The organism is Methanoregula sp. (assembly GCF_049518935.1).
Lineage (GTDB): Archaea > Halobacteriota > Methanomicrobia > Methanomicrobiales > Methanospirillaceae > Methanoregula.
Genome location: NZ_JBEKRH010000002.1, coordinates 112,172 through 169,842, shown reverse-complemented (window position 1 = coordinate 169,842; position 57,671 = coordinate 112,172). Strand labels below are relative to the sequence as shown.

The following is a 57,671-nucleotide window of genomic DNA, read 5'->3' as shown; positions in this document are numbered from 1 at the left end:
CCGGGGGCAGCAAGGTCCGGAATTTTTCCGAAGTAGGTAACAGCGGGGGGAGTTCTGACACCACCATCAAAGCCGGGGATACCTTCTTTATTGGAGGCAATGCGACCCCTGATGGCACAGGGATACAATTCGGGAGCATGATCCTTTCGCCCAATACCAAAATTACCTGGCTCGTTGTGGACAAGGAGACGGGCAAGACCATCTCGATGGGGGAGTTCTACCTTTGAATCAGGACAGGATGGCAAAAACGAGTATTCAGGTCCCACATTCTAACATCTCGTTTACGATAGCAGGAATTTTCCGGTGAATCCTGAGGAACCGGTGAAATAAAGATCCGTATTCGGGAGGAACCCACTCCCCGTCCCAGCTTCTCACATCACGACCACGAACATGGCAACGGTGGCAGCGAGGAGCACAATGCTGTGCTTGAGACCGGCGAGGATGCTGTTCGAGCTGAACTGCCCGGCCATGATGCCGGAGAAGGTGGCGAGGATGATCCCGATATTGAACATATCGGTCAGGTTACCCGCTGTGTCGACATTCACGCTCATCCCTTTGAACGCCGCAAGGAACGGCACGTTCAGCTGGTATGCCGTGTACAGGTAGATACCGAACGAGAGGTAGATGATCATAACGTAGATGATCGTCGTATTTGACCGTTCCCGCTTCAGCTTGAGATAATACTCGAAATCGGTGATTGCAATGATGAAGATCTGCTTGAGGTTTGTCGTGATCTCGCTGGCCCGCACGAGCAGCGAGATCGCACGTTTCACGGAGACGAGGCCGATCCGCTCCTCCATCTTCACCAGTGCGGAATTGACATAGGCGCCCGACTCGATATCCCGGGATGCGACCGAGAGCTCAGAGCTGAGAACCCCGAGCTTCGCCCCGGAGATCCGGTGGATTGCCTCGTGGAGGGTGATCCCGATGTCTTTCATATCCGAGAGTTCCCTGAGGAAGTCCGGCAGGTGGGATTCGATGTTCTGCACGTATAAGCGCCGCCCCTCGTAGGAAATGGCAACCGGTGCCATGAACGCGATAATCATAAGGCAGATGACTGCTTCCGGCACATCATGCGGGATCAGGGTGTCGAACCCCCCGGTGAGCCAGACGCCGGCAACGATCCCGGCAAAGAGTATCCCAAGACCAACGCCGTACCAGTAACTCCGGATGTAGGTCCTGAACGGGTGACGCAGCAGGCCAAGATAGTAATTCCGTCGTTTATTCGCTTCGATCCGCTGGTAGAACTCCCGGTTCATCGGGTCTGCTTCCGAAAGTGCCTTCTCGTTGGACCCTGGGACCGTGGACCCAAAATCGTGTTCTATGGTCTCCTTGCGGGAGATCTCCATGTTCTCCGGGGGAAGCATCATGGAGAGGATCCAGATGAGAACGATTGCGCCTGCCGGTATACAGATATACATCATCGGGAGGATCCATGCCATCCCCGAAGAGTTTGTCATGCCCTGCGCAACGATCATGATGATGAGGGCAATCGGCCCGGCAACAAAAGCCGTGACATAGACCTCGGCCATGATCTCGATTGTCTTCAAGACCATCTCGAGTTCCTGTTTGGCCTGGTCCCGGTAGTATTCGGTCTTTGCCCCGAGGTACGTGGTGACGTTCCCGCCGCTGTCGAAGACAATTGCGAGGTCATTGAGGAAGTCACGGAGGTTCGTGGAGGGTGTGGTGTGCTGGAGGTTCTTCATGGCCGCGTCAAGGTCGTCGCCAAAGAGTTCTACGTCCCGGACGATCATGCCAAACTCCTTGGAGATCTCGCCGAACATGTCATGCTCTTCGTACACCTTGCGGATGATCTCGTACGGGGGCATCGTGGTGGAGAGGGCCTGCATGTAGGAGATCGCATAGGGCATGTCCAGATCAATCCGGCTCTTCCTGCCCTGTGCAACGATCTGCGGGTAGTACATCTGCATCGCATATTGCCCGGGCACGATCAGGACGAACAACAGGATCCAGAGGAGGGTGCCGGATGTTTCAAGACCAAAGATATCCAGGTTGAACCCGCTGAGCAGGAAGAACGCCCAGAGCGTGAAGAACATCACGAGCGTGCCGGCAAGGTTGACCCGGACCATGCGGAGGTACTCCTCTGCAGTGATGGGCATGTGGGCCGACCGGAGCACCGTACGCAGATTGCTGCCGTGGATCATCAGCTCGAAATCGGTCAGCTTCTTCTCTGCCCGTCTCAGTACCGGTGGCAGGAACACGGATTAGTCACCCAGGTCTTGAATGGCATTTGCAAGATCGCGGAGGGTCGGTGGTTCAACTTCGAGTGCCCAGCGGAAGAACTCCTCGCGCTTTTTAAGCTGGTGTTCGAGTTCTTCGGTATCCCAGCCGCAATGGAATGCGATCTCGTCGAGAACCTTGGACTTCTGGAACTTCCGTACGAACGTGTCGTGCTGGATGTCCCATTCGAACAGGAGAATGGGATTGATCTCCCCGGTCTTCGTCACCTCGATCTCGTGGATAGAGAGGCAGCGCCGGATCCTCGTCTTCCCGAGGGTGTAGATGGACTGGACCACCACGAGATCGAGCGCCTGGAACATAACCGGAGGCACATTGATCGGATCGTGGGTCAGGCGGTTGATCGCTTCGTACACGCTCCCTGCATGGATGGTCGAGAGGGTGGCATGGCCGGAGTTCATGGCCTGGAAAAGTGTCTGGGCCTCCACGCCTCGGACCTCGCCCACGATGATATATTCCGGGCGCTGCCGCATGCAGGCTTTTAAGAGGGAGAAGAGATCGATGTCGCCTTTGATCCCTTCCGCATTGAGTTCCCGGGTCTGGGTGGGGAGCCAGTTCCGGTGTGGCAGCTGGATCTCCCGGGTATCCTCGAGCGACACGACTTTTGCATTTTGCGGGATGAAGAGCGAGACCGCGTTCATCATCGAAGTCTTGCCGCTTGCTGTGCCCCCGACAACCAGCAGGCTTTTGCGGTGCTCGATGGCCAGCCAGAGGAACGCGAGGGTCTGCGCATCGTACGTACCAAACCGGATAAGGTCGAGCGGTGTCATGGGCTCTGCCCGGAATTTACGGATAGTAAACGAGCTGCCTTTGGTAGAGATCACTTCGCTATAGGTGATCTGGATCCGGGCGCCATCCGGCAGGGTGGCATCGACCATCGGATTGGAGAGCGACATCTGCTTGTTGGCCTTCTGGGCAAGCTTGAGGACGAACTGGTTCAGTTCGCTCTCGGTAAAGAAAATGCTTGTCGGCAGACTACCATAGGTACGGTGGAAGACAAAGACCGGGAGGTCGTGGCCATTGCAGCTGAGGTCCTCCAGTGCCGGGTCCTTCATAAGGACTTCGAGAGGACCGTAGCCGGACAGGTCCCGCTTGATGTAATAATTCAGGATTGCTACCCTCTCGTCAGAAATATCCGGATCGAACTGCCGGATGATCCGGGCCACCGCCACAGGATCGATCCGGTCGTCCCGGCCCTTCTCTGTGTTGTCATAGATGATGATATCCCGGAGGTGCGCATAGGTCTCCATCAGGATCGTCTTCTCCTTTTGGGAGATGACGGGCTCGACCACGATGTAGGTGAACCCCTCGTTCCTGACCCGCTCGATCTTCACAAAGGAGTAGGGTTCGACAACCCAGTATCGCTCCAAAGTGGCGAGCGACGCTTCTTCCGGGAGATCGGCCACCAGATGGGGATGGACGGATTCCGGTACAATAGGGAAATCCGTTATCTGGTCCGGGACGGGAACCGGGTCCCTTTTTTTCCCGGGTATGCCCGGGGGCAGCCAGGTTCCCGTGGCATGACGCCTGTGTATGGTCTGTACTGACAGACCGGCTGCTGCAAGCGCCACGAGGCTGAGGCCGATCATAGCCGGAAGCGAGAGATCGATGAACAGCACGATGAACCCTGATACCAGGGCAGTTGCCATAACCGCTGCAAGGGAGATGATCCCTTCCCACGAAGCTTCGGTCAGAATTGCAAGAAAATGTTCACCGGCTGCACGGGCAGTTGTCAGATCAAGTGCGGGCAATTCCTTTTTAAGGGCACCGGGCCCGGCCGGAAGGGGATCCGTCACGGGAGGGAGCGGGTCTTTTGTGAAGCAGATGCTGTTTTTCAGGGTAGTAAAAAAGCCGCTGATCCCAATGAGGGTGAACGTACATGATACCATAACCAAAAAAATCTGCACCATAGCACCCCTATCAGGCAAAATCATCTTCCGTTGGTGCTGCAGTCGCCACGACCGGTGAATCCCCGGTGTACACCGCGAGGTTTATCGAGACCTGATTGCCATCCACGTTGATATGGTACGCACCTTCCCGGAAGATCACGATCTGCTTTTCATCAGGCCCGCCGGATTCAACCGTCCGCGTGGTACTCGACATATCGGCCTGCGGGAAATGATCAATCCTTTCCTCTGCAACAATTTCTTTTGACTGGAGTTCCCGGACCGTTACATCGGCAAATGAGATCCGGGGGTCCTGGATCTGGGGTGTTGCTGAAAAGATAATCACCAGCGGGCCATGGGTTACATTCACCTCTATTGCCCTGGCATCATAGTTTGGTGCAACATTCAGGGTATACAGGGGCAGGCGCGAACTCCAGGCATTTTCTGTCGGAAGTGTCACGCTTCCCCCGTCTCTTCCCGACAGGTTCCTGACATCCCGGTTCCAGTCATCAGGATATATGGGAACCGCGATGCTTGCCGTGCTCGGGGCAGGTGTTTCTGGTACGGTAATACCTGGTGAAGATACGGCAGCAGTGCCTGTGCTCACGGATACGGGTGTCTGTACAGGGGACATGGGAGCCGTAGTGACGGCATCCTGCCCGCTACCTGACGGACTCAGGGTATTCTGGACCTGCCTGATACATCCCGCCGATGATACAAAAAGGAGGACCAGAAAAATAATTCCTATTCTGCCAAGGGCGGTATTTTTTGAAATTTTCATGATGGAACACCCGGATATAATCCCCAGTCAGGTAATCACAGCAGCATTCTCCGGTACGTCCTCGGGGAATTCTGGTCAGATCGCCACACACTCACGGCGAATCTTATATTTGCTGCCTGTTGTGTGCATTTTCCGCACCGTCTGCAGTATATTATGAACGATAGGTACGTTGGACCTTGCAAATTATAATGTTTTGTTTTTAACTTTTAAATTTGTTAACAATAAATACTGAATATATCTCACAATTTTCAGTATGATCTGTAAATGAGGATTTCCCGATCAGAAAACGCCATTGCACAGTGAAGAGTCTTCTCCAGGCCGGTCTTCCATTCCGGAACACAGGCGGTTGATAACACATCCTGACTGTCGGGCGACATCATTCTGTTACTTCATACTTGCATGCAGCAATTATGGACCTGTTCAAAGCGATGGCCTTGAGGGTAAACGGTATACATGAAGGCGCTGATGGATTGTATTATCGTGTGGTGCCTGAAAATACTCTATAGGTATGCCTTCCCCGTTTCCCGATCCGGTCTCTCCTTACCCCGGCTGGACCCGCCGCGAGTACCGCCTCTCCCGCCCGGTGACGAATGAGGATGTTGCCGCGTTTCTTGGAAACGAGGAACTCTATATACGGGAAACGGCGCACGGTCCGGTGAATATCATTCATAAATACGGACTCCTTGGACTCCACTGCATCGTCGGGGAATCAATAATCGAAGTCTGGTTTACTCCGGATAATGGGGCATATCCCGCAGGATACCTTGATGCCCTGCTGTCGATCCGGTTCGACTGATACCCGGCGTCACAAGAATTAAAAAAGAGGATTAATCGATCCCTACCATCACTTCGGAGGCCTTGACAATTGCGTAGACCTTCGACCCCTCGTGCAGTTTCAGGGATTCTGCAGAATGTGTTGTGATGGAGGAGACAATCTCGTTGCCCCCGGCGATTGAGATCACGACTTCGGTGCTTACCGGTCCCTTCTTGATCGTCTTTACGGTGCCGGGTATCTGGTTGCGTGCACTGATCTTCATGGTTTTCACCATCTCTATCTCGCCGGGTCTCCTATTAAAACGTATCTTCGTGCCATACCGGCAGAGTATTCCGGTTCCTCTGGAGATGGTTCCGCCACCCATCCCGGATCAGCGTAATCCTTTTTCCGGCGGTTTCGTGTCGTTTACCCGCCGGTACCGCCCCCCTTCGTAACAATTAAGAACATCTGCGGCCTTTCATCATTTACTGGCGCATCGGGGCACCGGCCGCCCGGTTCGAAATCCGTGTTCCTGCGGGGATGTGGCATATCGCAGCTGCAGGGAAAAAATCCAGAGAGGCCCGGTGAAGAGCGGGGGACAACCGCGCCCGGTCACACCCGGGAATGATGAGCCGGAAATCCCCTTTCTGTTCATACAAAGCCATCCTCTTTTATTCGAGCAGCACCGATCAAAGATCAGGGAACGGGACAGACCGGCAGCGTACCATGAGCATTATTGAAAAGTACAGGGATTTCCGATCAACCATCAACCTCCGGCTCTTCTCCCTCTATCTCGCGATCGTCCTGATCATCCCGGCAATCACGATCATCATCGAGTACTTCGTCACGGTAAACCCGTCATTCCGTTCAAGCCTGCAGGTCGACCTGCAGGACTTCCATGTCTACCAGCTCTTCACGTCCTCGTTCGTCCACCTGAACTTCGATCATTTCCTCGGGAACGTGACCGCATACCTGCTGATCGCCATCTACGGTCTCGTGCTGGCCACGATCGTAAACCGGAAACGGCTGTACCTCGTGCTGACCAAGGTGATCGTCATCATCTTTCTCATCTTCGGTGCCGTCTTTGCCCTCTTCAATGCGACAACGAGCTATTATGCTGGTCTCTCGGGTATCGATTCCGCGCTCGCAGGACTGCTGCTCCTCTTCTGGCTGATGTATATTGAGCGGATGTCCGGGAGGAGCATGCGCAGCTATTACGGCATTGTGCTGGCCGGTATCCTTGCTATGTCTGCGGGAATCATCGCACGGTACATGCTCCTGTACCCCACGGCGAGAAGCTTCCCGCTCCAGTTCAGCCTGGTCGCCGTGACCGGCATGCTGGTGCTCGCGGTATTAGTCTACCGGCACCGGTTTGTGGATCTCTATCGCGTCATGCAGGAGTTCTCCTGGTCCTCCCGGCTCCTCACCATCGCGATCGTCGCCATCTTCTGGTACTTTATCTGGAATCTCTTCCCGGAGCGGCTCGCCAACTCAACGCGGACCGTGAGCATTTCGCTGCACCTGGCCGGCATGGTGATCGGTATCCTTGCCGGGTATCTCTTCATGGTGTACCTGGACCAGATCGCTTACTTCAGCGGAGAAAAAGAGGTGATCTCCCGGCCGTAACGGTGATCATTTCCCTACCGTTTCGGGCCCTCACCCCGGGAGCCGCAGAACCGCCACCTTTAAGAAACCAAATCGTTCCCGACGGGACCACGGGCTCTGGCCGGAAAGACTTCCCGCAGCCCGGCCAGCCCCTCACGAACATTCCGGCATCCCCTCCGCAAACGGTAATGATACCAGATCATTGTTGACGGCCAGGTATTTCTGCAGGATACGCCTGGATTCCGGGTTGATCTCATACCGGACATTCTTCCCGGTTTTTTGTACGCAGATCAGGTTCTCGTCACTGAGTCGGTTCATATACCAGGTAACCGTAGACCCGGCGATCCCCAGGTGCCTGACCAGATCCTTCCTCGTTATGTCCGGATTATACAGGAGAAATGTGAGAATCCGGCAATCGGTATCATTCTGCAGGTACTTCAAAACCTTCTTTTCAGGCTCTGAAAATTTCCCGGAATTTTCAAAATACCGGGTATTTCCGTGGGTATCCAGAACGGCAATCTTACCCATCAGTTTCAGGAGGGTGAGGTGGTACCTGAGGGATCCCCGTTTTACGTCGGTCTTTCGTGATAAAGCGTTGAAAAAAATACCTGGATTGTCCTGGATACACGAATAGATCCGGTTCCGGGCCGCGTTATGGAAAACACTGTGCTGTTCCACCTTCCGGTATCCCAGGTACGCAAACAGTTTTAAAAAAAACAGCAATTCAACCGGAAATGCGATGACGGGGGATAATGATACGGCGAGGGAAATGGCCATTACCTGGGGAGGAAGGCCCCAGAAATCGACCGGCACCGTTTCAAGGGGAGTTCCCGTATCCATTCCCGGCGTTACCGGGTCAACGGTATACCCGTTGAAGCCTGCACCGGCAACGGTAACCAGCAATGATCCGGAGCAAAGAAAAAGGAGCAGGAACGTTTCGAGTCTGATCCTTTTTCCCATACATGAATATTATCCCTATGATAAAAAAATGTTTATGATCTAACCTGCCGATGCCGAGTACGTGTAGCTTTGCACTCCACTCACGTGGTTTCCATATATGCCGGACCATCATGTACCGGATTCAAGACCGCTGGTTTTTGTAATTCTTAAGTTAATCCGGCAGTCGATCCGCCCATCCGCTGCATCATAGTACGGACCAAGTGTGGCGTCCGGGGCAGTGATAGTGAGTGCGAGTGAATTGGAGGAAACACCCCAGTTCAGATCGGCAAAGAACGAAGTTTTCCCCCGCGGGACAGAGGTTGTATAACTCTGCGTCTGACCTTGCGAAATGGTTTGTGTCCCTGACAGGGCCATCTCCGGCAGCCGGAGATTATCCGTACCCGTAGTCACCACATAGCCGCTTTTTTCTTCAACAATCTTAGCCGATGCTGCTGGTACGAACAGTGCCGCACCAACTACCAACAATAGTGCTAACCAGTGATCCTTCATGGTATCACGGGGAAGCGTGAAGTATGTGAATAATTACTCTTTGTCGGCCAAAACTCGACACGTTATTGACAGGTTGAGTTTTGGCCGACAGGGCGTTTATAGCAGGATGTGAAACACGTTGACGCGGATATCAGAAGGATACCCGCAGGTCCGGGGAGGGCGTGGTATCACAATGGCAATCTCTCTCCGGATTATCTGCCTCTGAAGTAATACGGAGATCTGTGCAGTCACATGGAAAACAGATTCTTCCCTTCGTTCAGATCTCCTGCTGTCGTTTTTACTCTCTCCTGTTTTTCCGGGACGTGTCGAGTTTTGGCCGACAAATCGCTTATACCTCAAAGGCAAACTCCTCATTGCGGACAGCCGAAGGTTGTCCCGTAATGCAAGCCGGAGGGGGTATCATCACATCCCTCATTCTCCTCTCCGGCCCGCAGGTACGAGTGATTCTTTCCACTTGTTCCTTCGCATCTCTTACACGTATATTTACAAAGACGAATAAAATTCTGTGCTATGAAAAACACAACGCGATCAGGAGGGAGAAACGTGAACCTGATTGCAAAAGGGCTGTTTGTACTTGGCGGCATTCTGTTCATTGCCGGCCGGTCTGGCGCCTGGTTTCCTTACCCCTTACCGGGCTCTTCTTATAGTGACTGGTTTCATTTTCCTGTCAGCCAGCCTCGTTCCGATGAAGAAGCCGGAATTTATCCTGCAGCGGATGGGCTGGTAACCATAAGGGACACCATCCTGGCACGATACCCTCCGGATTGCGATCTTTTTTTTCATTTGTTTTAATAAACAGATAACGTATCAGGAAAAATTATTAAAAATATTTTTATTCCTGAGAATATATTGTAAAATGTGCCTACAGTGTACAGTCTCTTCCAACTATCTCATTGAAAATACCTGGCTTTCGTTTTTGCAGTTTTCAGTAGGCACTAAGGAAAATGATCTGAGGTGAAACATGGATAATGTGACAAATTCTCTTACTAATATTACGAGTCCGACCTCCATGACATTTACGTCGGAAGGTCTCTGGTACGCATTCTGGTTCACTGTTGTGGTTGCACTGTTCTTTCTCATTCCTTACTGTATCGATCTCTGGTGGACCTACACACTTGCCGCTGAACGGGACAAGATAGTGCACGAGATGATGAAATCCAGCATGGATGGATATCTTTCCAAAGTAAAAGGCCCTGACGGGGATGGCTCTGGTGATCAGGCAGCAAAGACGATCGAGGGTCTCTTCGATGCAGTCATGGCCAACCTGAAAGAACCGATTGAAGGACTCTCGGGATTTACCCGGGGGATGATCGCATTCGCAGTAATTCTCATACTGGCGATAGCAACCATGCTGATCCTGTTTGCAACGAGTGCCGACTCCCAGGTCGTGAATAATATCATAAGTATGCTGGGCGCAACCCTCGCCGCTGTAGTCGGGTTCTATTTCGGCGGCAGGACAACCCAGGATGCGATGAACAGCGCCAAAATGAACACGCAGGATCCGGGTCCTGCCCCTTCCCTGAACAAGGAGGTCACCCCGACGGGTGCAGCGGCACCGGTACTGAAAGTGAACGGAATAAAGATCGGGAAAACCGCAGTCTTCGAGAACGGTGCATGGATTCCGAAGCCTGACGTAGATATCTACGGCTATTGGGATACCCTAGGAAAAACCAGCCTTGAACTCAGCATGGATCCTGAAACCCAGTATTCGTTGTACTGCAATATCGAGAGCTCAATTCCTGACGGGCAGTATGAAATCTATACGGAACCAACCCTGGTAAGTCAGAAAGATTCCGAAACCCGGCCATTCATCGATGGTCGCCAGAATTTCATCCGGATGCTCTCTCATCCGAAACATAACACCTGGTACGTGAAAGACTTCGCGTGGTTCCCGAAATACAAGAACCTGCGGGACCCGGGGGACTATCTGGTGGTAATAAAGAAGGGGTATCTCAAACCGGGACACCCGGTTGGTGCGATTCCGATCTGGACCGGCACGGAGGAATTCAGGATAACGTTGAAATAATGTCTCCCTGATATGTCATTGGTGGATGAAAATCATTCACCAGCCTCTTATTTTTAAAAACCAACTCCCGTTGTAAAAAAATTAATCTGAACCGTAATCTGTTGGCATTCCCCACGCCTCAATTAGAACACCAGCACCCGCTGGTGCTCGGCCTGCACGTTCGCAGGGGAATAAAACAGGATCTTCCCAAGGCCCGGGTAGCCGATATCAAGGACCGCATTCAGGCTCTTGTTCTTTGCGATCCCCCGCTTCTGAAGCGATGGCATCAGTACGAAGAAATAGAGGTTCTCGCTGCCGGCCACCGCGTTGATCATATCCTGGATATTGAAGAGCGCCGAGTCCTCCGGGGTCCGCTGGTTCCCGGTCAGGGCATAGACCCCGTCCTCGAGGAAGATTACCCGGGTGAGGATCCCCTGGTGGGCACAGGCTGAGGCAAAGGCGATCGCTCCGAATGCGTGTTCCGTGCTGTACGGATTTTTTGTCACGAGTATCGTGACCGGTGGGGCAGTGCCGCTCTTTTCAGCCCGGTCAAAGGAGGGCGCGGCCCCCTTCTTCGGGAACTGGATCGATGCGGCATTCTCCGCAAGGATCACATGGTTGTGCCCGAACCGGTCCACTATCACGTTCAGGTCCCGGATCCTGAACGGCTTTATCGCGCAGGTCGAGATTACCACCCCCTGCCCGTCGTCCCAGGTGCTGTATCCCCGGGCCGTGGCGCAGCGGTTGCAGGCCAGCATGTGGCACGGGAGGCCGAGTTTCTCTGCCCGGTCCGCGATCTCTTCAAGGCCCCGCCCGATGTTCTCCGCCTCGGTCGGGTTCTGGCCGGCATGGCCCATGTGGATCCCGTCAAGATAGGTGTAGAGGTCTACCGGGACGTTCGTCCCGAGGGCCGCCGAGAGGAATTCGACGGCATACCCGGCTGACCGGTGCATATAGGGGGAACCGGTCTGGAACCAGCCGGCCCCGTCCGGCAGCGGGAACCTCTCCCGGACCGCAGTAGTTATGTCTTTCCAGAACGAGGGACGGCCGTTAGCCGCAAGGCCGTTCTGGTCGATCACCTGGTCAGGAAATTTCATACGGAGACGTTCGATCGAGATCCCGCGGAGATCGATCTCCTGTCGGTCGCAGATGATCCGTATCGCGCTGAGCGAGAGGATCACCTCCCAGAGCTGCAGGGTCTCGGGGTCCTCGAGGCTGTATAGGGCATCCCCGGTAATAAAGAACAGGAAGACCGGGTTCTCGGTCTTTCCCCGGTGCACGAGTGTCTCGGGATAGAGCTGCACGAAGAAGAACTTGAGGCACTCATCCATCCACGAAAGCCGCTCGGTGGAAAGGGGGCCGCTCAGGAGGAAAAAATGCATGGTCATGGTTAACGGCCCGAAAGTGTACTGGTTATTTTCGTCTCAGCCTGATCTCAAATGGTTCCCCGGCCCTTTTTTGTATCTCCAGAGCCAGGTTTTCATCCTGTGCAATGCGGGGAATTGTGGTCGTTGCGGCGGGGAAATCGTCACAGGTAATGAGTAATTCATCGGATGGCTTTAAAGATTTTGCCTCTTTTGCCACTACGGAAAGGCAGTACGGGCTTGTTTTCCCGGTAATATCGATTTTTTTCTGTTTCATGACCATCTTCCCCGTTCTGCTTTATTTCCCATTCTCCCGTCCCGGTTTATATTCCCATCCTCCGGAACTACACGATTGCTGCAACCGCCCGGGTGTCCCGATCACAAGAGGTAAACCCCATAAGGAAGTACACCAAACCGGGTTACCATGAGTGACGATAAAATCAAAAAAGCGCTGCAGGAAACTGGCATTGGCGACATGATCACCTGCGAGCAGGCATTTGCGGTAGCGGATAAGGCCAAGGTATCCCGTGGTGCGGTGGGAGATTACTGCACGCGGAACAGGGTCAAGATCCGGGGCTGCCAGTTGGGCTGCTTCAAATGAGCAGGTTCCTCCGTGTTATTCCCGTAACGGATGCCGTAGCTGCAGCGGAGAAGATTGCTCCCCCGGTAAAGACAGAGCACGTGCCGGTCGAGCAGTCAGCGGGCCGTGTGCTGGCCTCTGATATTGTTGCAGACTCCGATATCCCCGGTTTCGACCGGTCGATCGTTGACGGGTATGCGGTCAGGGCGGCTGATACGGCCGGGGCGAGCGATGCCGTTCCCGCGATCCTGCACTGCACCGGCCGGGTGGCAATGGGCAGCCCTGATCCCGGGCACACGGTCACGCATGGGACATGCGTGTACACCCCGACCGGAGGCGTGATGCCGCAAGGCGCAGATGCCGTTGTGATGGTGGAGAACACAGAAGAGGCAGGGGAAACGGTTCTCGTGCGGCGCCCGGTCTCCTCCGGGGAGAACACGCTCCTCCGGGACGACGACTTCCGGCAGGGAGAGACAGTCCTTCCGGCAGGACGCCTGCTCTCCCCGCAGGATACCGGGGTCCTTGCTGCCTGTGGCTGCGTATCCGTGCCGGTTGCACAAAAACCCGTTGTCGGGATCATCTCGACCGGGAACGAGCTCGTGCCGGTCTCGTCCCGGCCCGGGCCCGGGCAGATCAGGGACGTAAATGCCCCGATGCTCGCCGCGTACCTCCGGGAATACGGCTGCATTCCCCGTATCTACGGGATCGTCCGTGACGAACGGGAGTCTTTCGAGGCTACGATCGCCACTGCACTGCCGGAATGCGACGTGATCATCATCTCCGGCGGAAGTTCCAAGGACGACCGGGACATGACTTCTGCGGTCATAGCCGGTGCGGGGGAGGTGCTGGTCCACGGGATTGCGATCGCGCCCGGGAAGCCGACCATCATCGGCCTGATCGGGAAGAAACCGGTCTTCGGTCTCCCCGGCCATCCCGCTGCAGCCTTTGTGGTGCTCATCACGATTGTCTGCCCCCTGCTCGACCGGATGCTTGGTCTCACAAAACCCCGGTTCCGGACAACCCGGGCCGTTCTTGGCGAGAGCATCCCTTCCCAGAAAGGGCGGGAGGAATACATCCGGGTCCGGTGTGCGGATGGTATTGCATACCCGGTCTTCGGGAAGTCGGGCCTGCTGCACACCCTCATCAGGAGCGAGGGGCTCATCCGCATACCCTCCGTCTGCGAAGGGTTCGAGAAAGGCATGAGCGTGGAAGTAATCCTGTGGTAAGACTGCTGTTCCCGCAGGGAAGAGCAGTCTGGAGAAGAACCCGAAGGGTTCTTCGACCTGGCGTCGGTATAAGCAAACATCTGTTCCCGCAGGGCTCTTCGACATGCATCGCTGTTGTTTTTTTAAAACAGGGAGAGGATTATTCTGCCGCGGCTTTGTGAACCGGCTGCACAGCATGCGCTTCCGGCACCTGCTTTATGATCTCTGCCCGGAACTTTTCAAAATGGAGCTCGTCCAGCTGCTCCGAGAGCAGTCTCCCGCTCCAGGCCCGACGGTAGACCCAGTCTACGATCCTGTCGATCACAAAGAGGACATGATCCTCCGTGTCTACGGTAAGCAGCTCGCGGCCGATCTTCGGGTGCCGCCCCCTTCTTCCCCCGACCGTGATCAGGTAGTGCCGGGGCTCGGCCTTCAGGAGATCGAACGAACACGATGTGACGCACATGCCGCATTCGACGCACTTCTCCTCGTCCAGTTCCGAGATGCCGTTCCGGATCCTGATGGCATGCTCCTTGCAGTAATAGACGCAGCCGCCGCAGCCGGTACAGAGACCTTCGGTGCGGAGCGGGCGGACCCGGCCGATGACCCCGATCTCGTTGAGCATCGGGCTCGTGCAGGCGTTGGGGCAGCCGGATACGGCGATCCGTATCTTGACCGGCATCACTTTCCCGAACATCTTCGCATCGATCTTCTTTGCAAGGCTGAGGGTATCGATATTGGCAAACTTGCACCGCTCGGAGCCCGGGCAGGAGATGATGTTGACGATTTCGTCCTTCTCGGATCCGATTGGGGTGCCGTTTGCTTCGAGTTCCTTTGCGATTTTTTTAAGATTCTCGGGACTAACGTGCGGGATCTCGATCGTCTGCCGGATCGTGCAGTGGACAATCCCGGTCCCGTATTTCTTTGCAACCCTTGCAAGACCCCGGAGCTGTTCGATCGTGAAGACACCGGCAGGCGCCCGGGTGCGGACCGTGGAAAGACCGGCATCACGCTCCGTAATGACCCCTCCCCGCATGTGGATATCACTCTCTTTCTCTCGCTTCTGCATCTATCAGTACTGATGACGGGGCGGTAATTAAGGTAAGGATGTTACCCGCGGATGCAGGACAGGGAGGCCGGTGGCCACCAGGAGGAGAGAACCCGGCTGCCCGCCGGTGGATGTGAGATTCCAAAGGTCCCCCTGACGGAACTCTTTCAGAGATAGGTGAGGGTGGCGTTACCAGTCGTAGTGGACAGAGACGGGGTGGCAGGGGCGATGCCGGGCGGGAGTGCAGTCTTGGGATCGATCAGGAGCTGGATCTCACCCATCGGGGCAGTCACGGTCCGGCTTGTGAGCAGTGTGCCGTTGTTGTAGATCTCTACGGTCAGGGCCGATCCGGAATTGTCCTGTTTCTGGAGGGTTGCGGAAACGATGTCATCGTTTTTCAGCACCGTGTATGATGTATCGCCCGAACCGGAGACCTGGCGCAGGTACCCGGGGTTTCCGATAGTCCCGAAGTACGGGCCTGGACTGATGACCCGGACCCTGACACCGGTCTCGGGAGTATTTTTCAGGACCGGCGCAACGGTGGGGGGAATGGTTGTTGGCAGCGTAATGACTGCCACGCTACTGGTCTCCTGCGTAGTGGGCAGGAAGTGGGCAATGAGCACCACTCCCACAACAAGAATCAGTATTGCCAGCACCGCAAGTGCTGCAGCCGGGAGAGCTCTTTTTGCCGGGGGGAACAGTGGTTCCGGTTCAGCGGCGGTAATTACGGAGAGATGGGGGGCCGATGGTACCTCCGAAAGGATCGGTTCTGCCACCCCGTTGACAGCGGGAGGGATTACGTTGCTGATATCGTCACGGCCGGTCTCTTCCACGGTGATCTCTGGTACTGGAGTCGTAGGTACGATCTCCGGCTGGCCGGCATCCGCGGGTGTATCCACAAAACCTGAGATGCTCTCCTCAACAGCAGGAGCCGCAGGAGCCACAGGCTGATCTCCCTGTTCATATTCTGATGAGCGGCCGGAAGGTATGGCTGGTTCCGGGCGGCCCCTGGCAGAGTGCATGGAGGTGATTGCTGCAAAGACTGTGCGTGAGAAAAGTTCTGATTGAACCGTGCCATCATCTCCGCTCCCGGACATTCCACGTGCCTCCACAATCCCGGCACCGGTATCAGCCAGGAGATCCTCAGCGTACTCCGGTTCACCGGTATATGCGGGGTATTCTTCTCCATGAATGCCGGGCTGTGTCTCGGTCTTTGTGTCCTGTAGCCGGATTTCTCCAGGTTTGTGAATGTGCGTCAGTACCGGAAACGGCACTGGTACCGGTGCGGGTTGAGCAACCCCATTCTTCCGGATCCCCTCCGGCCCTTCAGCGGGTAGTTCCCCCGCGGGTACCGACTCTTCAAAGAGAAATTCCGGCAGATCCATCTCGTCAGGTTCAACAACGACCCTGGCCGGTGCCTGTTTCTTCTCCGGTGCGGTACGCGGCTGGAGATGGTCCGGTGCCAACCAGCGACGGACAGAAGGTTTCACTCCCGGCTCATGTTCGTGGGGCGCAGTCTCCTCCCTGACGGCATGCTGGCGTGCCGACACTACCAGTTCGATGAGCTGTTTTACCCACAGGTCACGTTCATGGCGTCGCTCCTCCCCCGGGTGCTGGGTGAAGATGAGGTGCTGGTCCCGCGAATCTTCCAGGGACCCGGACTCGGTGATGACAAGCGTTATCACCGGTTCTCCTGTAGGAACCCTGCCGCCTTTTACGGATATAATCTGGGTGAACGGGAGGGTACGGGGTTCGAAGCGGGTGTACCTGTTATCAACGAGGACGATTCTCTCGTTGGTCAGCAGTACATCGTACAGGCTTTCATCTACGCTGACACTGTGGGTACTGAGGATAATTGACTCGCCGCTGTTCAGGTAATTGTTGCCCATAGCCTGGAAACTCTTCTTCTCATTTTTGCTGTCCGGGCTGATATGCTTTTTAGGTGTACGGAGGTTCTTTTGCCAGAAAGAGTCCGAATTATCCGGTACAGGATGAATGGCATAGACAGGGAAAAACCGGGGCGGACGGCTCTGGCAATAAGGGTCCCGGACAATTATTAAACGACAGGCAAACGAGGGAAGTCCTCCCCCGGGGCCTTCTCAACCGGGGGAATTCCCTGACCATGAATGAGATGCGGCTTGGCATCGTGTTCACGTGACGGAGAATATTGCACGGACGATCGCAGTTTTAGTGCAACATGGCGATCCCGTTCAGTTGATCACGTGGATGTGATGGGATGTTATGCGTTTGTGTGTGCATGTGTCCTGTTGGCGCGTGTTCCCACAGGGACAATATTCAGTTTGGATCTTCAGCATAATAATATTTTTGTTTAACATTAATGTTAAGTAAACTGAATAAAATTTACAATGGGGGCATTGATCCTGTTATCTCCATGCAATATTTCTCCGGGAAGGCAAATTGTCTACTAATATTAATTAACATATTCATTAAATAAATGGTAATAGTTTTACGTAATGTGCACGAATAATTTTACGTAATGCACATGAATGGATGCACAAAGGAATGATATTATCATGGAACGCTCCCCGAAACTGAATTACCTTCTCATTGCCGGTATCGTCTGTTGTCTGCTCATCGCCACGGTCTTCCTGGCGGGGTGTACATCGGGTTCCCCGCAGACTACAATCGCTACCGTTGCAACCCCCCAACCCGTCGCAACAACAGCAGCCCCCGCTGCAGCGACTGCCACTACGACCCCCAAGCCTACGTTCACTCCCTCTGCGGGAACGGTCGTGGCCTTCACTGCAGCGTCGCTGTCCGGTGTCTCCCCCACCCTCGCCACGGATTTCGGGAAGGCATACCCGGGTGAGAATGTGGTCTTCAACCTTGACGGCACCCAGGCTCTCAGGACCCAGGTGGAGAACGGCGCCTACTCCGACGTCTTCATCTCGGCCAGTAACGCCTACACGAAGGAGCTCACAACGGGCGGGTACTTCCTCAACGGTTCGGTTAAGCCCCTCACCTCCAACTACCTGATCGTTATCCTGCCTGCCGCCAACACCGCCAATATTACGTCCCTTGCCGATCTGGCAAACCCCGGTGTCAAGATTGCGGTGGAGGACAAAACCGTGCCGGCCGGCACGGCAACCGTCGCTGTCCTTGCCAACCTCGCCAACTCCACCTACAGCCAGGACTGGAATAATTCTGTCTACAAGAACGTGGTGACGCGCGAACTCTCGGAACCTGCCGTAGCAACGAAGGTCTCGCTCGGGGAAGTGGACGCAGGTTTCGTGTATGAATCGACCTACACGGCTGCACCGAAGAACACCTACCTTGCAATCACCATCCCGAAAAAGGATAACTATCTCCAGACCTACACCATCGGTGTCCTGAACGAATCCACGAGCCAGAGTGCAGCGGGAGACTTCGAGACCTTCATGCTCTCACCCGCCGGGCAGCAGGACCTCCTGAACTACGGCTTTCGGCCCCTCTCCTCCACCTCATAACCCTTTTTAAGGTCGCGGGCACACAGTGAATAGCCTGTTCCGGCCCGTCCGCACGTATGATCCCCGATGCTCTGTCCCCTGAAAGAATCCGGCGGTCCATTACGTACCTGGGAGCCGGTTTTCTGGTTCTTGCGGTAACACTCTACCTGGCGCTTCCCATTGCCGCGTTGTTCTTCAAGACCACGCCGAACATCTTCTTCTCGTCCCTCTCCGACCCCCTGGTCATAAGCGCCCTCTGGCTGAGCCTTGTGACGTCCACGCTCTCCCTTGCAATCGTGATCCTTGTCGGCACCCCGTTTGCCTATGTCCATACGCGATGCACCTATCCAGGCAAGGTTTTCGTGGACACCCTGATTGATCTCCCGCTGGTCCTCCCCCCGGCAGTGGCCGGGGTTGCCCTGCTCGTCCTCTATGGCAGGGTTGGTTTTCTCGGCCGGTATTTCAACATGCTCGGGATCTCCATCGCATTCACCACGCTTGCCGTTATCATGGCGCAGATCTTTGTCGCGTCCCCGTTTTATCTCCGTCAGGCAAAATCCCTCTTCGAACAGTTTGACCAGAGTTATGAGCACGTTGCCCGGACACTCGGCGCATCACCTGTTCGGACATTCCTCACTATAACGCTGCCCCTGACCGCGGGTGGTCTCGTCTCCGGTGCAGTCATGACCTTTGGCCGGGCGCTTGGAGAGTTCGGGGCCACGATCATGTTTGCCGGGAACCTGCCCGGCGTCACCCAGACCATGCCCCTTGCCGTCTATGTGGGAATGGAAGGCAACTTAACAATCGGGCTGACGATCTCGATCCTGCTGGTGCTCATCTCGTTCGCCATTATGATCGCGGTCCGGTACCTTGCACACCGGGAGGCAGCGCATGCTTGACGTCGTGATCACCCGGAAGCTCCGGGACTTCACGCTCGATATCACTTTAGCAGTCCGGCCGGGTGAGATTCTCGCGCTGATGGGCGCCAATGGATCCGGCAAGTCCACCACACTCAACATCGTCGCGGGGCTCCTCATCCCGGATGCGGGCTGTATCCGGCTCAATGGCAGTACGCTCTGCGAACCGGCCCGGGGAACAGACATTGCAATCGAAGACCGGAGGATCGGGTACGTATTCCAGAACGCGGCCGTCTTCCCCCATCTCACGGTTCGGGACAATATCGCTTTTGGTCCCCGGGCCCGGGGGGTGGATCCGCAGGAGATCAGGACCCGGATTGATGAGTTGCTTGATGCAATACATATCCGTGACCTGGCCCTGGTGAAAGCCGGAAACCTGTCCGGTGGCCAGAAACAGCGGGTCGCCCTTGCCCGGGCCCTCGCGATCCGCCCCTCCCTCCTGATGCTCGACGAGCCGTTCACTGCGCTCGACACGGAAAGCACCCGCGACATAAAGGACCTGATCAGAAAATTCGTCACGGAGATGCAGATTCCCTGCATTGTTGTCACGCACCGGCGCACCGACAGTTCCGATATCGGCGACCGGATCTGTGTCCTGTGTTCAGGAAAGAAAGAATGGGAAGGTCTCCCCGGGGAGATGCCGGAAGCCTGCCTCTCCTGTCAGTGCCCTTGAATCTCTAAAAAAAAGTGAATGTGAACGTTCACGCTCTTATCAAGTGCCCGAAGTCGGGTTTACGACGCCAGTGTTTCCGGCAGCAGCAACCGGTGCCTTAGATCTCAGGTCTGCGTGTAGATCCAGTGTCCCGTGGGGGGTCGAGATTGTTCCGGTATTTGCCGCCACACCCATATTATAGAAGGTAACGGTCAAGGGATTGCCGGAATCATCGAGTTTCTGGATTGTGGCCTCGAGAATTTCGTTCTTGGCCGGGATCTGGTACAGCTGGTTGCCGGATCCGGTGATATCAGTCATACGTCCCGAAGCACCCACGGCACCGGTGAAGTTACCTGCGTACGTGATCTGCACCCAGACACCTGACTGCGGGATGCCGCTCTGCACCTCCGTTGTGGGGATGGCCGTAACTGATGTTGTGGGTGTGGGGGATAGCGTTGTTGTCTGTGCCGGGACCGGAGTCTGTTGTCCGGTTGCCTGAATGATCGTGGGCACAGCAGTGGGTTGCATGGTTATGGGTGTTGCCACCGTTTCTGCGGACGTCCCCCCCTTCCCGAAGAGGGAGGGTGCAAGGAAATACCCGGCCAGGGCGATTATGATAACAATGACGAGAATACCGCCGGCAAGGAGTATCTTCCTGTTTCCCGGTACCGGTGTCTTTGGTTTCCGTGGCACAAGGGGCGGGTTCCGGAACTTCTCGTCAGCCGGGGCTTGGTCCGTCACGTCCTCTGCCTCTTCCGGGAGAGCTCCGGGAACCCAGGGTGGCAGGAGATCGGCCGGCTGGACCCCGTGCGGGTGCTGGGCTGCAACACTGGACTCCTTGAGTTTCACTGCCCATTCATCCCGCTCGCCCACTCGTCTGGTTTTTGGGAGCTGGGTGAAGACGATACCCAGCTGGTGCCTGGTCTCATCCTGAAGTACAAGGGAAATTGACAGGACAGGATCCATCGCGGAGTTGTCCCCGATGGTAACGGTTTCGATTGCGGTAAAGGGTATATCCTGGGGCCGCAACTGGGTATGCCTGGCATCAACGAGGATGAGGCGCTGGTTGGTGAGGATCGCCTCTGCCGGTATGGTGTTGATCACCACGTTATGAGTTGACAGGATGATGGATTCATTGTTGTTCAGATAGGGACTTCCCATACTACCATCTCTTTGTTGTCATGTGCGCTCTTTTGGGCAATATGCCTTTATGCCCGGAATAATGCGCCCATGATGCATCATCTGTACAATCCTCCCGGTAACAGGACTGCAAACCGTGCAGAACCAGCACGGGGATCGGATCATGTGCGCCGGAAGAGGCCGGTTTATTGAGGGAGAAAAAAGAGGATTCAGACTTTCAGCGTGTGCAGGAAATAAAAACCCGTGTTGTCGTGCCTGATGTTCGTGATACCCAGGGTAGATGGTATAAGTGATTCAGGCTCGTGGTTCTGATGGAATTGTCAGGACTAAAAAAACTTACTTGTGTGACGATACATGAGGCGAAAAATCCTTGCGGATTCTTCTCCAATGAATCCTCGCTGCGCGACGATTCATTCAGGCGAAACCTTAACAACCTTTCCTGTCGAAGATATTCGCACTATGTGGAAGGCCGTAGAGATCGATGCATGGCTCAGGGCCCGGACAACCAGCCTTGAGGATGCACGCGGTACCGTCACCGGGATCATCGGGAGGGTACAGAACGAGGGGGACGCTGCACTCCGGGACCTTGCAAAAAAATACTGCGAACTCGAAGACATTGCAGTTTCCGAAGAAGAGCGGGAAGCGGCTTACGATGAGGTCGATACACAGGTTATCGAGAGCCTGATCGAAGCCCATGCCCGGATCGAACGCTTCCACGAACGCCAGCGCCCCCGGGACCTCTGGCTGGAAGAGATGGAACCCGGTGTCGTGCTGGGCATCAAGACCACCGCCCTCAACCGCGTGGGGATCTACGTCCCCGGTGGCAGGGCCGCGTACCCCTCCTCCGCTCTTATGTGTGCCGTGCCGGCAAAGGTTGCGGGAGTCAGGGAGATCTGTGCCTGTTCCCCCCCGCCGATCAAGCCCCTGACGCTCGTTGCCCTCGATATTGCCGGGATCACCGAGATTTACCGTGCCGGCGGGGCCCAGGCAATTGCCGCGATGGCGCTCGGGACCGAGTCCATAAAACCCGTCCAGAAGATCGTCGGTCCGGGCAATATCTATGTCACGCTCGCGAAGATGATTCTCCGAGAGAAGGTGGAGATTGACTTCCCGGCCGGCCCGAGCGAGATCGGGATCATTGCCGATGCGACCGCGAACCCTGCGATCGTTGCAGCAGACATCCTGGCGCAGTCGGAACATGATCCAAATGCGGCCTGCATCCTGATCACTACGGACCCGTCCCTCCCGGCCAAGGTCGGTAAAGAAATCCAGAAGATGCTGGCAGTGGCACCCAGGAAGGAGATCATCACGGAGTCACTGAAGAACTCGGGATACAAGGTTGTCGCGAGCATCGAAGAGGCGATCGCGGCATCGGATGTTGTCGCACCCGAACACCTCTCCATCCAGGTCGCCGACCCGTTATCCGTGTTGACACGGGTACGGAATGCCGGCGCAATATTTGTCGGGAAATACTCGGCAGTCGCCTGCGGGGATTATGCGGTTGGTACCAACCATGTTCTTCCAACCGCAGGGTATTCAAAGATGTATTCCGGTCTCGATGTCCAGCACTTCTGCAAGACGGCATCCGTGGAGATCATCGATCAGGACGGCCTTGAGGCGATTGGCGATATTGTCGAGACGATTGCGGAAGCGGAAGGGTTGTTTGCTCATGCGCAGTCGGTGAAGGTGAGAAGGCGGGGGTAGGGCTGGCTCTGTCCCCGTTTTTTGTGACCTTGTTTAAAAAAAAAAAGATTGGGGCAAAGGTCTGGCCGGGGAATCGGTTTCAAGTCTGAATCTCTTTACAATAAAATTAAAGAGAATTGCCTTTAATAAAAATGGGCTCTGTTGAATTCCTCAATAAGAGTTAATATTATGAATTAGAAAATCATTTTCACCGTACATTGTTGTTGATACAATGACTTTTCTAATTAAATAATCCAATTATTGAGTGATGTCAGGGACAGAGCTTTACCCTTTCTGTAATATGCATTAAGGATGCAACACTTCGTTTCCTGCCGGGTATTACATCGATCATTGGGTAATAGGAGATTATCCCCATCGTTAAAATGGCAAGATATAATATGACACTCGGACAATACCGGGCAATTAGAACGTTGTCCCAATGTATCGCATTCTTTATGTCGATGATGAACCCGCCTTGCTTGAGATTGGCAAACTCTTCCTTGAGCAGAGCGGACAGTTCAGTGTTGACATAGTCTCCTCTGCTCCGGCTGCACTTGCTTTTCTGAAAACAAAGACCTACGATGCCATCATCTCTGATTACCAGATGCCGGAGATGGACGGGATCGAATTTTTAGAGAAGATAAGAACTTCGGGAAATACCATCCCGTTTATCCTTTTCACCGGACGAGGACGCGAAGAGGTTGTTATACAGGCGCTGAACAAAGGCGCTGACTGTTACCTCCAGAAAGGCGGCGAACCCAAGTCACAGTTCACCGAGCTTGAACACCAGACCCGCCAGGCTATCCAGCAGAGAAGGACAGAGGTGAGCATACGCGACCTTGAGCGCCGAGAAGCGGATATCATCAACTTCCTCCCGGATGCGACCTTTGCCATCGATACCAACGGGCTGGTGATCGCGTGGAATCATGCCATTGAAGAGATGACGAATGTTTCGGCAGCGGAGATGCTGGGAAAGGGGGATTATGAGTACGCAATCCCGTTCTATGGGAAACGGCGGCCAATCCTGATCGATCTGATCTATGAATCAGAGGAGGTAATTGTCAATAATTATGCACACATCATTCAGAAGAAGGATATCCTGATCGCTGATACAACTCTTCCACTCCCGAAGGGAAAGCCTGTCACCCTCATGGGCAAGGCGAGTCCGCTCTACAACCGTCAAGGTGAAGTCGTCGGTGCTATCGAGTCCATCCGGGACATTACGGGTATGAAAAAAACAGAAGATGAACTGCGAGCTTCCTATGAGCAGATCGCTGCTTCAGAAGAAGAACTCCGGCACCAGTTTGATGCGCTGAAAAAGAGCGAGGATGCGCTCTGCGAGAGTGAGGAGAAATACCGCCGCATCATCGAGACCGCGAATGAGGGGGTGTGGGCAGTCGACCAGAACCTGAACACCACCTTTGTCAACCAGCGTTTTGCCGATATGCTCGGGTACTCCCGCGAGGAGATGGCCGGCCATAATGTGCTGGATTATGTTATCAGCGAGGACAAGGCTGCCATCGGGGCACAGTTTGCTACCCGTAGGACCGGGATTCAAAGCCGCTATGAATGTAAACTCATGCACAGGGACGGAAGGACCATCTGGTGTCTGATCTCCGGTTCGCCCCTTCTTGATGACACCGGTTCTTTCCAGGGATCTTTCGGAATGATCACGGACATCACCGAGCGCAAGCGTTCGGAAGAAGAGATAATATTAAAAAATGTCATCCTGCTGACACAGCAGGAAACCTCCCTTGATGCGATACTCAACGTCGATGAAAGCGGGAAGATCCTCAATTATAATCAGAAATTTGTCGAGATCTGGGGAATTCCCGATGAACTTATAGCATCCCGGATAGACGAACCCGTGCTGCAGCATGTCGTAGGACAGGTTGTTGATCCGGAAGCATTCCTTTCCCGTGTGAGGTATCTCTATGATCATAAAAATGAAAAGAGCTTTGAGGAGATTCTCCTAAAGGACGGACGTATACTGGAACGTTTCTCGGCTCCGATACTGGGGGGAAAAGGGAAATATTACGGGAGAGTGTGGTATTTCCGGGATATCACCGAGCGTAAGCGGGTGGAGGAGGCGCTGCTCAAAAATGCCGAAGATCTCCAGGACGCTTATGAGGAACTGACCGCTTCAGAAGAGGAACTACGACAGAATGTTGATGATCTTGGCAGGAGCGAACGGGCGCTGCAGAAAAGCGAGGAAAAGTACCGCATTGTATTTGAAACGACAGGAACTGCGACGGTTCTCATTGAAGAGGACGCGACAATAAGTCTTGTGAATTTGGAGTTCGAGCGGTTAAGTGGGTACCATAAAAGTGAGATCGAAAACAAAAAGAAGTGGACGGAGTTTGTTGTCAAGGAAGATCTTGATCGGATGTTTACCCAGCACCAGCTGAGAAGAACGGATCGAAAAAAAGCTCTTACGCATTATGAATTCCGATTTATGTCTCGATCCGGCGAGCCCCACGACGTCTATTCAACAATCGACATCATTCCCGGCACAGCCAAGAGCGTCGCCTCACTGCTGGATATAACGGAGCGGAAGAAAACCGAGCATGAACTCAGGTCCGCCTACGAACAGATCACTGCTGATGAGGAGGAACTGCGGCAACAGTACGAGATGTTGCAAAAGAATGGGGAGGCACTCAAAGAGAGTGAGAGAAAATACCGAAGTATCCTTGAAAATATACAGGATGCTTATTACCGGAGCGACCGGGATGGCAACCTCATTATGATCAGCCCGTCAGGAATACGGCTGCTGGGATATGGTTCCGAGAACGAGATAATTGGCAGGAACATTGCAGGTACCCTGTATGCGGATCCGTCGAAGCGCAAAATATTTTTACAAAATCTGGAAAAGGAGGGGTTTATCAGGAATTTTGAGGTTGCCCTGAACCGGCGCGATGGTATATCTGTCCCGGTGGAGACGAGCAGCCACAAATACTATGATGGGGAGGGAAATTTCCTCGGAGTCGAGGGTATCGTCCGGGACATCTCCGAGCGCAAGAGGGCAGAACAGGCGCTCGCTTCAGCGAACAAGAAACTCAAACTTCTTTCTGGTATCACCCGCCACGACATCAACAACCAGCTTAGTATAATGAAGGGTTTCCTTGCATTACTCGAAACGAAACAACCTGATACTTCATTCAGCGAGAATTTTAAAAAGATCAACACTTCTGCACAGCGCATCTCGTCAATGATCCAGTTCACCAAAGAATACGAGGAGATTGGTGTCAATGCCCCCATCTGGCAAAACTGTCGTACGCTCGTTGAAACGGTGACAAAGCAGATCCCACTCGGGAATATCACGGTGAAAAATGATTTTCCTGCTGGTGCAGAAGTGCTTGCAGATCCGCTGATTGTCAAGGTCTTTTACAATCTGATGGACAATGCGGTGCGGCATGGCGGGAAGATTACCACCATCCGGTTCTCTGCACAGGAATCCGGTGATAATCATCTGATCATATGCGAGGACGATGGCGATGGCATCCCTGTTGATGTAAAGGAGAAGATCTTCGACCGGGGATTCGGGAAGAATACAGGGCTCGGGCTCTTCCTGTCCCGGGAAATTCTTTCAATCACCAACATCACGATCTGTGAGACGGGTGAACCGGGCATGGGAGCACGGTTCGAGATGACGGTGCCGAAAGGCACATACGGTGATGTTGAACCGGGGAAAAGGGACATGCCATAAAAGTTGTCCATTAGTCTTATGCTTTGGAGAAAATCATAGAGTAGAGAAGATGGCTGATAAAAAGTACGAATCCCTGAAGATTGAAAACATCGTTGCATCCGGTGTTATCGCAGAGTCCATTGATCTTGTTGAGTTTTCAAATAAGGTCGAGAACTGCGAACTCAATAAGAAACGATTCCCCGGTGCAGTATATCGTATCGCGGATCCCAAAATTGCGTGCCTGATCTTTTCGTCGGGCAAGATAGTGATCACCGGCGTCCGTAACAATAAGGCGCTTACCGACGGACTTGCTATCGTTATCAAATCGTTAAAAACGGCGGGTATTGAACCACTCAAAGAACCCAAAGTTGCGATCACAAATATGGTCTGCTCATATGATCTTGGTAAATACATCAACCTCAACAAGGTAGTCATCACGCTCAATATCGAAAATATCGAGTACGAACCTGAACAGTTCCCGGGGCTTGTATACCGGGTCAAAGATCCCAAGATCGTCGTTCTTATCTTCTCTTCAGGAAAGATCATTCTCACGGGTGCCAAGAACCTTGAAGACGTCAAGAAGGGGCTTGCAGTCCTCGAACAGAAGCTCGAAAGCATCACGTAAAAAAGAGATTCTGGTGCGTTGTCGTGACTTCTTAAATACGAGACCGGTATCGGTTACAACGAGGTCATTTTCTTTAAGTCTCGTTAACCTGCACGGCATTGCAGAGACGATCTATGTAATTCCTGATAAACGACCGGTAATTGTTCGTGACGCTATTGAATCGGGAGGCTGGCGAACCTATGAAAACCAGTACCGTCGAAAAGACGGCCGTATAATCAATTGCATCCTCGAACTCCGTTCGTATACCAACCCTGCCAGCGGGCGGACGGAACTTGAAGGGTTTATCGTCGAAATTTCCGAAAGCAAACGGGCAGAGGAGGTACTTCGCGAAAGTGAGAGAAGTTATCGCTGGCTCTTCAACGCCATCCCGGCAGGCCATCTGTATTCTCGATGCGAGAACGGGACGTTTCTCAATTTGAACTAAAGTGCTGAAGCGATGTATGTTTATCCCCAAAAGATTTCATCGGGGCGTACACCGGATTTCCAGTCAGCGTCGGGAAAAAATGATCAGACCGGGAATATTTTCCGGTTATGGACTTCATTAATAACCTGGCCCAGCCCGATATAGAGTGCAAGACCGCCGGCAATAATCCCCATTACCCCGCCAGCCATTTTGATGAGGCCGCTTCCCGTCAGCTCCGCTGCAACAAGAAGTACCACCAGAAGGAAAACCGCAAGGACAGTCGCCTGAAGGCTGCGGTGCATCTTCATGGTACAGATTAAGAGACCCAGTGCAATTATCCCCCAGACCGAGAGGAACGCAGCAAGGTCAACAGGCTGAGGTGCTTTCGCAAGGCCAAGAGCCGGAAGCATCATGAGTCCGGCAAATGAGACCCAGAAGAATCCGAAGCTCACGAAGGTCAAAAACCCGAAATTATTGTTCTTCTTCCATTCCATGAGCCCGGCAATGATCTGGGCTATTCCGCCATAAAAAATTGCCATTGCAAGAACCGGACTGCTAAGACCGATTATCCCGACATTACAAAGGCTCAGAAGAATGGTAGTAGTCCCAAATGCGCAGAGCCCGAGCGGTGCCGGGTTTGCGGTGTTATCGCTGAGGAAAATATTGTTCCTGTTTGTGTCTTCACTGTTCAACATGATATCCACTCAAACTCAATAATCTGGTACATAATTACGATCGCTCACATTCATCATGTGCTCAGATTTTCATTGATATCAGACAGGATTTTTGTGATATCGATCCAGATGACCAGTTCATTGATCTCTTTGCCAGTTATCTTAACCTTTCGCTAATTTCCCGCAACAGTCGATCAACACAAGTCCGCTTAACCCCGACCTTCTCTGAAGTTCTCCGATATGACCCCCCATAAATCCCCCTATATATTAGTGCAGATCTGAACTCCTTCAAAAAACCTGTCACAGGTCACCGACCCGGCCGGTCCACCTGACCCGTCACGGGTATCCGACCTGTCACAGGTCAGGAGACCTGTCTACGGGTAAGACGTAATTGAATACTACTCCACGACAGAGAATCAGGTCTCTCAGACGTGAGGCAGATCGGTAAAACAGGGGTTCTTTTCATTTTCCCAGACCAAAGCCTGTTCGGAAGGAGATCCGCCCACCAATTGAGCCTATTTGCCCACTTTTCAGGCTCCGTCGTTATTCCCGGCAAACCGGGCCCGTATCGACCGATTTAAAATGAATTTACATCCATTTTCCACGAATTACGCACTTTTCCTGTTTTTGTGTCAGACCCCCCTCCGGCAGATTTGTTCAAAATGGCCTCTATTTGGCAAAATGGGGCTGTTTTATGATCCCGAGTGCCCGGGTAAGTCCAGTAATCCGGAAGGAATTGTTCTCCGACGGAGACCCTTTTGCCACGGGTCAGGTACGCTGTGTCAGACAACGGTGGTATGACCCGGCCTCCAGCCTTGTGAGATGGCGACAGACAGGCTGGTTTGGCCGGTAAAACCGCAGGGAGTGGTGAGTTGTCTACCCGAACTCAGCAGGCGGATTCAGCACAGGGTATTGTGTCGAGAGATATCCGGAAAATTTTTGAAATAAAAAAAATTCACTGGTAATCTGCAAAAAATTCTATCCACCGTTTTTTCGGTTCAGCAGTGTGCCCGCACAACAGATCCCTGCGACCGTCAGACCGACAGCCAGCACCGGGAGCATGGGGTCAAGCGGCGTATCCGTAGCCGGGTTGTCTGACGGGAGGAATTCAATCTCGGTTGTTGCATAATCTGCCCGGACAAACCGCAGCCGGTCGACAGGCGTATCCAGTACATACAGGGTATATGTGCCGGGTTTCAGGGTGCCAAGGATCACCGATGTATCCCAGGAGTATGTCCAGCTGCCATCAGACAGATGAACCGGGGCTGTTGTAAACAGACCGTGGCCGGTCGGGATGTTGAGATTGTCGAGTGTTACCCCACGGGGATCCAGTTCCGGCCCGGTCACAAAAAGGTACACGGCAATGGTGGGCGAACCCTTCACCGTTCCGTTGATAGTGACGATGTCTCCGATATGGGCCTGTTGTGGTGATGCATTGATCGTGAGCGAGACATCTGCCGCTGCCGGTGCGGAGAGGAGCAGGATGGCTGCAACAACGAGAAGAGTGCACGCCCATCGCATTCCACAATATTGTATTTCCCGCACGTAAAACCTTAACATGTCCCGCCCATCCTTTTCAGAACCTGACTACCATCACCGATTCTTCTTCCTTCTTCAGTTCACCTTTGAGATGCTCCGAATCAAAATCATACGCATCCTGGGGCTGGTAGTCTTCATAGAGTTCACATTTGTCGAGAATATCGACAAACTCTTTCAAAAATATCCGGGGGATGATATCCACCCTGCCGCCAAACCGGGTGGTGATCTTCTTGATCATCGCGCGGATGAACCGGTGCGAGATCCGCTCCCGGTCCGGCTCAGTATATGCCCGGGCATAGACATCGACGACCCTGAGGGCGACCTGCTCGAGTTTTGCCGTATCGAACTTTGCAAGGATGATCTGCGGCTGGCGGGGATTTTTGAACTCGTCGCTCTGGATAACGTTAATCCGATCAAAGAGCGGCGGGACGGACCGGATTCCCCGGGACCCCTCAAAGAGCGCCGGTGTACCGGTAAAGAGGAAGTAGCATCGCGGCATCTCACCACGGTCGAGCGCATCGATGATCTGGACGAGTGTCTGGTAACCCTTCTCCCGCTGGCTTCGCTGGAGGCCCTGTGTGGTCTCCAGCTCGTCGACCGCGATCGCAAGGCCGCTGTACCTGGCGCCATGGATAACGGAGACCAGGCCCCGGAGGAAGAGCAGCGCGATGGTATCATCGATGTCCCCCCGGATGCCTGCCTTCTGCTTGAAGTCCCGGCCTATGTTCGGTTCTGCCGCGATCCACCCGAGAGCGGACTGGGCGAGCGGGAAGTCACCCGCATTATTTGCCCGGTAATACGTCCGCAGTGCAGCTGCAAGGGCTGAGTTCAGCGCAGAGATGCCGGAGAGTGCGGTCTCGATCTCCCTCTCGGTCGCCGCTTCAAGAGCCGCGTCGTCCGTGCCTGTGCCAACGGAGAGCAACCGCTCTTCAATAGAAAAGAGCCAGGTGTCCACCACGGTCTTGAGGGCATGCTCCTCCTCGTTCGTCCTGAGGTTTGCACAGATCTGCTGGTAGACGCCCCGGAGTTTGTGGACCGGTGTTGCGGACGAGATCACGACGTGGGATGTGATAAAACCCTTTGTCCGGGCCATCTCAAGCGAACGGGCTACCAGGAATGTCTTGCCGCTCCCGTACTCCCCACGGATAAACTTGGCGTCTCCCCCGCCCTGGGTTACGTAGTCGAGCTGCTTTGCGATCACTCCTTCTTCCACATCGAGCCCCACGGCAATTCGCTCAAGGCCGCCTGCCGGTACGGTTCCCCGGCGGAGTGCATTGATGATGTTGACGCTCTCGAGCCGGCCGCGATCCATCCGGTCAGGTTCCGGTGTACTCATAGACCTCCCCATCCTCTCCAAAACCTTTCTTCTCCAGCACGGATAATCCCTGTGATGCCGCCTTCTGCACCAGCCTGTTCACGATCCCGACCACCCTTCTTGTGCCCAGCAGTTTGCGCAGCTCCATCTCGCTTGCTTTCCGGTGCGACCGGAGGAATGCAACGATCTTCTCCTCCTCCTGCGTGAGCCCGAGCTGGTCGCTGATCGCTTTCTCTGTCGGGATCGGGGCCTGACGGTGGTGGAGCGGCTGCTCCCGCATCACGGGCCGGTCAGCGATCGATCGCTCCTTGCAGTCACGGATAATCCGCAGGTAATCCTCGAGATGGATTGCCCGGGTCTGGGCCGGCAGCACATCCATACCGCACAGGCAGTAGTACTTGCAGCCCGCATAATCTGCCTCTTCCAGGGTATTTGCTGCGGCAAGAAAGAACGCGATCGCCAGCAGTTCGAGGCCGGCAGAACCCAGTGTTTCCCGGTGCTCGTCCAGCCGGTGTATCAGCTGGTCCAGCAGGCGCCGCAGCTGGCGCATACCGGCTTTTTCATCAACGATGACCGATGCGATCCGCGTGAGATCCGCACTCTTCCGTGCATTGGACAGGACGTACAGCATCACCTTCTCGCATTCCCGGTTCTCTCCCTGCAAAGCAAGGAAGATGGCATACTCGGGTCCCCCGTTGAGGAAATCTGCCCGGTACGCCCGGTAGTACCAGGCCCGGGCTTCCGCAGGGTTGCCAAGCGTGGCATACATGCGGGCAGTCTCGAGCAGGCTCACCACATTGACATCGCGGGAGACCACGTCCAGGAACCGGTGCAGTGCCTGGTCGGCGGGAAGCGTGGCCAGCAGGAACCGGCGGTACCTGCCTGCCGCGAGGGCCAGGAAATCCATATCGTTCTTGGTGCCGAGCTCCTCCCGGATCAGCCTCTCGTAGGCATCCCGGGCTTTCCCGGCTTCGTCACCGGCCGCAAGCAGGTCGCACTCCAGCAGGCGGTGCATGGGTGACTTGTCCCGGGAGATCAATGCACCGGCGACCCTGAGTGCCTGCCTGTTCTCCCCGTTTGCATCCAGCAGCAGCGCATAATCGGAAAGGATCATGCTGTCGGGATCCCCCTGCAGGTGAGCTTCATAAGCTGCAAGCGATCCGGGGAGATCATACCGGGAGAGGGCTTCAAGGTATTTCCTGAGCATGGCAGGATCCCGTGTCTCGCACCAGATCCGGTGTGCAGCATCTGCTGCAGCATGGTGATTGCCGGTCCCGGCGAGCGCATCCACGTACTCCGGTGTCTTCCCGGTGTCAGCGCCGTGGTGGGTATGGGTGGCTACCGCCTCATCCGCCCTGCCGGTCTCAATGAGCGCCCGCATCAGGTTCCTGACATCCCCTGATTTTTTTGTGAGCCGGGCAAGGAGCCGGAAGACCGGCAGTGCGCTGCGGAAGTCCTGGCGGGCGAGCAGATACTCCGCATAACTCCGGAGGGCATCCTGGTTGGTAGGGTCCAGGTGGACGGCAGTGGCATATTCGGCGATCGCCCCGTCATCACCCCGGGCCTCCAGCACCTTTGCAAGGTAACTGTGGACATAGGAAGAGCCGGGCATCCGGTGTACCAGGTCCCGGAAAAAAACCTCGGCATCCTCGAGTCTCCCGGTTGTATAGAGGTTGGTTGCTGCAAGCACTTCGACCGCCGGGTCTTTCTCCTCTTCCAGCACGAGATTGCACACCCGGAGCGACTCCTGGTACTGCCCGTCTTCGAACAGCCGGAACGCCTCTTTCTTCTGGTCTTCACGGGACGAGGGGGTCATCGTCATACCCTGCTGAACCTTACCTTGAGAAGACCCGAGAGCATCCGGATCATGTCCCGCTTCTCTACCCGGGAATCACCTTTATTCTGCCATTCGATGGGAACTTCGATGACGGAATACCCGGCGTTTTTGAGTCTCCAGAGCAGTTCGACGTCGAACTCAAAACCCCGGGAGATCATTGAGGGCAGGACCGCATCGATGGCAGTTTTCCTGAAGACTTTTGCACCGCATTGCGTATCGTTGTACGATAACCCGAAGAGCACCCGGATCAGCAGGTTGAATCCCCTGCTCTCCAGCCTTCGCAACAGGCTCTGGCGTACCGTGAGTTTCGAACCGTCCACCCAGCGTGAACCGATCGCCCCGTCGGCAGCTGCCGTTGCAGAAAAGAGACGCATCATCTCTCCGATTTTTGTGGAACCATCCGCATCAAGGAATCCCACGAGCGGAGCCTGCGCTGCCTTCAGCCCTTCGATCACGCCTCCGCCCTTGCCGAGCCGGTGATCGAAACGGAGGCAGCGTATCGCAAGATCCGGGCGTTTTGCGGCGATCCCCTCAACAATACCGGCCGTCCTGTCAGTACCGTCACAGACAACGATCAGTTCCCCCCCGAACCCGGTGATCGTCTCGAACAGAGGGACGATCCGGTGCTCTTCATTGTACGCGGGGATGACGAGACTGCAGGGTATCCCGTGTGCGCTGGTCATGGTAGGGAAATCAGCCCTCGTGCACAGTACCTGGCCGCACGGACATTTTGCCCGGGCCGGCGCATAATCCGGAACAAACCTCCGGTATACAGGTACATGCACAGTGGTTATTGTAGTGTGGGGTGGAATCCCCCATAACGTTACTGGTGTTTGCCGAGGTGCTGGGCAAGCATGGTACCCGGGCGGTATTTTTCTGCCATCGCAAGCGCAGTATCCCGGAGGGCGTGGTGCTCCTCGAGGCAGCTGGCCGGTGGCGAAGTTTTCCTCAGAATTGCCGAGCTGTTCTCGGTGATCTGGATGAGTTCGGTTGCAATGACGGCATTGAGCCAGATAAGGTCGGCGAGCATCTCTTTTGTCTCTTTATCCTGCATGCAGGAGAGGTCGTGTGCGGGAGAATATTAAGTACGGGGCCATACGGGACGTATCGCGTTCATTATTTTTGATTCTCGCTGTAATCCGGTGCAGTTCCGGTCTTTCTCGTTTCCCCGGGTCACGGTCAGCTTTAATCTCCCCCGGGGCCAACCACTCTTCCTGAGAGAACCATGAGTTATCTGGATGACGTGAAAAAGGATGCAAGGGCAGTGAATCCCTTCTTCCGCCAGATGGGAATCGAGGTTATCGAGGCCGCGGATGGCAGGGGCTTACTGAAGATGCCGGTGAGGCCAGACATGCACAATGGCGTGGGGTGGCTCCAGGGGGGTCTTCTTGTGGCCCTTGCCGATGAAGCGATGGCCATTGCCGTATATACCCGGCTTGTCGAGGGGGAAGGGATTGCCACGATCTCCGAGTCCACGAGTTTTATCAAAGGGGTCAGGGACGGAATCATTTATGCAGAGGGGCGGGTGATCCGGAAAGGACGAAGGGTCGCATTTTGCGAGAGCGAAGTCTGGACTGGAGAGGATGAACGGGTCCTGCTCTCCCGGACTTCCGCTGCATTTGCTGTGACGACAAAAACCTGAATGAACAAAAAAGAAAAAAATTAAAAAAATTACGGAATTACTTTTTCTTTCCTTCTGTTTTCTTATCCCCGGGTGTTTTCTCATCGGGCTTCCGGAACTTTACGTACCATACTGCGCCAATTACGGTAAGGATGACAACAATCGCCAGAATGAGCGTCATCGGCGAAGAGAATGGATTGGAGGCACCTTTCTGTGCCAGTGCGAGTCCGGCCGTGGCGTCATGGTTGCCGGGATCCGTAGCGAGTGCCTGCTTGTAGGTGGCAATCGCATCCCCGTATCTGCCTAGGCCGGTGAGTGTATCGCCCTTGTTAACCAGCGCGATCGTGTAGTTCTGGTCGATGGCGATCGCCTGATCGTATGCGGACAGTGCGTTCTGGAGATCATTCTGCTTAAAGAGAGCATACCCCTTGTTGTTCCAGAGCTTGGTATCTTTCGGGAACTGGGCAAGTCCCTGGTCAGCGGTGGCAACTGCTTCGGAATACTTTCCTAACTGTATCTGGGAGAAGGCCTTTCCCTGATATGTGTACAGGAGGGCACCGGTGGTGTTGATACTCGTTGTGTTCATGGTAAGTGCATAATTGAAGGAATCGATTGCTCCCTGGTAATTACCTTGGCTTACCATGAACACGCCGGCATTGTACGCGTCCGTTGCATTATCCCTTGCCGTATCAGCCAGTACCGGCTGCAGGATAATGGCCATCAGCAGGAGAATGCCCACTGCTCTGATTATTTTTCCGGAAATCATGGGTACACGTTTTCATGTCTGCGCAAATTAATCTTGCTCAAAGGGGACGGCCGATCTCGTTGTCTGATATACCGGTATGCCGGTGACCCTGCGCAGCCACATTACTCAATCGCATTCCCAGCGGTAAGGTAACACTAATACGGATAGTGAGCAAAATATAAAACAATCGGGGAGATCTCTAGTGAAATACATCATTATTACCGGCGGAGTGATGAGCGGTCTGGGCAAAGGGATCACGGCCGCATCCGTGGGACGGATCCTGAAAAACCGGGGCTACCGGGTCACTGCGGTCAAGATCGATCCCTACCTGAACATCGATGCAGGGACGATGAACCCGGCACAGCACGGGGAAGTATTCGTCTTAAAGGACGGGAGCGAAGTAGATCTCGACCTCGGCAATTACGAGCGCTTCCTCGACATCGAGCTCACGGCTTCCCACAACATTACCACCGGCAAGGTGTACCGCACGGTCATCGACAAGGAGCGCCGTGGCGACTTCCTCGGTGAGACCGTGCAGATCATTCCCCATATCACCGACCAGATCAAGACCTGCATCCGGCAGGCCGCAGAAGAGGAATTCCCGGACGGGACTACGGCGGATATCTGCCTTATCGAAGTGGGAGGCACCGTTGGCGATATCGAGAGCATGCCGTTCCTCGAAGCGATCCGCCAGATGCGGGGCGAGCTCCCGCCCCACGATTACGTCCTGATCCATGTGACCCTCATCCCCGAGGACACGATGGGGGACATGAAGACCAAGCCCACCCAGCACTCGGTCAAGGCCCTGCGGGAGCTGGGCCTCCATGCGGAGATCATCGTCGGCAGGAGCGAGAACCCGATCGGGGCCGGCACCAAGCGTAAGATCTCGGCGTTCTGCGATCTCCCCCAGAGTGCCGTCATCTCTGCCGCGACGGCGCCGGACACCTACGCGGTACCTATGGAGATGGAAAAAGAGGGTATCGCTGACGTGCTCTCCACCCACCTCGGGCTTGACCGGAAAGAGGCGGATACGGCCTGGTACCGGATCGTGAACAAGGAGTACACGAACCGGGTGACCGTTGCCATCGTCAGCAAGTACGGGATCGAGGACGTGTATATCAGTATCAAGGAGTCCCTCAAGCATGCCGGACGGGCGCTCTCAACGGAAGTCAAGATCGCGTGGCTGGATGCGGAGCGGTACGAGCGGTGCACGCTCAAGGACTACGACGGGATCCTCATCCCGGGCGGCTTCGGGAAGCGGGGCATCGAGGGGAAGATCGAAGCGATCCAGTTTGCCCGGGAGAACAATGTCCCCTTCCTCGGGCTCTGCCTCGGATTCCAGCTGGCAACGGTTGAATTCGCCCGGCACAAGGCAGGTATTGAGGATGCAACGAGCGAGGAGTTTGGCGAAGGATCGCATGTGATCGCTCTCCTGCCGGAACAGGAAGGGCTCAATGAACTGGGCGGGACTATGCGCCTTGGAAACTATACTGCCGATATCCGGGATGGCACTCTCGCAGCGAAACTCTATAGCGAAAAACAGATTGTTGAACGACACCGCCACCGGTACGAAGTGAACCCTGATTATATCGGGAAACTCGAAAAAGCCGGGCTGGTCTTCTCGGCGACTAACAAGAACAGGATGGAGTGTCTCGAACTCCCCGGGCACCCGTTCTTCTTTGCCACCCAGTTCCACCCGGAGTTCAAGTCCCGGCCCACCAAGCCGTCGCCGCCATACCTGGGATTTGTCGAGGCCTGCAGGGCGAACAAGCGGACGAAATAGGAGAGGCATACTCATGGTCAATTGTGAGAAATTTATCCTTAAGTCGATCGAGGAGATAAAAACCGCTGCCGGCAGTGAGAAGGTCGTGATGGCGTTATCCGGCGGTGTCGACAGTTCGGTCTGTGCTGCCCTTGCTGCCCGGGCGATCGGCGACAGCCTCATCCCGATCTACATCGACACCGGCCTGATGCGCAAAGGCGAAACCGAACGCATCCGGACGATCTTTGGCAATATCCATCTCAATATTGTCGATGCCGGTGATGAATTCCTTAATGCCCTGGTGGGGATCACAGATCCCGAGGCAAAGAGAAAGGCGATTGGCGAGCGGTTCATCCGGGTCTTCGAACGCGAGGCCAGGAAACAGGGCGCAAAGTGCCTGTTGCAGGGCACGATCTATCCCGACCGGATCGAGAGCGAGGGCGGGATCAAGAGCCACCATAACGTAGGCGGCATGCCCCTCCATATGGAGTTCACGAAAGTCATCGAGCCGATCCGCGACCTCTACAAGGATGAGGTCCGGGACGTGGCCGGGGCTCTTGGGCTCCCAAAGGAGATCCAGCACCGGATGCCGTTCCCGGGACCCGGCCTTGCGGTCAGGGTGCTCGGCGAAGTGACAAGAGAGAAAGTTGCTGTCATCCGCGAGGCGAACTGGATTGTCGAGGACGAGCTCGTAGAGAGATACCAGCCATGGCAGTGCTTTGCCGCACTCCTCGGCCTTGGCACCGGTGTCAAGGGTGACAACCGGATCCATGGCTGGATCGTTGCGATCCGTGCGGTCAACTCACGGGACGGGATGACTGCCGATCCGATCGATATCCCGTTCGGGCACCTGACGAGGATCGGGTCCCGGATCACCGCGGACATCCCGAGTGTTTCGCGGGTGGTATACGATATTACCGCAAAACCCCCGGCAACGATCGAATATGAATAATCCTGTAAATGCAGGTATCAGGAACCAAAATAAGAATAAAAAGTTGTTAACGTGATGGGAATGGAAAAAACCAGCCAGTTCAAAGCACTTGACGAACGCTACTACATGCCCGCGTTCTCCCGTGAGATTGCCATTGTCAAAGGTGAGGGATCGAAAGTCTGGGACGCCGACGGCAGGGAATACATAGACTGCGTGGCAGGCATTGCCGTCTGCAGCACCGGCCACTGCCACCCGGCGGTGGTGAAGGCGATCTGCGACCAGGCCCACCAGCTGATCCACTGCTCAAACCTGTACTATGTTCCCCACCAGGGCGAGGTGGCAAAAAAGATCGTGGAGATCACCGGGATGCACAAGACTTTCTTCTCCAACTCCGGCGCCGAGGCAACGGATGCGGCCCTGAAACTTGCCCGGGTCCGTACCGGCAGGAAGAAGTTCGTCGCCTTCACTCATGGCTTCCACGGGCGTACGGTCGGTTCCCTTGCCATCACGCACAAGCCCGCGATCCGCGAGCCGTTCGAACCGCTCGGCATCATAAAGACGTTCGTGGAATACGGGGACGTTGACGCGCTCAGGAAGGTCGTGGACAAGGAAACGGCAGGGATCTTCGTAGAGCCGATCCAGGGAGAAGCCGGCGTCATTATTCCGCCAGACAGCTTCATTGAAGGCATCCGTGAGATCTGCGACGATACCGGCGCCCTGATGATCGTCGACGAAGTCCAGACCGGCATGGGCCGTACCGGAAAATGGCTTGCCATGCAGCACACCGGTGTGACTCCCGATGTAGTCACCCTGGCCAAGGGCATTGCCAGCGGGTTCCCGATGGGTGCGATCGCCGCCCGTGAAGGGCTCGAGTTCAAAAAGAGCGAGCATGGGAGTACGTTTGCCGGCGGGCCGGTGGCCTGTGCCGCTGCGCTCGCCACCATCGGTGTGATCGAGCAGATCCTGCCCGATGTCTCCCGCAAGGGCGCCCGGTTTGCCGAGGGTCTGAAGAAGTACAACCCCCGCGTGCGGGGGCTGATGATCGGCATCACTATCGGGGACAAGTGCCCTGATATCCAGAAGAAATGTGCAGAACAGGGCGTGCTGGTCAACTGCGCAGCGGACGGGAACCTCCGGCTGGTCCCGCCCCTGACGATTACCGACGCCGAGATCGACCATGTGGTCAGGATTATCGATGGAGCAATTGGTCAGGTCGTGCTATAAGAAAAAGAGCGGTTATGTCTTTGCCAAAAAGGCAGAGGATATCGCCCGCGAGTACGGGATGAGCCGCATCGCCCGGCTCGCAAGCAACGAGAACCCCGAATCCCTCTCCCCGGCTGCACGTGAAGCAGCGGAAGCTGCGCTGAAGACGGTCAACCGGTACCCGGACGAGCGGGTGAACGTGCTGATGAATGCCCTCCGTTCCACGTATGGTGACTACCACTTCGTCACCGGCGTCGGTATGGACGGCGTCATCGAGACTATCATCCGCACGCTCGTGGACCCCGGGGAGCAGGTCGCAATCTCCACGCCCAGCTTCTCCTTCTATGCCCTTGCGGCGATGGGGCAAGGGGCAGAGGTCGTCACGGTACCGCGTGAAGCTGACTTCACCGTGAACACAAAACAACTGGTCAAAGCTGCGAAGACTGCGAAGATCACCTTTCTCTGTTCGCCGAACAACCCGACCGGGAACGCAACTTCCGTGGAGGATGTTGAGGAGGTGCTCGAAGGGATCGAGGGGCTGCTCTTCCTCGATAATGCCTACGTGGAGTTCTCAGGGATCGATTACCTGCCCCTGATGAAGCGGCACGAGAACCTTGTCCTTGGCCGGACCTTCTCCAAGGTCCACTCGCTCGCCGGCCTCCGGATCGGGTATGCCTTCACCCCCCGCTGGCTGCCTCCCTGGTACCAGCGGGCCGGCACCCCGTTCACCGTCAACTCGGTCTCGGCAGCGGCAGCTGCGGCAGCGCTCGGCGACAAGGGCCACGCGGAACGTTTCATTGCGCATGTCCTGCAGTGGCGCAAGCAGTTTGCTGCCGAAGTAAAGTACCCGGTCCTGCCCACCGATGCAAACTTCGTGATGATCGATGTCGCACCCCATACAAGCGACTCGATGGTGGAGGAACTGGCACGGCAGGGTGTCGTAGTCCGCTCCTGCCGGAGTTTTGCGGGCCTCGAGGATCACTATATACGGGTCAGCATAGGTGAAGACTGGGAAAACGAACAGTTTATCCGGGTGATCAACTCCTTATGATGTGCGGCATCACCGGAACTCCCGGTACCGGCAAATCAATGATAGGCGATGAGCTGGCGCACCGGGGACACCTTGTCGTCCACCTCACCGATACGGTTGGACCGTACGTTGTCGGCGATGATGAGGAGCGGGATAGCCGGATCGTCGATGTGGAGAAGTGGGCCGCGGAATTTGTGCCGGTGGACGGGTTTGTGGAAGGCCATTTCGCCCACCTGCTCCCCTGCGACCGTGTCGTGGTGCTCCGGTGCCGGCCCGATGAGCTGAAGGCCCGGCTCGCGCAGCGCAAGTACCGGGAAGCAAAGATCCGGGAGAATGCGGAAGCTGAAGCGCTCGATTCCTGTCTCATCGAGACCGTGGAGGAGCACGCCCCCTCCCATATTCTCGAACTCGACACCACCGGCCATGACGCTTCGTTCTGCGCAGACCGGATCGAACAGTTCGTAAAAGGAGAGATACCGGCGGACTTTGGTCACATCGACTGGTCCGACTACCTGGAGATCCACACATGACACTTGACCAGTACCGTTCCCACGTGAAAGTGTATTTTGATCCCCTTGTAGCCATTGCGATCCGGTGCAGGCTGACCCCCAATTTCTTCACGATCGCTGCCCTTATTGCTTCGGCAGCAGCGGGAGTCTTCTTCTTCCTCCGGATGGAGGTCTTCGGTATTCTCGCAGTCGCCCTCAACGCCTTCTGTGACGCGATGGACGGGGCCGTTGCCCGGGAGATGCAGATCCAGAGCAAGCGGGGCGACTTCCTCGACCATGCGGTGGACCGGTACGCGGACATCTTCATCATCACCGGTATCTTTGCCGGCGGGCTCGTCCCGTGGCAGATCGGCGTCTTCGCCCTGACCGGAGTCCTGATGGCCTCGTATCTCGGCACGCAGGCACAGGCAGTGGGTGTCGGGCGGAATTACGGCGGCCTACTCGGCCGTGCAGACCGGCTCGTCCTCATCCTCGTAGTCGGGATCCTCGAAGTCGGTGCACCCGCGATGTTCTACGGCCTGTCATGGTTCGGCTGGCTCTTTGTCCTCTTCGGACTCTTTGGCCATATCACAGCCTTCCAGCGGTTCGCGTATGTCTGGGCAAAAGTGGAATAATCCTTTTTTGAAATTCACAAAGGATAGTGTTATTTTTTTAACGGGTTTTTAGCAGGATTTTTACAATAACCGCAGCCATTTTTGCACTCATCGCCAGCGTTATCAGAATTCCTCGCGTTTTTTAACCATTGATGGTGATCCCGGTAATGATCCACATCCTGCCAGAATAACCCCGGATCCAGCAGACGTGTAGAGGATTTGTTCATAAATCGTTTATTACCCGAATCATCATCCATGGATGATTCACATGCTCTCAAAAACTACGGGAATATTTTTAATCGCCGGCGTTATCCTCGGCGTCATTGCATGCCTTGGCACGCTGATGCTGACCCAGACGGGGCCGTTCGGCGACTGTACTGCGATACTTCCCCAGGTTTCCATCGGCCAGACGGGTATCGGATCCGATATGGGGGACATCCCGGAATTTTCTTCCGAGGAACAGGCACAGAAGTTCCTCATTTCGCATACGGATACCGGGGAAGGTTATTCCGGTACCAGTACCGGAACACCCGCACCAAAAACAACCGCCATCTTCACGGCAACGGGAGGAGATCGGACCTGGAGTTTTGATGTCGACACCTCGACATTTAAACCGGATGAATATATCATTATGGCTGATGCAGTCCTGCAGAATGCCCATGCCTCAACTCTCTTCAACGTGCTCGACCGGTCGGCCGGCCCGTTCCCGAAACTCGCAGGGGCCGGCTCTTCCTCTTCAGGTGGGACCGATTATTACATCACCATCGATCCGGTTAGCGACCACTATGTCGGGGACCGGTTCACGATCACCGGTACTACCAATATTCCTGCGGACGATGAGCTGCTCGTCCAGGTCTATTCCTCGTCATTCAGACCTACGCAGAAGAGCCAGAGCGGGGAGTTCAGCGGGGCGACCGGGACCGTAAAAGCCTCGGATGCACCCCGGGTCGTGGCACCGGTGGCAACGGCAGCAGCGGTGACGGCTGTTCCCACGTCATCAGAAGACCGCAAATATTCCATCACCAATGTCCAGGTCCGGGATGTTGAAGAGGCAGATATCGTCAAAACCAACGGGACCTACATTTACACGGTTACCGGCAACACGCTCCGGATAATCGATGCATATCCAGCAGAACATGCGAAGATCGTGGCTACCCTGAAATTTTCCGGATCCCCGCAGGCCCTGTATCTCAACGGGGACCGGCTGGTCGTGATTAGCGAAGAGAGCGACACGCGGGAGTTCTGGAAGTGCGAAAAGATCGGCTGTACGGATGCCTCGTGGTCCCGGCCAAAAACCCTGATCTTCACGTACGCGGTTTCCGATCCCGCCCACCCGGAACTTGTCCGCCAGATTGCCATCGATGGCTCCCTGTCGGATTCCCGGATGATCGACTCGACTCTCTATTTCATCACTACGAGTGCGGCAGGAACTTCCTCTGACGGGAACACGTTCCCGCAGATCCTCGATTATGCAAAAGGGACCGTAACGCCGAATGTCTACTACTTCGACCGGACGGACAAGGAGTTCATCTATTCGATGATCGGGGCCGTTGATGTTGCCGCGAAAGCGCCGGTGAGGGCAAAGACATTCCTGATCGGGTCCGCGGGAACGGTCTATGTCTCCCCGGCACGCATGTATATCGGGATCGCCACCCCCGCCGATGACAGCGGGGCGATGCAGACCGATATCTACGCGTTCACGCTTGATAACGGGAAGATCGCGTATGCTGCACAGGGGACAGTGAACGGGGTCCTGCTCAGCCAGTATTCCCTCGACGAATCGGGAGGTAACCTCCGGCTCGCCACAACCGGGATCGAGGGGGCCGGTAAGTACAAGGGGTACTTCAGCACGGTCTATATTCTTGACAGCAGCATGAAAACGATCGGGAGCCTCAAAAAGATCGCGCCCGGCGAGCAGATCTCTGCTGCCCGGTTCGTGGGCAGCCGGCTCTATCTGGCGACTCACCGGGAGTCCGCTCCGCTCCTGGTGATCGATCTCTCCGACCCGGCAAACCTGCACATACTCGGGGAACTCCAGCTCCCCGGCTATGCCGGTTACCTGCATCCCTATGACGAGTCCTATATGATCAGCATCGGGAAAGAATCGAACAACGGGGGGGTCAGGCTCGCCTTGTTCAATGTCACGAACGTAAGTGCCCCGTCGGTTGTCGACAGCATTGAACTCGGGGGACGGGGGAGCGATTCGGAAATCCTGCGGGATCCCAAGGCATTCCTGTTCGATAAAGACATGAACCTTCTCGTCCTGCCGGTACAGCTGTATGGGCAGTCCGGATCGGTTGCCTACAAGAAGTACCAGCCGCCGGAAGACGCCGGCATCTGGGGCGGTGCCTACGTTTTCAGCGTAACCCCGTCACAGGGATTCCACCTGAAAGGAACCGTCGAGCATTACGATTCCAGCTCCGGTTCCCCGTCACCGGTCAAACGATCCCTGTACATTGAGGATACCCTCTATACCCTGTCATCGGATATGATCGTCATGAGCGATCTCAAAAACGGGCTTGCCGTGATCAATTCCCTCGCATTGTGAGTGTGTCAGGCATCATCCATTTTTTCTCCCGGGAATACCCGGATGAACGGAGTGGTGCATACGGGGATGCTTTTGGTCAGACGATATTTATCCTGCCGGAATCTGATCTTTTTTACCGGCAGCCTGAATGAGGGTTTTCGTCCTGCAATGCAGGGGATCCGGGTGCATTCGCTGTTACTGCACCAGTTTTTTCGTTCACCGCCGGGGTTACCGGAATAACGATCACCGTCCCCCCCGACGCCCCCCCGTTAACGCAGCCCGGGCAATCCCTCCCGCGAGAGCTTACAACGACGAGAACCTGTTCAGTATATACCGGGTCATCGTCTTCCCGGCCAGGGCCCGGGTGGATGCATCCACCCGGATAAAGAAGAGTTCCTCGGTGCCGGTATCGACAAAAACCGGCCTATCCGTTGGCCTGACATGCAGGTGGCAGAGTGTTTTGCCGCTGATGACCGGGAACGATATCTGGATGAACCGGCTTGCCGACTCGAAGATCTCCGGGAGATATTTCCTGACAACGGAATCGATCAGCATCCTCCGGTACCCGTCAGGATTCCGATCCTTCTCCTGCAGCTCTGAGTATTCGTTTTCGATACCCACTACTTCGGTTGTATTGAGCATACGGTCCTCCCGGATACCGATTACGAGATCCCCGCCATCGGTATTCAGGAACCCGGCGATCGATCGGGCAACAATGAATTTCGAGGCATTGTTCCGGTATTTTCGCACTTCTGCGGATTCGCTTGCCATGATCTCATCTTTGGTGAGTGCCATGCTCCAGAGCGCCCGGAGCTTGAACTCCACGTAATCGCACTCCCCGGTCCTGATCATGGTGCCAATCGCACCGGCATCCTCTTCAGGTGCTGCATAGGGAAGCACCATCCGGTTTTTCAGGAGATACCCGGACCCGGCGGCGATACCAATAAAGAGCAATGCCTGGAAGCAAATCCCTCCAAGGAGAAACAGGTTTGGCATGGCAAACGGGCCTGCGATGACCAGGTAGGCAGCCGCACTGCAACAGGCCACGTAAATGCCCCGGTTGGGGTAGAAATACGTAGTATACAGGATGGGGAAATAGAAGAGCTGGGGGACGATGGCACCGTACCCGGCAGCCGTGGAGAGGTACGTGATACCGGTGATCGACAGGGTGATCGTCACGATCACAAGGAACCGGACAAGATCTGTCTGCGACACGTGGAGCGTCCGGGTCCTGTCAAAAACCGGGAAGCCGGGTAACTGGCTCATGCGTGATGAGGGCTTTGACTGGATCGCTATTTATAAGTTGCCGGGCACGCAGCCGTTTTTTCCCGTGTTGTAGTGCAGGATTCAGCACCGTTTGTGGCAGCAGCGTTATTCCGGATCCAGACTGGCGATATATTCCAGTGCCTCGATCGCGTCCTGCCGCTTCCGGTCGCAGGCGTTCGTCCCGGCCCATGCAAGGAACCGCTCCTTTGTTATGTCCCCGACCGTCTCCCCGGCAGCTGCCGTGATCCGGGCATAGGTCCGCTGGGGATAGAAGACCGAACGGGCGGCAGCGAGCAGGGCATCGTGCTCCACCCCGCTGATGACCCCGCTGTCCCGCGCCTTCCGGAGCGTGTAGCGGATATTGACGAGCGGCTCCGAAAGTGAGTACCCGGAGACCGGGTCAAAGACAAGCGCCACCTCGTCGTCAGACTCCAGCACACCGCTCTTGTACATCCGGTAGACATCGCCGATGCCCACCATGCCCAGCGTGTCCATCTCGGCAGCCCTGAGCGCGCCCATGCTCGATGACCCGACTACCCGGACACCCCTCCTGATTGCCGCAAGGATCTCACGGTGAGCCACTGCCGATTCCTGGTGGAAGACCCCGTCGATCAGCCCGATGACAGTTGCTCCGTCATCTACTGCCCGGAGGAGATCGCCTCTCTTTGCCGGCGGGCGGTACTCGGCGGGGAGGATATCCGTTGCGGATTCTATATCAAGGCTTGGCCCGAGAAAGACGATGATCTTTTGCATGGTTCACCCGTTCGCCACGGCGTTCCTGGTCCATGGCAAAGACCTCGAGGCCCGGTACGATCACCCGCACGACCGGGACCCCGATCTCTTCCCGGGTCAGGTCAACGATGATGACCCGGTCGAGCCCCTGTTTCCTGAGCGCGGCGATAACGTTCTCGATGTCTTTCTTGAAGTCATCTGTGTCAGATGAGCGTACCTGGCTGTAGTCTACGGTGCCGTTATCACGGAACCAGTAGCCATTGATCCGTTTCGTCCGCTCGTAGCCCATCTTCTTCCGCATTTCCGCGATGGTCGTGTCTTCCCGGGCCCCGTGGATCTGGGTCAGCCGGCTCTGTGCCACCTCGGTCAGCGCCCGCATCACCGCGATCCGGGCGCTGGTGTGCGTCCCGATCCCGATGGTGAGGAGCAGCGGATCCTTTAAGAGCACGTCATCGGCCACTGCCGCCATGGTCGGGATGCCGATATCGCTCGTGATATCCCGCACCTGTACCTCAACCTGTGCCTTTGCGAACTTCTCCTGCATAGCAGTGAGCGTGGGGTCCGTGATGTTGGCCACGCACGGCCCGGTGTCCCGGCAGGCTTCGACGAGCGACCAGGCATCCCGTTCGATCACTTCGGAGAGAGCGTGGAAGACCGCCTCCTCGAAGGTGTTGCCCGAGGCAAGGCCGTTCGTATTGGTGCGGAAGGGCCCCCGGTAATTGGGGGGGAGCGGGTGGAAGACCGCATGGGACGGGACAAAAACCGGCTCGTCATTGACGATATCCCAGCCTTCCGTCCACGCCATGAACCGGTCCGTTTCGGCACCTTCCGGGAGGATCAGGTCCGCAGGATCGAGAACGTTTCCCCGCATCTTCATGTCGGAGTACCGGGCGAGCTCCGGCCTCCGGTCATGCAGCTCGGAGGAGTACCGCTCGATGCCTTCCATGATGGCGGAGATACGGGACTCCTCAACTGTCGCCCCTTTGCCGTTATAGACCGTGATCGCACCGTCCATTGCAGTCGGGCGGATACAGGAGAAGACCGGGATACCGATCCGGTCAAGGCTCGTGATGTCGGCAACCCGCGTGATCCCGGCGGCAGGTACCAGCGGCTCGATGCGGGCGAGGGTCAGATCAAGCGGGGCAGCCCGCTGGGTCTCGTCGTTATAGGTCTTCTTGCAGGAGTTCAGCTGCATGGGGGAGTCTCTTAACTAACTGTGGACACTTTTTGGGTTTATAGGTGATGATGTATGGATACCGGAACTTTTAGTCCCTGAGGGAGAAGGGGGAACCGGATGAAAAAAAATATTTTTCCCTGTCCCTCCTGTAAGGGATCAAAAACAGGCTGCTCATTTCCCTTGAAGATGACCGTGCCGCGATCTCGACCGAGGAGAAAAAAACGCCGCATCGAACGCGGATCCGGGCACCAAACCGGCGGGTACCGGTTTATTGAACCCTCCTGATCTGAAAAAGCTGGTTCCGCTATCCCGTCCGCTCTCACGGTTTGAAGGTTTTCTCCTGCACTGAACATATGCCTAAAACTTCTTATAACCGCAGGAAGTATCCTCAATCAGGATCCAACGGGGGATATATTCTGATGGAAACAGTACACGATCAGCAAACCTGCTCTGAGGCCGGCATTCTTGATAATGCCCTTGTCCTCATCGCGGTTCTTGGTGAGAAGGGTCGGATCGTTTCGTGGAACCATGCGGCAGAGACCATTACCGGGTATTCACAAACTGAGGTAATCGGCAGTGATGCGGTCTGGAAAGACCTCTATCCTGACAAGGAATACCGGAAAAGCGTTACACAGAAAATAGCGGATATTCTCAAGACAAAAAACTCCTTTGAAAACCTCGAAACCACCATCCGTACTCGATCGGGAGAGTCCCGCACTGTTCTCTGGAATACAAAAAAGATCATTGAGGAGGGCTTGCCAAGGACTATTGCCGTGGGCATGGATGTCACCGGTGAGCGGGAGGCAATGGCATTCCGGGAGAGTATTATCGACAATGCCTATGTTCTCATTGCCGTTCTCGATCCAAAAGGTAAGATCCAAGTCTGGAACAAAGCCGCAGAGATGATCACCGGGTATTCTCCCGGCGAGGTGATCGGCCGTTCTGATATCTGGAAAAAACTGTATCCCGACGCAGAATACCGCCACAGCATAACGCAGAAGATCTCCCGGATCATAGCAGGGCAGAATTATTTCGAAAACCTTGAGACAACAATACGTACCAAAACCGGGGGCCGGCGGATCATATCCTGGAACACCCGGCAGGTTGGTACTGGAGGTATATATCATGAGATCGCAATCGGGAGGGATATCACCGAGCAACGCAAGGCGGAGGAAGCCCTTGTTTCCTATATGACCGAGATGACCATGCGGTTGAAACAGCCCGTCGGGATCATCAGCAGCACCCTTATGGAATCAGCACACCTTGTGAAGGAGGGGATGCTCACCAACGATGAAATTATCCTGGTACTCCAGGGACAAGCCAGAAACGCCTCCCAGATCGAAAAGAATATCCGGGAATTCCAGGCTGCGATTGTTGAAAAAAACCGGGAGATTCCCGAAGCATACCGGAAATTCCTGGAAGGGTGAACAGTGTGCCGGATATTATTGATGCAAAGGAACTGGAACAGAAGAAGATCTTCCTGATCCTTGCCTCGCCCGGTACGATACGGGAACGCAATATTGAAATTATCAGGGAGATATCGACCCGGGGCTATCATACCGTTGTCATTACAACTAATTTTCCCTATAGTGTTCTCTCAAAATTGTATGTCCAGAGCGGAATTTCACTGGGGAGTGTCTCATTTATCGATGCCGTTACCCGCAACTCAATTGGGAGCGCTGAGAATATCCCCGGGGTCGTTCGTTATATCAACAACCCGGCGAACCTGACGGACATGGGAATTGCAGTCACTGAAGTGCTCAAAGATCAGTCCGGAAAAAAAGTCTGCATCATGTACGACTCTGTCAGTACCATGCTGATCTACCTCTCGTCGGCAAATATCTCGAAGTTCGTCCATTTCGTGACCAACAAACTCCGGCTTATGGACGTGTCCGGCATCTTCCTTGCGGTTGAGAAAGGGCTTGACCCGATGCTGATGACACAACTCACTACATTTGTAGATACTGTGGTTGACACGGGGTGACCCGGCAGGCGGATCTTACCCGGGCATTCCATGAGGCGTGGCCAGTTAAGTCACCGTACAATCCCCCGGATCAGGGAATCCTCCCCGGAATTGTTTGTCATCTACGGCCGGATGGCATCGACGGGTATACCGGAAACGTTCCGGATCGATTTCACGCTGTTGAATCTGTGGCTGATAGTCCCGGTCTTCAGCCCGAACAAGGGGTATTTTGTTGCGGTGTTTGAGAACCTCAGCGGGAACGGCAAGCCGGGCAGGGGGGCACGCTTCGGGCTCACGGTACCAAAGGGCGGGAACCGGTCTGGTGGTGTCATCGATCACCGGCAGGGATACGCGGGATTCCATTATTGAACGGGCGTCCTCATCTCTGACCTCCCCGGAATTTCTCTTCTTGTATTATGGAATTTTTTACAGCAAGTTTTATTAAGCAACCGGGATAAGTGAACCCTATGCCACCCGTGGGTGAAGCACCGGATCGAGTGCCCCCGGGCCTGATTATTGCCTTCGTTATTCTTTTTATCGCTATCATCGGGATCGGGATTCTCTATTACCAGTCGCAGGAACAGCAGACCGAAGCCCGGGTAACCGGTGATCTCACATCCATCGCCCTGCTGAAAGCAGACCAGATTGCTGCCTGGAGGGGAGAGCGCTTGGGCGATGCCACGGTACTGTCACAGAACCGGTTGTTTATTGATGGTGTGAAGGAGTACCTGGCATCCCCCGACCCTGCCGGCCGGCAGAAAATCCTCACGCTTTTTGGCCAGATTAGCGCCTCGTACCATTATCAGAATGTTCAGCTTGTCAATCCTGATGGCAAGGTGGAGATCAGTCTTGAACCTTCAGATACCGCAATAAGTCCCGGGTTGAATACGCAGCTTGCAGAATTGTATGTTACCCGCAGGGCGATTCTCACGGATCTCTCTATTGGTCCTGACGGGACCCCGCAGATGTATGCGATCTCGCCGCTTTTTCTCACAGACCAAGGCAAGACCGATGCAGTGGGTGCAGTTATCTTTACAATCGATCCCCGGGATTACCTCTATCCGCTTATCCAGTCATGGCCCTTGAATCGGACCAGCGCAGAGACCCTGCTCGTTGAACGCGAAGGGGATCACGTACTGTATTTAAACGACCTCCGTTTCCAGAACAACGCTGCGCTGAACCTGACGATCCCCCTCAGCCGGACGGACGTCCCTGCTGTCATGGCGGTTCTTGGAACAACCGGGCCATTTACCGGAACGGATTACCGTGGGGCAGATGTCATTTCGGTGCTGGAACCTGTACCTGGCTCGCCATGGTACATAGTGGCAAAACAGGATACGGAGGAAGCATACGCCACATGGAGCACCAGTGCGCTTCTCATCATCGTGCTGGTAGCCGGAACCCTTACCGGCATGTTCATCATCATCGGGTTTGTCTGGCAGCGCCGGGAGAAATATTATTACCGGGCCCTGTTTGAAACCGAAGAAAAATGGGGAAAGGAAGAGCAGCGGAACCGTGAACGGCTGGAGACATTGTTGCGGCTTACTGAGATGGAATCCGCGCATGAACAGGAACTTGCGGATTTTGTCCTCGATGCCGGATGCCGGCTTACGGACAGCCACCTGGCTTTCATCGGCAGGATGTTCCCGGATGAAACGGCCATTGATATCACTGCATGGTCGAGGTCGGTGACGGAGGACTGTTCTGTTGCTGCATCCCCGACGCAGGTCCTTGTAGAAAACGCCGGTATCTGGGCCGATGCTGTGCGGAAACGGCAGCCCTTCATAGTCAATGAATATATCGCGCCCCTTACGGGAAGTGACGGTTTTCCGCTCTGCCATGTCCCCATCACACGGTTTGCTTCCGTACCGATTTTTGAAGGGCAGCAGATTGTGATGGTGTGTGTCGTAGCCAACAAAGAATCCGGTTATACTGCAATTGACGTGGACAACCTCACACTCCTGATGCAGGGAGTCTGGGCACACCTCCAGAAGAAGTCGGCTGATGAAGCGCTGCGCCAGAAAAATACTGATCTTGAAGCCGCGTATGAAGAGATCACCGCAAGCGATGAAGAACTGATAACAAACTACGAAGACCTCGCCCGGAACCAGCGGGCACTTGCCGAGAGCGAGCACCTCTATCGCTCCCTCTTTGAGCATATGCTCAATGGTTTTGCATACTGCCGGATGATCTATGAAAACGGTATCGCTACGGATTTCACCTACCTCATTGTGAACGAGGCATTCAGTAAATTGACCGGGCTCACGAATGTGGAGGGCCGGAACGTGTCCGAAGTTATCCCGGGCATACGGGAATCGGATCCCCACTTATTCGAGGTTTATGGAAGAGTTGCTTCTACCGGCGTGCCCGAACACTTCGAGATGTTTGTTGATGCCCTCAGGATGTGGTTCTCCCTCTCGGTTTATTCCCCGCAACGAGAGTACTTTGTTGCAGTTTTTGACGTTATCACCGATCGCAAACTAATTGAAAAACAGCGCGAGGCCCTCATCAGGGAACTCGAGCAGAAGAATGCCGAGCTCGAACGCTTCACCTTTACCGTCTCGCACGATCTCAAAAGCCCGCTCATTACCATCAAGGGATTTGCCGGGCTCCTTGAGGACGATGCCCGGAAATGCGACCCGGTCCAGCTGAAAAAAGATATCCACCGCATTACAACTGCTGCCGAGACTATGCAGGAGCTCCTTGCCGATCTCCTCGAGTTATCCCAAGTCGGAAAGATCGTAAAGCCCCCGGAAAAGACCGGGTTTGGCACCATTGCCCGCGAAGCAGTGGATCTCCTTGCCGTGCCGCTTGCCGAGCGGGGTGTCACAGTCGGGATTGTACCCGATCTCCCGGTCGTGAACGTGGACCATGCCCGTATCCGTGAGGTAATGGTCAACCTCCTGGAGAACGCAATCAAATTCCTTGGTGACCAGCCGGATCCGGTCATAAGGATCGGTGTTGACATGGAAGGGGAGACACCGGTCTTCTTTGTGCAGGACAATGGCATCGGGATCGATCCCCGGTATCTTGAACGGATCTTCAACCTGTTCGAGAAACTTGACGTATCCCGGCACGGTACCGGCATCGGCCTGACCATTTCGCGTCGGATTATTGAAGTACATGGCGGGAAGATCTGGGCAGAGTCGGAGGGCCTGGGGAAGGGTACCACGTTTAAATTCACGCTGCCGGGCGTGCCTGATACAGGGGATGGCACCCGATGAAAAAGCAGCCCGTATCATCAATGCCTTCAACACCTGCAAAAAAGAAGCCGGAGAATCCTGCCGGAACAAAAAAAGTGCAGAAAAAAACCGGGACCCCCGGGCGGACAGGACAGGCCATGGACTGGGAGGCAGTTTTCCGCGCAATCGGCTCATCTGTCGTCATTGTTGCCCCGGACCACACGCTCCTCGCAGCGAACAACGCCACCTGCCACATTAGCGGAAAAACAGAAAAAGAACTCCAGGGCTTGAAGTGTTGGAAGGTTTTCCATGGACATGATGTAACGCATCCCCCGCAGGGCTGCCCGATGGAATTGCTGCTCTCTTCTAAAAAATATGAGACCGCTGAGATGGAGGTTTCATTGAACGGCGGGTTTTACCTGGTATCCTGTACACCCGTTGTTGATGAACAGGGAACCATCAGCTCCGTCATCCACATTGCCACGGATATCACGGAAAAAAAGAAGGCTGAGCGGATGGTGCTGGAGAGCGAAGACCGATTCCGGAAGATCTTCGATAACATCCCGCTTGGCATGGCCCTTGTCACACCGGATTTCCGTTTTTTTTCTGTCAATCCGGCGTTTGTTTCCATAACCGGCTATTCAGAGAAGGAACTGCTGATGTTATCTTTTAAGGACATTACCCATCCGGATTACCTTGCCGGCGATATGGAACATATGCGGGACCTTGTTGCCGGGACGATCCCGGTATATCGTACTGAAAAACGGTATATCCGGAAAGACAAAAGCAGCATCTGGGTACTGCTCAGTGTGATACCGGTCCGGGACCTGCAGGGTGCCCTGCTTTATTTTGCCGGCCAGATTGAGGACATCACTCTCCGCAGGCAGGCAGAATATGCGCTCCGTGAGAGTGAACAGCGTTACCGGAATATCCTTGCTGATACCCCGGCAGGGTATTTCCAGATTGACACGCAGGGAAAATTCACGAGTGTAAACCAGGCATGGCTTCGCATGCACGGTTTCTCATCCGAAGCCGAAGTAATCGGAAAGCACTTCTCCATAACCCAGGTTGATTCAGACCAGCGCGCAGCACAGGAGAATGTTGAACACCTCCTCAATGGCGAAACGGTGCTTACGGGTGATTTCTCCCGCAGGATAAAAGATGGTACCGTTGGATACCACACATTTTCTGCATCTCCTGTAGTCCGGAATGGCATTATTGTGGGACTGGAGGGTTTTCTCATTGATATCACCGGGCGTAAGGTGGCCGAGGATGCACTCCGCGAGAGCGAAGAAAAGTACCGCATCCTCGCTGATATATCTCCGGAAATGATCTATCTCATCGATAATGACGGCTACGTGAAATATATTAATCAGGCCGCCGCCCGACAACTCCATGCAGCGCCGGATGATCTGGTCGGGAAACACCTGTCGGGGATATTCCCGGCGGAAACAGCACAGAATCATCTGGGAGGCATCCGGAAGGTGGCAGCTGACCGGCGGGCACTCTGCCTTGAGATCCCCGAAGATTTCCCCACAGGCAGAGTATATATCGAGGCCCGTCTCGTTCCGGTTATTAATAATCAGAACCGGGTGATAGGTGTCCTCGGGATTTCAAATGATATCACCCGGCGGAAGATGGCAGAAGCGCAGCGGGAGCGCCTGATTCGCGAACTCGCACAGAAGAACGCCGAGCTCGACCGGTTCACCTTTACCGTCTCGCACGATCTCAAAAGCCCGCTCATCGCCATACGATCATTCCTCTCCCTGCTGGAGGATGATCTGAAATCCGGTGACACCGGTCAGGTGCAGAGAGATATCTCCCGGATATCCGAATCGGCGGAAAAACTGGAGCACCTGATCACCACCCTTCTGGCATTGTCCCGGAGCGGCAGGATGGTAGATAAACCGGTTCCAGTGCCGTTTGCAGCACTCGCCCGGGAAGCCTCAGGATTGCTGGCTTCTTCCCTGCGTGAACACGGGGTCACGTTGGTAATATCCGACCCGATGCCGGTTGTTTACGGAGACCGGCAGCGCCTGCTGCAGGTCATGACGAACCTGCTCGATAACGCGTCCAAGTTCATGGGCGACCAGAAGGAACCCCGCATAGAGATCGGTGTGGAAGAAGGGCCGGACGGGCATGTGTTCTATATCCGGGATAACGGAACGGGCATCAACAAAGAAAACCAGGAGAACGTCTTCGGCCTGTTTGAGCGTTTCAATACCGAAGTTCCCGGTTCCGGCATCGGCCTTGCCACAGTGAAGCGGATCATCGAAGCCCACGGAGGAAAGATCTGGGTGGAGTCAGAGGGGCCCGGTAAGGGCACGATGTTCCGGTTCACGTTGCCGGGTGCAGGAGTACCACGCACCGATAAAGATAATAACGGGTAAATAAAAGAGTGATTCCTATGGCCAATCTTACCGGGGAACCTCTGCATATCCTCCTTGTCGAGGACAATGAGGCCCATGCCGAGCTGGTGATCAGGGGAATGCGTGACCAGCAGGTGGCAAACAGGATCCACCATGTGCCGGATGGCGAAAAGGCCCTGGACTACCTTTTCAGTCGCGGGGCATACGCGGACCCGGCAAAGAATCCCCGGCCGAATCTTATCCTTCTCGATCTCCGTCTGCCCCGGGTGGATGGCCTCGAAGTGCTGAAAATAATAAAAACAACGCCTTCCCTCCTACGGATACCCGTGGTCATCCTTACCAGCTCCGATGCCGAGAGCGATATTGCCAGGTCCTATGATTACCATGCCAACAGCTACGTGGTAAAACCCCTCGACTTCAAGACCTTCACGAACCTGATGAAGGATCTCGGGTTTTACTGGCTTGGCTGGAATGCGAGACCTCTGCCGGAGTGAAGATCAGGAATTCGGGGACTGGGCAGGGCAATGAACACCGGGACAGGAACAAAATCTTCCCACATCCTTATTCTTGAAGACGATGTCGCCCATCAGGATCTCGCTCTCCGGGCTTTCCGGGAAGATCCTGAAACGTTCCGGGTCTCCATTGCTGTGAATATCCGCGAAGCCAGGCAGGTAATTGAGCGCGACCTCCCGGATCTGATCATCGCTGACTGGCTGTTACCTGACGGGAAAGGAATCGAGATCCTCCCCCGGATAGAAGGGAGGGTGACCATCCCCCTTGTCATCATGACCAGCCATGGGGACGAACATCTCGCCGTGGAGATCATGAAATCCGGGGCGATCGATTACGTGGTCAAATCGGCGACTACCTTCCGCGATCTGCCTCATATCGCCCGGCATGCGCTCAACGACTGGGAAAACATCCGGCAAAGGCAGCGGGCGGAACAGGAGAGACGTGAAACAGAGAAACGCCTTGCGGATATCATCGGGTTCCTCCCGGATGCTGTACTCGCAGTAAACACCGATGGCCGGGTGATTGCATGGAACAAGGCGATGGAGGAGATCACCGGTGTTCCCGCCGGCGATATGCTGGGGAAAGCTGACCACGAGTACAGTCTTCCCCTGTATGGCGACCGGCGGCCAATCCTGATCGATCTTGTCCTCAAGGATGACGTCGAAACCGAAAAAAAATACCTGTCTTTCCGGCGCGAGGGGGAGAAACTGGTATCCGAAGCGTTTGTCCCTGCTGCTTTTGGTGGCAGGGGAGCGTATGTCTGGGTGGCAGCCTCGCCGTTGTATGATACGACCGGGAAAACGGTTGGCGCAATCGAGACGATCCGGGACATCACGGATCGCAAACAGATGGATGAGGTTCTCATCCTGTCAAATGAGATCCTCAGGGCCTCATATGCCGGCCTTGCACTAAACCCGACTCTCAATCAGGTGGTGGCTCTTGTCCATCGTTATACCGGATGCGACTCTGTGGCGATCCGTCTCCTTGATGAAACGGGACACATCCCTTACCGTGTCTACACAGGATTCACCCGGGAGTTCTACGAGCTCGAGAGCCCCCTCTCGATCCACGAGGACAAGTGCATGTGCATCAATGTCATCACCGGGACAACAGATCCGAAGCTCCCCTTTTACACGCAGGACGGGTCGTTCTACATGAACGGCACTACGCGTTTCCTCGCTACAGTGTCGGAAGTGGATAAAGGATCCACGCGAAACGTCTGCAACCAGGCGGGATATGAATCCGTCGCCCTTGTACCCCTCAGGGAGCGTGGCCGGATTACCGGTCTCATCCATATCGCCGACCACCGCGAGGGCATGGTACCCCTCCGGGTTGTACGGGTGCTTGAGAACATTGCACCGGTTGTCGGGGAAGTGGTACAGCGGCTGCTGATGGAAGAATCTCTCAAGGCAACCCGCGAGTGGCTGGGCATCGCACTCAAGGCCGCACATGCCGGGACATGGGACTGGGATATCCCGGCCGGCAGGCTGACCTGGTCCCCGGAGTTCTTCGGACTCTTCGGCCTTCCATCCGGTGCGACCCCCACGTTTGAGACCTGGCGTGCTGTCCTTCATCCCGATGATCGCGGACCGGCTCAGGCAAAGATCGACCGGGCATTAAAGGATCACGCATCATCGCTCTGGAACGAGTACCGGATCATCCTTCCCGGAGGAGATGTCCGCTGGATCGGATCCAGTAGCAGCACACTCTATACTGATGCCGGCGATCCGGTGCGGATGAGCGGGGCCTCCCTCGATATCACGGTGCGAAAACAGGCTGAGGAGAGTCTTCGCAGCCAGAATGCCACCCTTGAAACGCTCCTCAACGCCCCTCTCTATATTTTAACCCTGGTGGATCGGCAGGGAACAATTATCCGGATGAACCGGGACGGAGCCAACCGGATCGGGGCAAGGGTTCATGACGTAACCGGAAAGAATGTTTACAGTATTCTTCCCCCGGATCTTGCAGCGTCCCGGAAACCATTTATCGACCGGGTTTTTGAGACCGGCGAACCGGCCTGGTTTGATGATGAACGGTCAGGCACATACCTCCATAATGAGATCTACCCGGTTTTCAACCAGGATCACACGGGTGTAGAGCAGATCGTTATCTTTGCAACCGATATTACGGAACGGAAACGTGCAGAAGAGAAACTCCGCGAGAGCGAAGAGAAGTTCCGGGAGATCTTCAACAATGTCAGCGACGCCGTCCATATCCACGAAGTGGACGAACACGGCTTCCCGGGCAGGTTCATCGAAGTCAACGATGCGGCCTGCCGGATGCTCCAGTACACCCGGGAAGAACTGCTTGCCAAGGACCTGTCCGACTTTGATATCGATTACCGCAGCTTGGACCTTGGTACGATTGGCAAGGACCTGAAGACCGCGGGCCACATGACCTTCGAAACGCGACACTCAAGAAAGGATGGGACTATCATCGATGTGGAGATCAGTGTCCATTATACTGTGATCCTCGGGAAAGAGGTTTTTGTCTCCATGGTCCGTGACATCACTGAGCGCAAATACGCTGAAATAGAACTTGAGGAGAGCGAGAGAAAATTCCGGACCGTCGCTGATTATACCTATGACTGGGAGTTCTGGCTGGGCCCTGATGCTAAGTTCAAATACATCTCCCCCTCCTGCGAGCGGATCAGCGGGTATAAACCGGATGATTTTCTCCAGGATCCAAATCTCATG

At 55.1% G+C, this 57,671-nt stretch carries 51 protein-coding genes (2 of these 51 running past the window's edge); 28 read left to right on the top strand and 23 right to left on the bottom strand.

Annotated features, from left to right (window positions below; genetic code table 11):
- Positions 1-227, top strand: the end of a protein-coding gene (locus tag ABSE13_RS02760) for a type IV pilin domain-containing protein (RefSeq protein ID WP_424026962.1). 280 nt of this gene lie to the left of the window's left edge; only the last 227 of its 507 coding nucleotides appear in the window; its start codon lies off the left edge, out of view; its stop codon occupies positions 225-227.
- A gap of 144 nt (positions 228-371) precedes the next feature.
- Here ABSE13_RS02760 and ABSE13_RS02755 read toward each other — a convergent pair whose 3' ends face one another.
- Genes ABSE13_RS02755 through ABSE13_RS02745 form a run of 3 tightly spaced genes read right to left on the bottom strand, consistent with a single transcriptional unit; the run spans position 372 to position 4,926 of the window.
- Positions 372-2,222, bottom strand: a complete 1,851-nt coding sequence (locus ABSE13_RS02755; protein ID WP_424026961.1) for a type II secretion system F family protein — start codon at positions 2,220-2,222, stop codon at positions 372-374.
- A 3-nt stretch (positions 2,223-2,225) separates the two neighbouring features.
- On the bottom strand, positions 2,226-4,148 hold the full coding sequence (locus tag ABSE13_RS02750; RefSeq protein WP_424026960.1) for a type II/IV secretion system ATPase subunit: 1,923 nt from the start codon (positions 4,146-4,148) through the stop codon (positions 2,226-2,228).
- A gap of 31 nt (positions 4,149-4,179) precedes the next feature.
- On the bottom strand, positions 4,180-4,926 hold the full coding sequence (locus ABSE13_RS02745) for a hypothetical protein (RefSeq protein WP_424026959.1): 747 nt from the start codon (positions 4,924-4,926) through the stop codon (positions 4,180-4,182).
- 508 nt (positions 4,927-5,434) lie between these two features.
- Here ABSE13_RS02745 and ABSE13_RS02740 point away from each other — a divergent pair.
- Complete coding sequence (locus ABSE13_RS02740) at positions 5,435-5,722, top strand: hypothetical protein (protein ID WP_424026958.1); 288 nt, start codon at positions 5,435-5,437, stop codon at positions 5,720-5,722.
- Positions 5,723-5,753: 31 nt separating this feature from the next.
- Here ABSE13_RS02740 and ABSE13_RS02735 read toward each other — a convergent pair whose 3' ends face one another.
- Entirely contained in the window at positions 5,754-5,963 is a 210-nt protein-coding gene (locus ABSE13_RS02735; protein WP_424026957.1) for a TOBE domain-containing protein, read from the bottom strand.
- Between the two features lie 443 nt (positions 5,964-6,406).
- Here ABSE13_RS02735 and ABSE13_RS02730 point away from each other — a divergent pair, with 443 nt between their 5' ends.
- On the top strand, positions 6,407-7,306 hold the full coding sequence (locus ABSE13_RS02730) for a rhomboid family protein (protein WP_424026956.1): 900 nt from the start codon (positions 6,407-6,409) through the stop codon (positions 7,304-7,306).
- Between the two features lie 132 nt (positions 7,307-7,438).
- Here ABSE13_RS02730 and ABSE13_RS02725 read toward each other — a convergent pair whose 3' ends face one another.
- Together ABSE13_RS02725 and ABSE13_RS02720 are read right to left on the bottom strand one after the other, a co-directional pair.
- On the bottom strand, positions 7,439-8,245 hold the full coding sequence (locus tag ABSE13_RS02725) for a winged helix-turn-helix transcriptional regulator (protein WP_424026955.1): 807 nt from the start codon (positions 8,243-8,245) through the stop codon (positions 7,439-7,441).
- A 108-nt stretch (positions 8,246-8,353) separates the two neighbouring features.
- A complete protein-coding gene (locus ABSE13_RS02720) occupies positions 8,354-8,734 on the bottom strand; it encodes a peptidase domain-containing protein (RefSeq protein WP_424026954.1) in 381 nt (126 codons plus the stop codon).
- A gap of 543 nt (positions 8,735-9,277) precedes the next feature.
- Between ABSE13_RS02720 and ABSE13_RS02715 the strand changes: the two genes are divergently transcribed.
- Together ABSE13_RS02715 and ABSE13_RS02710 are read left to right on the top strand one after the other, a co-directional pair.
- On the top strand, positions 9,278-9,526 hold the full coding sequence (locus ABSE13_RS02715; RefSeq protein ID WP_424026953.1) for a hypothetical protein: 249 nt from the start codon (positions 9,278-9,280) through the stop codon (positions 9,524-9,526).
- 169 nt (positions 9,527-9,695) lie between these two features.
- A complete protein-coding gene (locus ABSE13_RS02710; protein ID WP_424026952.1) occupies positions 9,696-10,760 on the top strand; it encodes a hypothetical protein in 1,065 nt (354 codons plus the stop codon).
- Positions 10,761-10,882: 122 nt separating this feature from the next.
- On the opposite strand, the gene ABSE13_RS02705 is transcribed toward ABSE13_RS02710, so the two are convergent.
- The gene (locus ABSE13_RS02705; RefSeq protein WP_424026951.1) at positions 10,883-12,127 is read right to left on the bottom strand and encodes a DsrE family protein; all 1,245 of its coding nucleotides are present in this window, start codon (positions 12,125-12,127) and stop codon (positions 10,883-10,885) included.
- A 25-nt stretch (positions 12,128-12,152) separates the two neighbouring features.
- On the bottom strand, positions 12,153-12,380 hold the full coding sequence (locus tag ABSE13_RS02700) for a sulfurtransferase TusA family protein (RefSeq protein WP_424026950.1): 228 nt from the start codon (positions 12,378-12,380) through the stop codon (positions 12,153-12,155).
- A gap of 147 nt (positions 12,381-12,527) precedes the next feature.
- Between ABSE13_RS02700 and ABSE13_RS02695 the strand changes: the two genes are divergently transcribed.
- Positions 12,528-12,704 (top strand): hypothetical protein, encoded by a 177-nt coding sequence (locus ABSE13_RS02695; protein WP_424026949.1) that lies wholly within the window; start codon positions 12,528-12,530, stop codon positions 12,702-12,704.
- Positions 12,701-13,909, top strand: coding sequence for a molybdopterin molybdotransferase MoeA (locus ABSE13_RS02690; protein ID WP_424026948.1), 1,209 nt, complete (start codon positions 12,701-12,703; stop codon positions 13,907-13,909). The genes ABSE13_RS02695 and ABSE13_RS02690 overlap by 4 nt, the downstream gene beginning before the upstream one ends.
- A gap of 139 nt (positions 13,910-14,048) precedes the next feature.
- On the opposite strand, the gene ABSE13_RS02685 is transcribed toward ABSE13_RS02690, so the two are convergent.
- Together ABSE13_RS02685 and ABSE13_RS02680 are read right to left on the bottom strand one after the other, a co-directional pair.
- Positions 14,049-14,957: a ferredoxin-like domain-containing protein gene (locus tag ABSE13_RS02685; RefSeq protein ID WP_424026947.1), complete on the bottom strand. Its 909-nt coding sequence runs from the start codon at positions 14,955-14,957 to the stop codon at positions 14,049-14,051.
- A gap of 146 nt (positions 14,958-15,103) precedes the next feature.
- A complete protein-coding gene (locus ABSE13_RS02680; RefSeq protein WP_424026946.1) occupies positions 15,104-16,825 on the bottom strand; it encodes a hypothetical protein in 1,722 nt (573 codons plus the stop codon).
- A gap of 645 nt (positions 16,826-17,470) precedes the next feature.
- Here ABSE13_RS02680 and modA point away from each other — a divergent pair.
- Genes modA through ABSE13_RS02665 form a run of 3 tightly spaced genes read left to right on the top strand, consistent with a single transcriptional unit; the run spans position 17,471 to position 19,972 of the window.
- Positions 17,471-18,403: a molybdate ABC transporter substrate-binding protein gene (modA, locus tag ABSE13_RS02675; RefSeq protein ID WP_424026945.1), complete on the top strand. Its 933-nt coding sequence runs from the start codon at positions 17,471-17,473 to the stop codon at positions 18,401-18,403.
- Positions 18,404-18,459: 56 nt separating this feature from the next.
- Complete coding sequence (locus tag ABSE13_RS02670) at positions 18,460-19,281, top strand: ABC transporter permease (RefSeq protein WP_424026944.1); 822 nt, start codon at positions 18,460-18,462, stop codon at positions 19,279-19,281.
- Positions 19,274-19,972 (top strand): sulfate/molybdate ABC transporter ATP-binding protein, encoded by a 699-nt coding sequence (locus ABSE13_RS02665; protein WP_424026943.1) that lies wholly within the window; start codon positions 19,274-19,276, stop codon positions 19,970-19,972. Before ABSE13_RS02670 ends, ABSE13_RS02665 begins: the two co-directional genes overlap by 8 nt.
- A gap of 39 nt (positions 19,973-20,011) precedes the next feature.
- On the opposite strand, the gene ABSE13_RS02660 is transcribed toward ABSE13_RS02665, so the two are convergent.
- On the bottom strand, positions 20,012-21,112 hold the full coding sequence (locus ABSE13_RS02660) for a PH domain-containing protein (RefSeq protein WP_424026942.1): 1,101 nt from the start codon (positions 21,110-21,112) through the stop codon (positions 20,012-20,014).
- A gap of 438 nt (positions 21,113-21,550) precedes the next feature.
- Here ABSE13_RS02660 and hisD point away from each other — a divergent pair, with 438 nt between their 5' ends.
- From hisD to ABSE13_RS02645, 3 genes are all read left to right on the top strand, one after another.
- The gene (hisD, locus tag ABSE13_RS02655; RefSeq protein ID WP_424026941.1) at positions 21,551-22,795 is read left to right on the top strand and encodes a histidinol dehydrogenase; all 1,245 of its coding nucleotides are present in this window, start codon (positions 21,551-21,553) and stop codon (positions 22,793-22,795) included.
- A gap of 418 nt (positions 22,796-23,213) precedes the next feature.
- Entirely contained in the window at positions 23,214-26,480 is a 3,267-nt protein-coding gene (locus ABSE13_RS02650; protein WP_424026940.1) for a PAS domain S-box protein, read from the top strand.
- A gap of 49 nt (positions 26,481-26,529) precedes the next feature.
- Complete coding sequence (locus ABSE13_RS02645) at positions 26,530-27,084, top strand: TATA-box-binding protein (RefSeq protein ID WP_424026939.1); 555 nt, start codon at positions 26,530-26,532, stop codon at positions 27,082-27,084.
- Between the two features lie 73 nt (positions 27,085-27,157).
- Here the strand turns inward: ABSE13_RS02645 and ABSE13_RS02640 are convergent, their stop codons facing one another.
- From ABSE13_RS02640 to ABSE13_RS02610, 7 genes are all read right to left on the bottom strand, one after another.
- Positions 27,158-27,463, bottom strand: a complete 306-nt coding sequence (locus ABSE13_RS02640; RefSeq protein ID WP_424026938.1) for a hypothetical protein — start codon at positions 27,461-27,463, stop codon at positions 27,158-27,160.
- A gap of 128 nt (positions 27,464-27,591) precedes the next feature.
- Positions 27,592-28,182 carry an acetate uptake transporter gene (locus ABSE13_RS02635; protein ID WP_424026937.1) on the bottom strand — a complete coding sequence of 197 codons (591 nt, stop codon included), beginning with the start codon at positions 28,180-28,182 and terminating at the stop codon, positions 27,592-27,594.
- Positions 28,183-29,139: 957 nt separating this feature from the next.
- Entirely contained in the window at positions 29,140-29,682 is a 543-nt protein-coding gene (locus ABSE13_RS02630) for a hypothetical protein (protein WP_424026936.1), read from the bottom strand.
- A gap of 55 nt (positions 29,683-29,737) precedes the next feature.
- Positions 29,738-31,036 (bottom strand): BREX system ATP-binding protein BrxD, encoded by a 1,299-nt coding sequence (gene brxD, locus ABSE13_RS02625; RefSeq protein ID WP_424026935.1) that lies wholly within the window; start codon positions 31,034-31,036, stop codon positions 29,738-29,740.
- Positions 31,017-32,837 (bottom strand): tetratricopeptide repeat protein, encoded by a 1,821-nt coding sequence (locus ABSE13_RS02620; protein ID WP_424026934.1) that lies wholly within the window; start codon positions 32,835-32,837, stop codon positions 31,017-31,019. Before ABSE13_RS02620 ends, brxD begins: the two co-directional genes overlap by 20 nt.
- On the bottom strand, positions 32,834-33,535 hold the full coding sequence (locus tag ABSE13_RS02615; protein ID WP_424026933.1) for a dolichyl-phosphate beta-glucosyltransferase: 702 nt from the start codon (positions 33,533-33,535) through the stop codon (positions 32,834-32,836). Before ABSE13_RS02615 ends, ABSE13_RS02620 begins: the two co-directional genes overlap by 4 nt.
- A 140-nt stretch (positions 33,536-33,675) precedes the next feature.
- The gene (locus tag ABSE13_RS02610; RefSeq protein ID WP_424026932.1) at positions 33,676-33,906 is read right to left on the bottom strand and encodes a hypothetical protein; all 231 of its coding nucleotides are present in this window, start codon (positions 33,904-33,906) and stop codon (positions 33,676-33,678) included.
- A gap of 171 nt (positions 33,907-34,077) precedes the next feature.
- On the opposite strand from ABSE13_RS02610, the gene ABSE13_RS02605 reads away from it, so the two are divergent.
- A complete protein-coding gene (locus ABSE13_RS02605; protein WP_424026931.1) occupies positions 34,078-34,494 on the top strand; it encodes a PaaI family thioesterase in 417 nt (138 codons plus the stop codon).
- 37 nt (positions 34,495-34,531) lie between these two features.
- Here ABSE13_RS02605 and ABSE13_RS02600 read toward each other — a convergent pair whose 3' ends face one another.
- Complete coding sequence (locus tag ABSE13_RS02600; RefSeq protein ID WP_424026930.1) at positions 34,532-35,239, bottom strand: tetratricopeptide repeat protein; 708 nt, start codon at positions 35,237-35,239, stop codon at positions 34,532-34,534.
- 181 nt (positions 35,240-35,420) lie between these two features.
- On the opposite strand from ABSE13_RS02600, the gene pyrG reads away from it, so the two are divergent.
- Genes pyrG through ABSE13_RS02570 form a run of 6 tightly spaced genes read left to right on the top strand, consistent with a single transcriptional unit; the run spans position 35,421 to position 41,267 of the window.
- Positions 35,421-37,001, top strand: a complete 1,581-nt coding sequence (gene pyrG, locus ABSE13_RS02595; protein ID WP_424026929.1) for a CTP synthase — start codon at positions 35,421-35,423, stop codon at positions 36,999-37,001.
- A 13-nt stretch (positions 37,002-37,014) separates the two neighbouring features.
- On the top strand, positions 37,015-37,932 hold the full coding sequence (guaA, locus tag ABSE13_RS02590) for a glutamine-hydrolyzing GMP synthase (protein ID WP_424026928.1): 918 nt from the start codon (positions 37,015-37,017) through the stop codon (positions 37,930-37,932).
- Between the two features lie 60 nt (positions 37,933-37,992).
- On the top strand, positions 37,993-39,135 hold the full coding sequence (locus ABSE13_RS02585; RefSeq protein ID WP_424026927.1) for an aspartate aminotransferase family protein: 1,143 nt from the start codon (positions 37,993-37,995) through the stop codon (positions 39,133-39,135).
- Positions 39,107-40,165, top strand: a complete 1,059-nt coding sequence (hisC, locus tag ABSE13_RS02580) for a histidinol-phosphate transaminase (RefSeq protein ID WP_424026926.1) — start codon at positions 39,107-39,109, stop codon at positions 40,163-40,165. The genes ABSE13_RS02585 and hisC overlap by 29 nt, the downstream gene beginning before the upstream one ends.
- Positions 40,162-40,674: an adenylate kinase family protein gene (locus ABSE13_RS02575; protein ID WP_424026925.1), complete on the top strand. Its 513-nt coding sequence runs from the start codon at positions 40,162-40,164 to the stop codon at positions 40,672-40,674. Before hisC ends, ABSE13_RS02575 begins: the two co-directional genes overlap by 4 nt.
- On the top strand, positions 40,671-41,267 hold the full coding sequence (locus ABSE13_RS02570) for a CDP-alcohol phosphatidyltransferase family protein (protein WP_424026924.1): 597 nt from the start codon (positions 40,671-40,673) through the stop codon (positions 41,265-41,267). The genes ABSE13_RS02575 and ABSE13_RS02570 overlap by 4 nt, the downstream gene beginning before the upstream one ends.
- A 29-nt stretch (positions 41,268-41,296) precedes the next feature.
- On the opposite strand, the gene ABSE13_RS02565 is transcribed toward ABSE13_RS02570, so the two are convergent.
- On the bottom strand, positions 41,297-41,503 hold the full coding sequence (locus ABSE13_RS02565; RefSeq protein ID WP_424026923.1) for a hypothetical protein: 207 nt from the start codon (positions 41,501-41,503) through the stop codon (positions 41,297-41,299).
- Positions 41,504-41,514: 11 nt separating this feature from the next.
- Between ABSE13_RS02565 and ABSE13_RS02560 the strand changes: the two genes are divergently transcribed.
- Complete coding sequence (locus ABSE13_RS02560; RefSeq protein WP_424026922.1) at positions 41,515-43,794, top strand: beta-propeller domain-containing protein; 2,280 nt, start codon at positions 41,515-41,517, stop codon at positions 43,792-43,794.
- A 282-nt stretch (positions 43,795-44,076) separates the two neighbouring features.
- Here the strand turns inward: ABSE13_RS02560 and ABSE13_RS02555 are convergent, their stop codons facing one another.
- The 3 genes from ABSE13_RS02555 to ABSE13_RS02545 all read right to left on the bottom strand — a co-directional run bounded on the left by ABSE13_RS02555 (position 44,077) and on the right by ABSE13_RS02545 (position 46,966).
- Entirely contained in the window at positions 44,077-45,039 is a 963-nt protein-coding gene (locus ABSE13_RS02555) for an AlbA family DNA-binding domain-containing protein (protein ID WP_424026921.1), read from the bottom strand.
- A gap of 105 nt (positions 45,040-45,144) precedes the next feature.
- Positions 45,145-45,792: a TfuA-related McrA-glycine thioamidation protein gene (locus tag ABSE13_RS02550; RefSeq protein WP_424026920.1), complete on the bottom strand. Its 648-nt coding sequence runs from the start codon at positions 45,790-45,792 to the stop codon at positions 45,145-45,147.
- Positions 45,755-46,966 (bottom strand): YcaO-related McrA-glycine thioamidation protein, encoded by a 1,212-nt coding sequence (locus ABSE13_RS02545; protein WP_424026919.1) that lies wholly within the window; start codon positions 46,964-46,966, stop codon positions 45,755-45,757. The genes ABSE13_RS02550 and ABSE13_RS02545 overlap by 38 nt, the downstream gene beginning before the upstream one ends.
- Before the next feature lie 401 nt (positions 46,967-47,367).
- Here ABSE13_RS02545 and ABSE13_RS02540 point away from each other — a divergent pair, with 401 nt between their 5' ends.
- From ABSE13_RS02540 to ABSE13_RS02510, 7 genes are all read left to right on the top strand, one after another.
- On the top strand, positions 47,368-48,375 hold the full coding sequence (locus ABSE13_RS02540; protein WP_424026918.1) for a PAS domain-containing protein: 1,008 nt from the start codon (positions 47,368-47,370) through the stop codon (positions 48,373-48,375).
- A gap of 5 nt (positions 48,376-48,380) precedes the next feature.
- A complete protein-coding gene (locus tag ABSE13_RS02535; RefSeq protein WP_424026917.1) occupies positions 48,381-48,932 on the top strand; it encodes a DUF7504 family protein in 552 nt (183 codons plus the stop codon).
- A gap of 90 nt (positions 48,933-49,022) precedes the next feature.
- The gene (locus ABSE13_RS02530) at positions 49,023-49,280 is read left to right on the top strand and encodes a hypothetical protein (protein ID WP_424026916.1); all 258 of its coding nucleotides are present in this window, start codon (positions 49,023-49,025) and stop codon (positions 49,278-49,280) included.
- Between the two features lie 98 nt (positions 49,281-49,378).
- Complete coding sequence (locus tag ABSE13_RS02525; protein WP_424026915.1) at positions 49,379-52,135, top strand: GAF domain-containing protein; 2,757 nt, start codon at positions 49,379-49,381, stop codon at positions 52,133-52,135.
- Positions 52,132-54,483 (top strand): PAS domain-containing sensor histidine kinase, encoded by a 2,352-nt coding sequence (locus ABSE13_RS02520; protein WP_424026914.1) that lies wholly within the window; start codon positions 52,132-52,134, stop codon positions 54,481-54,483. Before ABSE13_RS02525 ends, ABSE13_RS02520 begins: the two co-directional genes overlap by 4 nt.
- 17 nt (positions 54,484-54,500) lie before the next feature.
- Positions 54,501-54,956: a response regulator gene (locus ABSE13_RS02515; RefSeq protein WP_424026913.1), complete on the top strand. Its 456-nt coding sequence runs from the start codon at positions 54,501-54,503 to the stop codon at positions 54,954-54,956.
- A gap of 30 nt (positions 54,957-54,986) precedes the next feature.
- Positions 54,987-57,671, top strand: the 5' portion of a protein-coding gene (locus ABSE13_RS02510) for a PAS domain S-box protein (RefSeq protein WP_424026912.1). 2,103 nt of this gene lie beyond the right edge of the window; 2,685 of the gene's 4,788 nt are visible here — the first part of the coding sequence; it begins with the start codon at positions 54,987-54,989; the stop codon falls past the right edge of the window.

What these genes read in the sequence shown, in the direction of transcription:
- ABSE13_RS02670 (WP_424026944.1), top strand. Translation starts at nt 18,460, where the DNA reads ATGATCCCCGATGCTCTGTCCCCTGAAAGAATCCGGCGGTCCATTACG.
- ABSE13_RS02725 (WP_424026955.1), bottom strand. Translation starts at nt 8,245, where the DNA reads ATGGGAAAAAGGATCAGACTCGAAACGTTCCTGCTCCTTTTTCTTTGC.
- ABSE13_RS02540 (WP_424026918.1), top strand. Translation starts at nt 47,368, where the DNA reads ATGGAAACAGTACACGATCAGCAAACCTGCTCTGAGGCCGGCATTCTT.
- ABSE13_RS02615 (WP_424026933.1), bottom strand. Translation starts at nt 33,535, where the DNA reads ATGACCAGCGCACACGGGATACCCTGCAGTCTCGTCATCCCCGCGTAC.
- ABSE13_RS02690 (WP_424026948.1), top strand. Translation starts at nt 12,701, where the DNA reads ATGAGCAGGTTCCTCCGTGTTATTCCCGTAACGGATGCCGTAGCTGCA.
- ABSE13_RS02750 (WP_424026960.1), bottom strand. Translation starts at nt 4,148, where the DNA reads ATGGTATCATGTACGTTCACCCTCATTGGGATCAGCGGCTTTTTTACT.
- ABSE13_RS02605 (WP_424026931.1), top strand. Translation starts at nt 34,078, where the DNA reads ATGAGTTATCTGGATGACGTGAAAAAGGATGCAAGGGCAGTGAATCCC.
- ABSE13_RS02570 (WP_424026924.1), top strand. Translation starts at nt 40,671, where the DNA reads ATGACACTTGACCAGTACCGTTCCCACGTGAAAGTGTATTTTGATCCC.
- ABSE13_RS02645 (WP_424026939.1), top strand. Translation starts at nt 26,530, where the DNA reads ATGGCTGATAAAAAGTACGAATCCCTGAAGATTGAAAACATCGTTGCA.
- hisC (WP_424026926.1), top strand. Translation starts at nt 39,107, where the DNA reads ATGGAGCAATTGGTCAGGTCGTGCTATAAGAAAAAGAGCGGTTATGTC.
- ABSE13_RS02575 (WP_424026925.1), top strand. Translation starts at nt 40,162, where the DNA reads ATGATGTGCGGCATCACCGGAACTCCCGGTACCGGCAAATCAATGATA.
- ABSE13_RS02695 (WP_424026949.1), top strand. Translation starts at nt 12,528, where the DNA reads ATGAGTGACGATAAAATCAAAAAAGCGCTGCAGGAAACTGGCATTGGC.
- ABSE13_RS02630 (WP_424026936.1), bottom strand. Translation starts at nt 29,682, where the DNA reads ATGCGATGGGCGTGCACTCTTCTCGTTGTTGCAGCCATCCTGCTCCTC.
- ABSE13_RS02705 (WP_424026951.1), bottom strand. Translation starts at nt 12,127, where the DNA reads ATGACCATGCATTTTTTCCTCCTGAGCGGCCCCCTTTCCACCGAGCGG.
- ABSE13_RS02740 (WP_424026958.1), top strand. Translation starts at nt 5,435, where the DNA reads ATGCCTTCCCCGTTTCCCGATCCGGTCTCTCCTTACCCCGGCTGGACC.
- ABSE13_RS02720 (WP_424026954.1), bottom strand. Translation starts at nt 8,734, where the DNA reads ATGAAGGATCACTGGTTAGCACTATTGTTGGTAGTTGGTGCGGCACTG.
- ABSE13_RS02620 (WP_424026934.1), bottom strand. Translation starts at nt 32,837, where the DNA reads ATGACGATGACCCCCTCGTCCCGTGAAGACCAGAAGAAAGAGGCGTTC.
- ABSE13_RS02650 (WP_424026940.1), top strand. Translation starts at nt 23,214, where the DNA reads ATGTATCGCATTCTTTATGTCGATGATGAACCCGCCTTGCTTGAGATT.
- ABSE13_RS02635 (WP_424026937.1), bottom strand. Translation starts at nt 28,182, where the DNA reads ATGTTGAACAGTGAAGACACAAACAGGAACAATATTTTCCTCAGCGAT.
- ABSE13_RS02515 (WP_424026913.1), top strand. Translation starts at nt 54,501, where the DNA reads ATGGCCAATCTTACCGGGGAACCTCTGCATATCCTCCTTGTCGAGGAC.
- guaA (WP_424026928.1), top strand. Translation starts at nt 37,015, where the DNA reads ATGGTCAATTGTGAGAAATTTATCCTTAAGTCGATCGAGGAGATAAAA.
- ABSE13_RS02560 (WP_424026922.1), top strand. Translation starts at nt 41,515, where the DNA reads ATGCTCTCAAAAACTACGGGAATATTTTTAATCGCCGGCGTTATCCTC.
- ABSE13_RS02600 (WP_424026930.1), bottom strand. Translation starts at nt 35,239, where the DNA reads ATGATTTCCGGAAAAATAATCAGAGCAGTGGGCATTCTCCTGCTGATG.
- brxD (WP_424026935.1), bottom strand. Translation starts at nt 31,036, where the DNA reads ATGAGTACACCGGAACCTGACCGGATGGATCGCGGCCGGCTCGAGAGC.
- ABSE13_RS02735 (WP_424026957.1), bottom strand. Translation starts at nt 5,963, where the DNA reads ATGAAGATCAGTGCACGCAACCAGATACCCGGCACCGTAAAGACGATC.
- ABSE13_RS02665 (WP_424026943.1), top strand. Translation starts at nt 19,274, where the DNA reads ATGCTTGACGTCGTGATCACCCGGAAGCTCCGGGACTTCACGCTCGAT.
- ABSE13_RS02585 (WP_424026927.1), top strand. Translation starts at nt 37,993, where the DNA reads ATGGAAAAAACCAGCCAGTTCAAAGCACTTGACGAACGCTACTACATG.
- ABSE13_RS02640 (WP_424026938.1), bottom strand. Translation starts at nt 27,463, where the DNA reads ATGGCCTGCCGGGATGGCGTTGAAGAGCCAGCGATAACTTCTCTCACT.
- ABSE13_RS02550 (WP_424026920.1), bottom strand. Translation starts at nt 45,792, where the DNA reads ATGCAAAAGATCATCGTCTTTCTCGGGCCAAGCCTTGATATAGAATCC.
- ABSE13_RS02730 (WP_424026956.1), top strand. Translation starts at nt 6,407, where the DNA reads ATGAGCATTATTGAAAAGTACAGGGATTTCCGATCAACCATCAACCTC.
- ABSE13_RS02525 (WP_424026915.1), top strand. Translation starts at nt 49,379, where the DNA reads ATGCCACCCGTGGGTGAAGCACCGGATCGAGTGCCCCCGGGCCTGATT.
- ABSE13_RS02610 (WP_424026932.1), bottom strand. Translation starts at nt 33,906, where the DNA reads ATGCAGGATAAAGAGACAAAAGAGATGCTCGCCGACCTTATCTGGCTC.
- ABSE13_RS02685 (WP_424026947.1), bottom strand. Translation starts at nt 14,957, where the DNA reads ATGCAGAAGCGAGAGAAAGAGAGTGATATCCACATGCGGGGAGGGGTC.
- ABSE13_RS02660 (WP_424026942.1), bottom strand. Translation starts at nt 21,112, where the DNA reads ATGGGAAGTCCCTATCTGAACAACAATGAATCCATCATCCTGTCAACT.
- ABSE13_RS02520 (WP_424026914.1), top strand. Translation starts at nt 52,132, where the DNA reads ATGAAAAAGCAGCCCGTATCATCAATGCCTTCAACACCTGCAAAAAAG.
- ABSE13_RS02555 (WP_424026921.1), bottom strand. Translation starts at nt 45,039, where the DNA reads ATGAGCCAGTTACCCGGCTTCCCGGTTTTTGACAGGACCCGGACGCTC.
- ABSE13_RS02745 (WP_424026959.1), bottom strand. Translation starts at nt 4,926, where the DNA reads ATGAAAATTTCAAAAAATACCGCCCTTGGCAGAATAGGAATTATTTTT.
- ABSE13_RS02565 (WP_424026923.1), bottom strand. Translation starts at nt 41,503, where the DNA reads ATGGATGATGATTCGGGTAATAAACGATTTATGAACAAATCCTCTACA.
- ABSE13_RS02700 (WP_424026950.1), bottom strand. Translation starts at nt 12,380, where the DNA reads ATGAAACAGAAAAAAATCGATATTACCGGGAAAACAAGCCCGTACTGC.
- ABSE13_RS02680 (WP_424026946.1), bottom strand. Translation starts at nt 16,825, where the DNA reads ATGGGCAACAATTACCTGAACAGCGGCGAGTCAATTATCCTCAGTACC.
- ABSE13_RS02545 (WP_424026919.1), bottom strand. Translation starts at nt 46,966, where the DNA reads ATGCAGCTGAACTCCTGCAAGAAGACCTATAACGACGAGACCCAGCGG.
- hisD (WP_424026941.1), top strand. Translation starts at nt 21,551, where the DNA reads ATGTGGAAGGCCGTAGAGATCGATGCATGGCTCAGGGCCCGGACAACC.
- modA (WP_424026945.1), top strand. Translation starts at nt 17,471, where the DNA reads ATGGAACGCTCCCCGAAACTGAATTACCTTCTCATTGCCGGTATCGTC.
- ABSE13_RS02710 (WP_424026952.1), top strand. Translation starts at nt 9,696, where the DNA reads ATGGATAATGTGACAAATTCTCTTACTAATATTACGAGTCCGACCTCC.